General features: G+C 65.4%; 39 protein-coding genes. 14 read left to right on the top strand and 25 right to left on the bottom strand.

Annotation, left to right across the window (positions count from 1 at the left end):
- The first annotated feature begins 48 nt into the window (after nucleotides 1–48).
- Together AC1VNY_RS34080 and AC1VNY_RS34075 are read left to right on the top strand one after the other, a co-directional pair.
- Nucleotides 49–1,755 carry a methyl-accepting chemotaxis protein gene (locus AC1VNY_RS34080; RefSeq protein ID WP_482408465.1) on the top strand — a complete coding sequence of 569 codons (1,707 nt, stop codon included), beginning with the start codon at nucleotides 49–51 and terminating at the stop codon, nucleotides 1,753–1,755.
- Between the two features lie 162 nt (nucleotides 1,756–1,917).
- On the top strand, nucleotides 1,918–3,420 hold the full coding sequence (locus AC1VNY_RS34075) for a sensor domain-containing diguanylate cyclase (RefSeq protein ID WP_482408463.1): 1,503 nt from the start codon (nucleotides 1,918–1,920) through the stop codon (nucleotides 3,418–3,420).
- A 47-nt stretch (nucleotides 3,421–3,467) separates the two neighbouring features.
- Here AC1VNY_RS34075 and AC1VNY_RS34070 read toward each other — a convergent pair whose 3' ends face one another.
- The 11 genes from AC1VNY_RS34070 to AC1VNY_RS34020 all read right to left on the bottom strand — a co-directional run bounded on the left by AC1VNY_RS34070 (nucleotide 3,468) and on the right by AC1VNY_RS34020 (nucleotide 19,344).
- Entirely contained in the window at nucleotides 3,468–4,346 is an 879-nt protein-coding gene (locus AC1VNY_RS34070; RefSeq protein WP_482408462.1) for a transglutaminase family protein, read from the bottom strand.
- Entirely contained in the window at nucleotides 4,343–6,886 is a 2,544-nt protein-coding gene (locus tag AC1VNY_RS34065) for a circularly permuted type 2 ATP-grasp protein (RefSeq protein WP_482408461.1), read from the bottom strand. Before AC1VNY_RS34065 ends, AC1VNY_RS34070 begins: the two co-directional genes overlap by 4 nt.
- A gap of 20 nt (nucleotides 6,887–6,906) precedes the next feature.
- Nucleotides 6,907–10,164: a transglutaminase family protein gene (locus AC1VNY_RS34060; protein WP_482408460.1), complete on the bottom strand. Its 3,258-nt coding sequence runs from the start codon at nucleotides 10,162–10,164 to the stop codon at nucleotides 6,907–6,909.
- Nucleotides 10,165–10,354: 190 nt separating this feature from the next.
- Complete coding sequence (locus AC1VNY_RS34055) at nucleotides 10,355–10,858, bottom strand: GDSL-type esterase/lipase family protein (protein WP_482408459.1); 504 nt, start codon at nucleotides 10,856–10,858, stop codon at nucleotides 10,355–10,357.
- Between the two features lie 224 nt (nucleotides 10,859–11,082).
- Entirely contained in the window at nucleotides 11,083–12,606 is a 1,524-nt protein-coding gene (locus tag AC1VNY_RS34050; protein WP_482408458.1) for a UxaA family hydrolase, read from the bottom strand.
- A gap of 205 nt (nucleotides 12,607–12,811) precedes the next feature.
- Nucleotides 12,812–13,588: an HpcH/HpaI aldolase family protein gene (locus tag AC1VNY_RS34045; RefSeq protein WP_028338709.1), complete on the bottom strand. Its 777-nt coding sequence runs from the start codon at nucleotides 13,586–13,588 to the stop codon at nucleotides 12,812–12,814.
- A gap of 40 nt (nucleotides 13,589–13,628) precedes the next feature.
- On the bottom strand, nucleotides 13,629–14,714 hold the full coding sequence (locus tag AC1VNY_RS34040; protein WP_482408457.1) for a malate/lactate/ureidoglycolate dehydrogenase: 1,086 nt from the start codon (nucleotides 14,712–14,714) through the stop codon (nucleotides 13,629–13,631).
- A 36-nt stretch (nucleotides 14,715–14,750) separates the two neighbouring features.
- Nucleotides 14,751–15,479, bottom strand: coding sequence for an ABC transporter ATP-binding protein (locus AC1VNY_RS34035; protein WP_028338711.1), 729 nt, complete (start codon nucleotides 15,477–15,479; stop codon nucleotides 14,751–14,753).
- A complete protein-coding gene (locus tag AC1VNY_RS34030) occupies nucleotides 15,479–17,251 on the bottom strand; it encodes a branched-chain amino acid ABC transporter ATP-binding protein/permease (protein ID WP_482408456.1) in 1,773 nt (590 codons plus the stop codon). The genes AC1VNY_RS34035 and AC1VNY_RS34030 overlap by 1 nt, the downstream gene beginning before the upstream one ends.
- Nucleotides 17,248–18,123 (bottom strand): branched-chain amino acid ABC transporter permease, encoded by an 876-nt coding sequence (locus AC1VNY_RS34025; RefSeq protein WP_028338713.1) that lies wholly within the window; start codon nucleotides 18,121–18,123, stop codon nucleotides 17,248–17,250. The genes AC1VNY_RS34030 and AC1VNY_RS34025 overlap by 4 nt, the downstream gene beginning before the upstream one ends.
- Nucleotides 18,124–18,198: 75 nt before the next feature.
- Nucleotides 18,199–19,344: an ABC transporter substrate-binding protein gene (locus tag AC1VNY_RS34020; protein ID WP_038373756.1), complete on the bottom strand. Its 1,146-nt coding sequence runs from the start codon at nucleotides 19,342–19,344 to the stop codon at nucleotides 18,199–18,201.
- A gap of 289 nt (nucleotides 19,345–19,633) precedes the next feature.
- Between AC1VNY_RS34020 and AC1VNY_RS34015 the strand changes: the two genes are divergently transcribed.
- Nucleotides 19,634–20,629: a GntR family transcriptional regulator gene (locus AC1VNY_RS34015; RefSeq protein ID WP_482408455.1), complete on the top strand. Its 996-nt coding sequence runs from the start codon at nucleotides 19,634–19,636 to the stop codon at nucleotides 20,627–20,629.
- 25 nt (nucleotides 20,630–20,654) lie between these two features.
- Here the strand turns inward: AC1VNY_RS34015 and hpaR are convergent, their stop codons facing one another.
- The gene (gene hpaR, locus AC1VNY_RS34010; protein WP_092083320.1) at nucleotides 20,655–21,188 is read right to left on the bottom strand and encodes a homoprotocatechuate degradation operon regulator HpaR; all 534 of its coding nucleotides are present in this window, start codon (nucleotides 21,186–21,188) and stop codon (nucleotides 20,655–20,657) included.
- 110 nt (nucleotides 21,189–21,298) lie between these two features.
- Here hpaR and hpaH point away from each other — a divergent pair, with 110 nt between their 5' ends.
- The 6 genes from hpaH to AC1VNY_RS33980 all read left to right on the top strand — a co-directional run bounded on the left by hpaH (nucleotide 21,299) and on the right by AC1VNY_RS33980 (nucleotide 27,855).
- Nucleotides 21,299–22,105 (top strand): 2-oxo-hept-4-ene-1,7-dioate hydratase, encoded by an 807-nt coding sequence (gene hpaH, locus AC1VNY_RS34005; protein WP_482408454.1) that lies wholly within the window; start codon nucleotides 21,299–21,301, stop codon nucleotides 22,103–22,105.
- 21 nt (nucleotides 22,106–22,126) lie between these two features.
- On the top strand, nucleotides 22,127–22,525 hold the full coding sequence (locus tag AC1VNY_RS34000) for a 5-carboxymethyl-2-hydroxymuconate Delta-isomerase (protein ID WP_157348156.1): 399 nt from the start codon (nucleotides 22,127–22,129) through the stop codon (nucleotides 22,523–22,525).
- Nucleotides 22,518–24,062: a 5-carboxymethyl-2-hydroxymuconate semialdehyde dehydrogenase gene (hpaE, locus tag AC1VNY_RS33995; protein ID WP_482408453.1), complete on the top strand. Its 1,545-nt coding sequence runs from the start codon at nucleotides 22,518–22,520 to the stop codon at nucleotides 24,060–24,062. The genes AC1VNY_RS34000 and hpaE overlap by 8 nt, the downstream gene beginning before the upstream one ends.
- Nucleotides 24,063–24,169: 107 nt before the next feature.
- Nucleotides 24,170–25,153 carry a 3,4-dihydroxyphenylacetate 2,3-dioxygenase gene (hpaD, locus tag AC1VNY_RS33990; protein ID WP_482408452.1) on the top strand — a complete coding sequence of 328 codons (984 nt, stop codon included), beginning with the start codon at nucleotides 24,170–24,172 and terminating at the stop codon, nucleotides 25,151–25,153.
- A 175-nt stretch (nucleotides 25,154–25,328) separates the two neighbouring features.
- The gene (locus AC1VNY_RS33985; RefSeq protein ID WP_482408451.1) at nucleotides 25,329–26,201 is read left to right on the top strand and encodes a fumarylacetoacetate hydrolase family protein; all 873 of its coding nucleotides are present in this window, start codon (nucleotides 25,329–25,331) and stop codon (nucleotides 26,199–26,201) included.
- Nucleotides 26,202–26,226: 25 nt separating this feature from the next.
- Entirely contained in the window at nucleotides 26,227–27,855 is a 1,629-nt protein-coding gene (locus AC1VNY_RS33980; protein WP_482408450.1) for a thiamine pyrophosphate-dependent enzyme, read from the top strand.
- On the opposite strand, the gene AC1VNY_RS33975 is transcribed toward AC1VNY_RS33980, so the two are convergent.
- From AC1VNY_RS33975 to AC1VNY_RS33930, 10 genes are all read right to left on the bottom strand, one after another.
- Nucleotides 27,852–29,066, bottom strand: coding sequence for an MFS transporter (locus AC1VNY_RS33975; RefSeq protein WP_482408449.1), 1,215 nt, complete (start codon nucleotides 29,064–29,066; stop codon nucleotides 27,852–27,854). The two genes, AC1VNY_RS33980 and AC1VNY_RS33975, sit on opposite strands and share 4 nt — an antisense overlap.
- A gap of 41 nt (nucleotides 29,067–29,107) precedes the next feature.
- Complete coding sequence (gene alkB, locus AC1VNY_RS33970) at nucleotides 29,108–29,761, bottom strand: DNA oxidative demethylase AlkB (RefSeq protein WP_482408448.1); 654 nt, start codon at nucleotides 29,759–29,761, stop codon at nucleotides 29,108–29,110.
- Nucleotides 29,762–29,774: 13 nt separating this feature from the next.
- Nucleotides 29,775–30,518: a 2OG-Fe(II) oxygenase gene (locus AC1VNY_RS33965; RefSeq protein ID WP_482408447.1), complete on the bottom strand. Its 744-nt coding sequence runs from the start codon at nucleotides 30,516–30,518 to the stop codon at nucleotides 29,775–29,777.
- Nucleotides 30,519–30,767: 249 nt separating this feature from the next.
- Nucleotides 30,768–31,454 carry a DUF2848 domain-containing protein gene (locus AC1VNY_RS33960; protein ID WP_482408446.1) on the bottom strand — a complete coding sequence of 229 codons (687 nt, stop codon included), beginning with the start codon at nucleotides 31,452–31,454 and terminating at the stop codon, nucleotides 30,768–30,770.
- The gene (locus AC1VNY_RS33955) at nucleotides 31,447–32,796 is read right to left on the bottom strand and encodes an amidase (protein WP_482408445.1); all 1,350 of its coding nucleotides are present in this window, start codon (nucleotides 32,794–32,796) and stop codon (nucleotides 31,447–31,449) included. Before AC1VNY_RS33955 ends, AC1VNY_RS33960 begins: the two co-directional genes overlap by 8 nt.
- 93 nt (nucleotides 32,797–32,889) lie before the next feature.
- Nucleotides 32,890–33,609 carry an ABC transporter ATP-binding protein gene (locus AC1VNY_RS33950; protein WP_482408444.1) on the bottom strand — a complete coding sequence of 240 codons (720 nt, stop codon included), beginning with the start codon at nucleotides 33,607–33,609 and terminating at the stop codon, nucleotides 32,890–32,892.
- On the bottom strand, nucleotides 33,599–34,327 hold the full coding sequence (locus AC1VNY_RS33945) for an ABC transporter ATP-binding protein (RefSeq protein ID WP_482408443.1): 729 nt from the start codon (nucleotides 34,325–34,327) through the stop codon (nucleotides 33,599–33,601). Before AC1VNY_RS33945 ends, AC1VNY_RS33950 begins: the two co-directional genes overlap by 11 nt.
- Nucleotides 34,317–35,237 carry a branched-chain amino acid ABC transporter permease gene (locus AC1VNY_RS33940; RefSeq protein WP_482408442.1) on the bottom strand — a complete coding sequence of 307 codons (921 nt, stop codon included), beginning with the start codon at nucleotides 35,235–35,237 and terminating at the stop codon, nucleotides 34,317–34,319. The genes AC1VNY_RS33945 and AC1VNY_RS33940 overlap by 11 nt, the downstream gene beginning before the upstream one ends.
- Nucleotides 35,230–36,153 carry a branched-chain amino acid ABC transporter permease gene (locus tag AC1VNY_RS33935; protein ID WP_092083307.1) on the bottom strand — a complete coding sequence of 308 codons (924 nt, stop codon included), beginning with the start codon at nucleotides 36,151–36,153 and terminating at the stop codon, nucleotides 35,230–35,232. Before AC1VNY_RS33935 ends, AC1VNY_RS33940 begins: the two co-directional genes overlap by 8 nt.
- A gap of 45 nt (nucleotides 36,154–36,198) precedes the next feature.
- Entirely contained in the window at nucleotides 36,199–37,446 is a 1,248-nt protein-coding gene (locus AC1VNY_RS33930; RefSeq protein ID WP_482408441.1) for an amino acid ABC transporter substrate-binding protein, read from the bottom strand.
- A 230-nt stretch (nucleotides 37,447–37,676) separates the two neighbouring features.
- Between AC1VNY_RS33930 and AC1VNY_RS33925 the strand changes: the two genes are divergently transcribed.
- The 4 genes from AC1VNY_RS33925 to AC1VNY_RS33910 all read left to right on the top strand — a co-directional run bounded on the left by AC1VNY_RS33925 (nucleotide 37,677) and on the right by AC1VNY_RS33910 (nucleotide 41,607).
- Nucleotides 37,677–38,090 carry a Zn-ribbon domain-containing OB-fold protein gene (locus tag AC1VNY_RS33925; RefSeq protein WP_044537232.1) on the top strand — a complete coding sequence of 138 codons (414 nt, stop codon included), beginning with the start codon at nucleotides 37,677–37,679 and terminating at the stop codon, nucleotides 38,088–38,090.
- 4 nt (nucleotides 38,091–38,094) lie between these two features.
- On the top strand, nucleotides 38,095–39,234 hold the full coding sequence (locus AC1VNY_RS33920; protein ID WP_482408440.1) for a thiolase C-terminal domain-containing protein: 1,140 nt from the start codon (nucleotides 38,095–38,097) through the stop codon (nucleotides 39,232–39,234).
- Between the two features lie 175 nt (nucleotides 39,235–39,409).
- Complete coding sequence (locus tag AC1VNY_RS33915) at nucleotides 39,410–40,324, top strand: SDR family oxidoreductase (protein WP_028338734.1); 915 nt, start codon at nucleotides 39,410–39,412, stop codon at nucleotides 40,322–40,324.
- 170 nt (nucleotides 40,325–40,494) lie between these two features.
- On the top strand, nucleotides 40,495–41,607 hold the full coding sequence (locus tag AC1VNY_RS33910) for an SMP-30/gluconolactonase/LRE family protein (RefSeq protein ID WP_141339454.1): 1,113 nt from the start codon (nucleotides 40,495–40,497) through the stop codon (nucleotides 41,605–41,607).
- Nucleotides 41,608–41,747: 140 nt separating this feature from the next.
- Here the strand turns inward: AC1VNY_RS33910 and ppc are convergent, their stop codons facing one another.
- The 3 genes from ppc to AC1VNY_RS33895 form a co-directional block, all read right to left on the bottom strand.
- Nucleotides 41,748–44,555 (bottom strand): phosphoenolpyruvate carboxylase, encoded by a 2,808-nt coding sequence (gene ppc, locus AC1VNY_RS33905; protein ID WP_482408464.1) that lies wholly within the window; start codon nucleotides 44,553–44,555, stop codon nucleotides 41,748–41,750.
- 290 nt (nucleotides 44,556–44,845) lie between these two features.
- Complete coding sequence (locus AC1VNY_RS33900) at nucleotides 44,846–46,393, bottom strand: acyl-CoA synthetase (protein ID WP_482408439.1); 1,548 nt, start codon at nucleotides 46,391–46,393, stop codon at nucleotides 44,846–44,848.
- A 139-nt stretch (nucleotides 46,394–46,532) separates the two neighbouring features.
- On the bottom strand, nucleotides 46,533–47,342 hold the full coding sequence (locus AC1VNY_RS33895; RefSeq protein WP_482408438.1) for a crotonase/enoyl-CoA hydratase family protein: 810 nt from the start codon (nucleotides 47,340–47,342) through the stop codon (nucleotides 46,533–46,535).
- Between the two features lie 100 nt (nucleotides 47,343–47,442).
- Here AC1VNY_RS33895 and AC1VNY_RS33890 point away from each other — a divergent pair, with 100 nt between their 5' ends.
- Nucleotides 47,443–48,318: an SDR family oxidoreductase gene (locus AC1VNY_RS33890; RefSeq protein WP_225641612.1), complete on the top strand. Its 876-nt coding sequence runs from the start codon at nucleotides 47,443–47,445 to the stop codon at nucleotides 48,316–48,318.
- Nucleotides 48,319–48,487: the final 169 nt, after the last annotated feature.

Genomic DNA, 48,487 nt, shown 5'->3' with positions numbered 1-48,487 from the left:
GCAATGCCCGCCCCCGTCACATTCCCCATCTCCATGTCCCGGCCTCCAATGGCATCCCGATTCTCGCTTGCTGCCAGGCTGTACTCGACGTTTGCGCTGATTGCGGCGCTGACCGCGGCCATCACCTTCCTGTCCGAATACAATGCGCGGCGCAATGCCGAGCTGACCGAGGCCGTCGACCTCGCAAGCCGAGCCGCACTCAATGTCGAGCGGGTCAATTCACTGGTCTACGCCGTGGTGATGGAATCCCGCGGCATCTACATGTCGACCGATCCGGTAGCGGTGAAGAAATACGGGGACGGGCTACTGGCGTTCAACGAACGCATTCTCGGCGTGGTCAAGAACTGGGAAACGCTGGTGCAGGCCGACGACGCCGCCCAGTTCGCGGTGTTCAAGAAGCGCATCGAGCAGTTCATCGATTTCCGCAAAGAGCTGGTACGCCGCGGCATCGAGATCGGCGCCGCAGCCGGGCGGGAGTGGGGCGACAACGACGCCAATCGCGACGTGCGCACCGCGCTGAACAAGGATCTCGAGGCGCTCTCCAAGGTCTATGCCGAGCGCAGCAAGAAGCTGGCGCGGGAGACCGACACCAACCGCACGATGGCACTGGTGCTGACCGGCCTCGGCGCCGCGGCCTTGATTGTGGTGGTACTCGGCGTGCTGATCATCGCCCGCTCGGTGGCTCGGCCGCTGTCGCAGATCACCACGACGATCAAGCGCGTCGCCGAGGGCACCGACCAGGTCGAAGTACCGCATGTCGGGCGCAGCGACGAGATCGGCGCACTGGCACGCGCCATCAAGGTCTTCCAGGACGCGATGGACCGCAATCGCAGCCTGAACGCGCAGGTCGTACAGGAGTCCGAGGCGCGCGACGCGCGCGGCCGGCATATCGAGACCTTCGTCGAAGCGTTCCGTGGCACGATCGGCGAGGTGCTCCGCGCGGTACACGACAACGCTGCGACGATGCGCCAAACCGCGCAGACCATCGCAACCGTCGCGTCGGACGCCAGCGGCCGCGCGGTGGCTGCGGCAGGCGCCACCGAACAGGCCTCGAGCAACGTCTCCGCGGTGGCGGGCGCAGCCGAAGAACTCTCCGCCTCGGTCGAGGAGATCGGCCGCCAGGTCAAGCAGTCGTCCGGCGCCGTCGATCAGGCCGGTGTACGCACCGACCGCTCGATCACCGAGATCGAGGGCCTTGCCGCCACCACCCAGCGCATCGACGGGGTGCTGAGCCTGATCCAGGCGATCGCCGAGCAGACCAACCTGCTCGCCCTCAACGCCACCATCGAAGCCGCCCGCGCCGGCGATGCCGGCCGTGGCTTCGCCGTCGTCGCGCACGAGGTCAAGGCGCTCGCCGGCCAGACCGCGAAGGCAACCGCCGAGATCAGCGAGAATGTGGGCCTGATCCAGGCCTCGACCCGCAACTCGGTGGCCGCCGTGCGCGAGATCGGCCAGGCGGTACGCGAGATCAGCAACGTCACCGCGAACATCGCGAGCGCGATCGGCCAGCAGGACGCGGCCACGCGCGAAATCTCCGCCAACGCACAGATGGCCGCCCAGGGCAACGAGACCCTGGTTACCAATGTCGGCTCGCTCCGCGACGATATGGACCAGACCAGCAAGGCGGCGGAATCGGTGCTCGCGGCCTCGAACGATCTGACCGCAACAGCCGAGACGCTGTCGCGCGAAGTCGAGCAGTTCTTCCGCAACCTGCGCAGCGACGCGGCCGACGGCCTGCAGCGGACCGGAACCTGAGCCGATCCCGCGATGTTGCGAGGCCCTACGACAGGGCCCCGGCAATCTGGATGGTTAAGACTCTCCCAACGCACGGACGCAAATTGCGTCCGCTTCAGGTCGCATTTCTCAATTTGATGCCTCCATAGAAAGCGTCACTGCGCGGGAAAGTGGAAGCGAGCAATGAACGGGCTTTTGCCAAGGCCGAAGGCGGTGCCGACCAAACGGCTCCTTGCGCTCGGGATCGGCCTCGTTCTCTGCTTTTCGGCGATCTGCGCATCCATTCTCTGGGAGATGGCGGGCAAGGACTATCGGCATGCGAAGGAAGGCGCGACCAACCTCGTCGCCTCCATCGCCAGCGAGATCGACCGCAACATCGACCTCTACGACCTCTCGCTCCAGGCGGTCGCCGACGGCGTCAAGCTGCCGGAGCTCGGCAAGATCAGCCCGGAGCTTCGCCAGGTCGTACTGTTCGACCGCGCCGCCACAGCCAAGGATCTCGGCTCGATCCTCGTGCTGAATGCGGCGGGGGACGTCACGCTCGATTCCAGGACGTTGACACCGCGGGCCGCAAATTTCGCCGATCGAGACTTCTTCCGGGCGCATCAGACGCGAGCGGACAGCGGACTGTTCATCAGTGCTCCGTGGATTACTTCTGATGGCGAATATCTGATCAGCCTCAGCCGCCGCATCAACAATGACGACGGCTCCTTTGCCGGCGTGGTCGCGGGCAGCATGCGGCTCAGCTATTTCCACAATCTGTTTCGCAAGCTGAACTTCGGCTTCGGAGACAGCATGGCGCTGTTCAACAGCGATGGCGTCATACTGATGCGCGCACCGTTCGACATCAGCAAGATCGGGCAGAGCATCAAGGACTCTCTGGTCTTCAAGCAGTTTCCGGCACGACAATCCGGCTCCTACATCACGAAATCGATCGTCGATCATGTCAGCCGGCTCTATGTTTTCCAGGCGGTCGGACACAATCGCCTGCTCATCGCCGAGGGTCTCGCGCTCGACGGCATCTATGCCGACTGGTGGCAACAGCTCTGGCTGATCGGCAGCGTGGTTGCAGCGCTCTGCGGCTTCTCGATCGTCCTGATGTTCTACCTGGTGGCCGCTCTCAAACGGCGGGCCGCCGCGGAAGACCGGCTCGCGCACCTCGCGAACACGGATGCACTGACAGGCCTAGCCAACCGCCGCCGCCTCGACGATACCCTCGACGTCGAATGGCGCCGTGGCATGCGCGCAAAGGCGCCGGTCTCGCTTCTGATGATCGACGTCGATCATTTCAAGATCTACAACGACACCTACGGGCATCAGGCCGGCGACGCAGTGCTCACCACCGTGGGACGGTGCATCGCAAGCAGCGCCAAGCGTGCAACCGATCTCGGCGCCCGCTATGGCGGCGAGGAGTTTTCGGTGTTGCTGCCGGGCATCGGCAAGACGGGCGCCCTGGAAATTGCCGAACGGATTCGTGCCAAGCTGGCGGCTGCGCGGGAATCCGAGCCTGAGTTGCCGACCGTCAGCATCGGATTGTCCTGCCTCGTCCCGGACCACGAGCGCACGTCGCGCGATCTGCTCAAGGCTGCAGACCTCGCGCTCTATCAAGCCAAGCGTGAAGGCCGCGACCGCGTCATCGTCAGCCCGATCGGGTGGGACAAGTCGGGCAAGCGGCACGTCGCCTGATCGCGATCGTATTGGCGCGGTCGAGCGCGCCGCGCGCCCGTCCCGGCTCACTCCACCGGCAGCACGTCGACCGCAACGGCGAGCTTTTGCTTGCGCGCGCCGACGATGACGCCGTCGACCGGCGAGACGTCGGCAAAGTCGCGGCCGATGGCGAGAATAATGTGGTCGCTCCCGACCATCAGATCGTTGGTCGGGTCGAACCCGACCCAGCCAAGCGCGCTGCCGCACCAGACCGAGACCCAGGCATGGGTGGCGTCCGCGCCCTGCAGCCGCGGCTGGCCCGGCGGCGGAATGGTGCGCAAATAGCCGCTGACATAGGCCGCGGGCAGGCCGAGGCCGCGCAGCCCTGCGATCATCACATGGGCAAAGTCCTGGCACACGCCATGGCGCTTCTCGAACACGTCGCGAAGCGGTGTCGAGATCACGGTCGCCTTGGGATCGTATTTGAAGTCGTTGCGGATGCGGCGCATCAGGTCGGACGCACAGGCAAGGATGCCGCCACCGAGCAAAAAGCTCGCAGAGGCGTAGGCCGTCACCGGCCGCAGCACCGGCACCAGCGCGCTGGCAAAAACGTAGCCGACCGGCGAGGCCGCGTCGAGGCTCAACGCCTCGAACGCGTTGTCACGCACGTCCTCCCAGGGCGGACTGGCGGCGCCGCGCGCCGGCGGCTGCCGCGCCACGGAGACCCGCGAGCGGGCATCGATGCGCAGACTGCGATGCGCGGTCTCGATCAAAACGCTTTCCGTGAGCGTGCCGAAGAAGTCGCGCCTTGTGGTGCGTTCCGCGGGCCTCGGGCGGATCTCGACCGAATGCGAGATCAGCTGCTGCCCGTCGCCGCTGATCGGCTCCAGCCGCAGCGAGCAGCGCGCGAAGCTGACCTGGGTCTCATAGCTGTAGGTCGTGACGTGACGGATGTCGTAGATCACGCCAGCCCCGTGAGCTTCTCCGGCCGGCTGGCATTCGGTCCGTGCGGGAAGTAATGCAGCCCGATCGCGTCGGCGAGGTTGAGCAGATCCTGCTCCAGCGCGAACAGCGTCTTGACGTCGAGGCTCGAGGCTTCAGCCGTTGTGAGCATTGCCTCGACCGCGACGGCTAGCCGCTGCGGCCGCTCGATCAGGCCATGCTCCTTCAGGCTCGGTAGTGCGGCGATGTGCTCGTTCAGCGCCGCGACCTGGAATGCAACCGAGCGCGGATTGTAGGGATCGAGCACCGCCAGATCGCGCACCGGTGCGAGCAGCGGCTGCACCAGATAGCGCGAGCGATAAGTGATCTGGCAGTCGACCAGCGTGAGCAGAACGTCGAGATCCTCGTCGCCGGCTTCGTCATAGGCGAACTGACGGGCAAAGCGCGTGGTGTTGACGGCGCGCTCGGCGCGGCGGCCCATCTCGAGGAAACGCCAGCCGGCGGCGCGGTTCATGTTTTCCTGTGCAAGGCCGGCGAAGCTTGCGAGCTCCTGCAGGGTCAGCTCCGCGGCGCTGACGACGCCGTCATCGTCATGAACCTCGATGGCGAGCCGATCGGCCATCTCGGTGATGACCTGCCAGGCGTCCGGCGACAGCCGCTCGCGGAGCGAAGTCGCCGTGCGCTGCGCCGATCGCACCAGCGACAGCGCCGAGCCGAATTTCTCCTCGCTCTGCAGCGCTTCGAGCGCGACCCTGGCGAGATTGGCGCGCGCGGTCTGCGAGGCCGCGCCCCAGGCGACCAGCATGCGCTGGATGCGCTCGGCCGAATGCATCGCCGGCGCCCCGCCGTTCGAATTCGCGCGCGCGGGATCGCGCAGCGGCGTGCACAGCGCGCGGATCAGCCGGATGGTGGCCTCGGCGCGCTCCAGATAGCGGCCGAGCCAGAACAGATTGTCGGCGGCACGGCTCGGCAGCACGCCCGCAATGCGGCGGATGCGGACGGTGTCGCCCGCCGGCAGCAAGGTCGAGGTCGCAACCGCCCTGTCGGAGACCACCCAGACGTCGGCGGACACCGCGCCATCGCCCATCGACACCGCGCGCGCATCGGCCCGATCGGCAATCCGGCAGAAGCCGCCGGGCAGCACCGTCCAGCCGTTCGGCGTCGCCGCCGCGAACACCCGCAACACGAATGGACGCGGCGCGATGCGGCCGTTCTCCCATACCGGCGTGGTCGACAGCCGCACCAACTCCTGGCCGACATAATCGATGCCGCGATGGCTGATCGCGTCCTTCAGGCGGTCGCGATCCGCGGTCGACAATTCGACCGGCAGCACCGGTCCGTTGCCGGGAAAATCCGCAACGCCGCGGCCATAGGCGCCTTCGATCGCGAACTCGTCGAGCCGCGACAGCACATGCTCGCGCGCGGATTTCTGGCCGCACCACCAGGTCGCGATGTGCGGCATCATCAGGTCTTCAGAGAGCAGGCGTCGGCAGAGATTGGGCAGGAAGCCGAGCAGTGCCCTCGCCTCCATCACGCCGGAGCCCGGCGTGTTGGCGACCACGACGCCGCCCTTGCGCAGCACCTCGACGAGCCCGGGCACGCCGAGATAGGAGGACGCGTCAAGCTCGAGCGGATCGAGCATGTTGGAATCGACCCGGCGCAGCAGCACGTCGAGCCGCTTCAATCCGGCAACGGTGCGGATGTGGATGCGGTCGCCGGAGACCGCGAGATCGTCGCCCTCGACCAAGAGGAAGCCGAGATAGCGCGCCAGCGTGGCGTGCTCGAAATAGGTCTCGCTGAACGCGCCGGGTGTCAGCAGGCCGATCCGCGGCTCGTCGCGGTCAGCGCTGGCGCGCAGTGAATCGCGGAACGCCTCGAAGAACGGCGCGACCCGCTCGACATTCATCGACTTGTAGAGATTGGAAAAGGCGCGCGACAGCACCAGGCGGTTTTCCAGCGCATAGCCCGCGCCCGACGGCGCCTGCGTGCGATCACCGAGCACCCACCAGCGGCCGTCGGGCCCTCGGCCGATGTCGGCGGCGTAGAGATGCAGATAGCGGCCCCCCGGCGGCTTGATGCCGCTGACCGCGCGCAGATACTCGCTGCTGCCGGCAATCGCCGCCGCGGGGATGGCGCCGTCGGCAACAAGCCGCCCTTCGCCGTAGAGATCGGCCAGCACCATCTCCAGAAGCTGCGCGCGTTGCGCGACACCGGCGGCGAGCTGCCGCCAGTCGGCCGCATCGATGATCAGCGGCAGATGGCTGAGCGGCCAGATCCGGTCGGAAGTGTCGCCCGGCGCGCGATAGGTGACGCCGGCCTCATGCAGATGGCGGTCGGCGGAGGCGAAGCGGCGCTCGATATCGGCCGGCGACAGCGCGGCAAAGGCGTCGAAGAAGCGCGCCCAGGCCGGCCGCGGCGCGCCGTTGTCGGCAATATACTCGTCGGGGATGCCGGGCAGCCGGACATAGTCGCGGGTCCACTGCGCCATCCGGCGCTGACCGGGACGGGCCCTGCTCTCCTGACTGCCGCCTTGACTATTGCCTTGGCCACCCGATGCGGTCATTCCACTTCCCCTTGACACAATTAGTGCAGGAGCGGCGTCCGCAAGTCGAGGGTCAAGGGAAACTCAATTGTGCGTTCCTCCGGCGGCGTCTCGATCTTGCCGGGGGTGTGGCCGTGCTCCTGGAAGCGCGCCAGCCGCCGCGCCTCGGCCTCGTAGGAATTGACCGGCTTGGTCTCGTAGTTGCGGCCGCCGGGATGGGCGACATGATAGACGCAGCCGCCCAGCGAGCGGCCGTTCCAGGTGTCGATCAGGTCAAACGTCAGCGGCGCATGCACGGGGATGGTCGGATGCAGGCCGGAGGCCGGCTGCCAGGCCTTGAAGCGGACGCCCGCGACCGCCTCGCCGGCGCGGCCGGTCTCGGTCATCGGCATCCGCCTGCCGTTGCAGGTGATGACGTGGCGGCCCTCGACGAATCCGGTCGCCTTCACCTGCAGCCGCTCGACCGACGAATCGACGTAGCGCACGGTGCCGCCGGAGGTGCCCTCCTCGCCCAGCACGTGCCAGGGTTCGAGCGCCTGCCGCAGTTCGAGACCGACGCCGCCGTGATGAACGCGGCCGAAGACGGGGAAGCGGAACTCAAGTTGCGCCTGGTACCATTCCGGTTCGACGTCGTAGCCGGATTGCTTGAGCTCGGCGAGCACGCCGAGGAAATCCTCCCAGAGGAAATGCGGCAGCATGAAGCGGTCATGCAGCGCGGTGCCCCAGCGCACGAACTTGCCCTGCTGCGGCTCGCGCCAGAGCTTTGCGATCAGCGCGCGGATCAATAGCTGCTGCGCCAGCGACATCCGCGGGTCGGGTGGCATCTCGAGCGCGCGGAATTCGACGAGGCCGAGCCGGCCGGTCGGGCCGTCGGGCGAATAGAGCTTGTCGATGCAGATCTCGGCGCGATGGGTGTTGCCGGTGATGTCGACCAGGATGTGCCGGAACAGGCGATCGACCAGCCACAACGGCGCATCCATGCCCGGCGGCGGCACGTGCGACAGTGCGATCTCGAGCTCATAGAGCCCGTCATGCCGCGCCTCGTCGATGCGCGGCGCCTGGCTCGTCGGACCGATGAACATGCCGGAGAAAAGATAGGACAGCGACGGATGCCGCTGCCAGTACAGCACGAGGCTCTTCAAGAGATCCGGCCGGCGCAGGAACGGTGAATCCTCCGGCTTGCTGCCGCCGACCACGATGTGGTTGCCGCCGCCGGTGCCGGTGTGGCGGCCGTCGATCAGGAAACGGTTGGCCCCTAACCGCGTCTTCGCGGAGTCCTCATAGAGACCAAGCGTGATGTCGACGGCCTCGCGCCAGCTTTGCGCCGGCTGCACGTTGATCTCGATCACGCCGGGGTCCGGCGTCACCTTGATAACTTCGATGCGAGGATCGAACGGCGGCGCGTAACCCTCGACGTGCACCTGCAGCTGCAGCTCCTCGGCGGCGGCTTCGATCGCTGCGATCAGGTCGAGATAATCCTCGACCTTCTCGACCGGCGGCATGAAGGCGCACAGCACGCCGTCGCGAACCTCGATCGACATCGCGGTGCGCACCGGCAGCGGCTCGGGTATCTCTTTCAAGGCTTGCCGCAGCTCTTCGGAGAACTCATCGCGCGACGCCATCGGATCACGTTCGACGACGTAGGGATAATCGTCCGGCGGCACATATTCGAGCGATGAGATCGGAAGCCGCAAGCCCAGCGGGGAGTCGCCAGGCGACAGGAACAGATGGCTGCGCCGGATCTTCCAGCGCTCGCTGCGCCAGCGCGCCGGCACGCGATCGCCAAGCGGGCTCCAGCGTTGGATCGGCAGCACGTAGCCATTCGGCGTGGTCAGGCCTTCGTCGAACACCCGCGCAAGGCGCGCGCGCTCTTCCGGATCGGTCAGTTTAGAATTCGCAGGGGTTACATTGGCCGGCAGGCCGGCCTCACGCTGCAGCCAGAAACCCGGATCTTCATAGGCGGGCATGGCATAGTCGGCGCTAAGACCGAGCCTCGCTGCGGTCGCCTCGACGAAACGTCTGGCTTCCGCGATCTCGGCCTTGCGCGAATTCTCGATGCCAGCGATCAGCTCGGCATTCTTCCAGATCGGCTTGCCGTCCTTGCGCCAGTAGAGACCGAACGCCCAGCGCGGCAGGCTCTCGCCGGGATACCATTTGCCCTGGCCGTAGTGCAGCAGGCCGCCGGGCGCGAACCGGGTCCGCAGCTTGCGGATCAATTCATCGGCGAGCGCGCGCTTGGTCGGACCAACGGCGGCGACATTCCACTCCGGCGATTCCAGATCGTCGACCGAAACGAAGGTCGGCTCGCCGCCCATGGTCAGCCGCACATCGTCCTTCTTCAGATCGACATCGACCTGCTCGCCGAGCCGGTCGAGCCGCGCCCAGGATTGATCGGAGAATGGTTTGGTGATGCGCGGCGCCTCGCCGATGCGCTTGACGCTCATCTCGAAGCCGAACTCGACATTGGCAACGCCCGCGGTGCCGGTCACCGGCGCGGCCGAGCGATAGTGCGGCGTGGCGCAGACCGGGATGTGGCCCTCGCCGGTCAGCATGCCGGAGGTGACGTCGAAACCGATCCAGCCCGCGCCCGGCAGGTAGACCTCGGCCCAGGCATGCAGGTCGGTGAAATCGCTCTCGACCTCGCGCGGCCCTTCGAGCGGATCGATGTCGGGCCGCAGCTGAATGAGATAGCCGGAGACGAAACGCGCGGCGAGCCCGAGGTGGCGCAGCGTCTGGATCAAGAGCCACGCCGAGTCGCGGCAGGACCCGGAGCCCGCGGCCAGCGTCTCCTCCGGCGTCTGGATGCCGGCCTCCATGCGGATCACGTAGCCGATCTTCTTCTGCAGCTGCGCGTTCAGCTCGACCAGGAAATTGACGGTGCTGTCGGCCTGGCGCGGAATCTCCTTCAGGTAAGCCGCGAGCAATGGCCCGGGCTCATCGGTCTCGAGATAGGACGCGAGCTCGGTCTTGAGATCGCCGGGATATTCGAATGGAAAGCTGTTGGCGTAGGGCTCGACGAAGAAGTCGAACGGATTGACCACCGTCATGTCAGCGGTGAAATCGACCTCGACCTTGAGCTCGGTGGTCTTCTCCGGAAACACGTAGCGCGCCAGCCAGTTGCCCTGCGGGTCCTGCTGCCAGTTCACGAAGTGATTGGCGGGCGTGACCTTGAGCGAATAGCTTGTGATCGGCATGCGCGTATGCGGCGCGGGCCGGAGCCGGATGGTCTGAGGCCCGAGATCGATCGGCCGGTCGTATTTGTAGTGCGTGACGTGATGCAGTGCGACGGATATCGACACGGACCGAGGGCTCCAGCAGCTTTTTTGAGCAGAACACTGGTTCCGGTCGACATCAAGCACTAACAACGGGCAGCGGTTGCCCAAGGTAAGGGCGTGATCCGTAGCCCGGATGGAGCGAAGCGAAATCCGGGGTCTTCATCCGCAGTAAGAGTCCCGGATTGCGCTGCGCTTCATCCGGGCTACGCGATTGCTAGCGGCCGACCGCGCCGGATACCTGCGAAGCAAGCTGCTCGGCGAGCATGTGATAGCCCTCGGGGGTCAAATGCACACCATCGGGCTGATGGGGAAGTCCGCCGAGCATCCCGTTCGGGAGCATGATCACCGCGATGCCACGGGCGCTGAGGCGACTTTGAATATCCGCAGTCCGGTCAGGGCTGCCCTTGCGTCGATCATTGCCGCCTGGCTGCAAGATAACCGCGCGGATCCCGTTCGGGACGGCGCGGTCCAGGCGTTGCAGCATCCCTTCCGTGGTGTCGCCGTTGATGCCGGCGTTCACGACACGGACATTCAGTCCCTTCGCCCGCAAGATCGCTTCGAGCTGCGCGGGATAGGCCTGGTTGCGCGCCACGCCCTTGCCATAGGTATTGCTCGCGCCGAGCGCCACGATGGTTGCGGCGTCGGCCGAACGGGCGCCGAGGCTCAAGGCGGCGAGAAATACGAGGCATCCAACAACTCCCAGCCGACGCGCGCGCATGCTTCCTCCGTCCAATCCGTAGCCCGGATGGAACGTAGCGTAGTCCGGGAAGCTTCATTCGCCAACGTGCACCTTGTCCTCCCTGCGAAAGCAGGGACCCATACCGCGTGATCTATCGATGAAAAACGGTGGCAGACACCTTGCACATCACTACGGCCGGTGGTTATGGGTTCCTGCTTACGCAGGGACGACGGCGGAGTGTAAGGCTAGATCGTAGCCCAATACTACATCGTCGCGCCGAGCACCCACGGCGCGAACTCGGCGCCGCCAAAGTCAAAACTCTCGCTCTTGGTCGGCTGGCCCGAGGCGGTCTTGAGGATGAGGTCGAAGATGCGCTGGCCGCATTCCTGCACGCTCTCCTCGCCGTCGAGGATGGTGCCGCAATTGACGTCCATGTCGTCTTCCATCCGCTTGTACATCGGCGTGTTGGTGGCGAGCTTGATCGACGGCGCGGGCTTGCAGCCGAACACGCTGCCGCGGCCGGTGGTGAAGCAGACAAGGTTGGCGCCGCCGGCGACCTGCCCGGTCGCGGCGACCGGGTCGTAGCCGGGCGTGTCCATGAACACAAAACCCTTCTTGGTGACGGGCTCGGCGTAGTTGAGGACGTCGACGAGATTGGTGCTGCCGGCCTTGGCCATCGCGCCCAGCGACTTCTCCAGGATGGTGGTGAGGCCACCGGCCTTGTTGCCGGGGCTCGGATTGGCGTTCATCTCGGCGCCCTCACGCTGGGTGTACTCCTCCCACCAGCGCATCAGGCCAACCAACTTCTCGCCGACCTCGCGGCTGACGGCGCGGCGAGTCAGAAGATGCTCCGCGCCATAGGTCTCGGGCGTCTCCGAGAGGATCACGGTGCCGCCGTGACGGACCAGCAGATCGCTCGCCGCGCCGAGCGCCGGATTGGCGGATACGCCGGAGTAACCATCCGAGCCGCCGCATTGCAGCGCCACGGTGAGCTCGCTCGCCGGCACCGCCTCGCGCTTGACCTTGTTGGCATCGGCGAGCGCTTCCTTCACGAAGGCAACGCCGGCTTCCACCGTCTTGCGGGTGCCGCCGACCTCCTGGATGTCCATCGCGCGCAGACGGCCGGCGAGCTTCTGCTCCTGCATCAGGCCGCCGATCTGGTTCACCTCGCAGCCGAGGCCGAGCACGATGACGTTGGAGAAATTGACGTGCCGCGCATAGCCGCCGAGCGTACGGCGGAGCAGCGCCAAGGGCTCGTCCTGGGTCATGCCGCAGCCGGTCTTGTGGGTCAGCGCGACGACACCGTCGACATTCGGGAAATCGGCGAGTGGATTGTCGCCGGTGAACGGATTCTTCTTGAACATGTCGGCCACGATGCCGGCGACATGGGCGCTACAATTCACCGAGGTGAGGATGCCGATATAGTTGCGGGTCGCGACGCGGCCGTCAGCGCGGCGGATGCCTTCGAACGTCGCCGGCAGATCGAAGTTCGGCACCGGCTTGACGTCGACGCCATAGGCATAGTCCTTGGCGAAATCGCCCATGCCACAGTTCTGCGTATGCACGTGCTGGCCGGGCGCGATCGCCTGGGTAGCAAAGCCGATGATCTGGCCGTAGCGCCGGATCGGCTCGCCTTGCCCGATCGGCTTGATCGCGACCTTGTGGCCGGCCGGAATGCGATCGACCGTCGTGACGCCCTCGGTCACCTCAAGCCCCGGCGGCAAGCTCGCGCGCGCGATCAGGACGCTGTCGTCGGCGTGCAGGCGGATCACTTGTGCCGAGGCCATGGGAGTTCTCCTTGGTGTCTTCTTCACCTCTCCCCGTCCTTTACGGGGAGAGGTCGGATCGCGTCAGCGATCCGGGTGAGGGGCGAGGCACGATGTCACTTACAACGATGGCGCTCGCCGGATAGAGGCCCCTCACCCCAACCCTCTAAGAGCCAGCTTCGCTGGTCTCGACCCCGTGAAGAACGGGAAGAGGGAGAGGATCAGCTTACGCCTTGCCGCCGGACTTCTCGCGGGTCGCGTTGACCTGCATCTTGGCGTAGACCTGCATCAGGCCGACCTCGTTCGACAGCGTCACGAGCTTGAAGCCCATGTTGATCGCGCGTACCGCGCCGTCGGCGCCTGAGCAATGGATGCCCGGATTGAGGCCGCGCTTGCCGCACTCCTTGATGATCTTCTCGTAGATCTTCAGGATCTCCGGCTCGTCGCGATCAAGCTTCGGCACCAGGCCGTAGGAGAAGCCGAGATCGGACGGGCCGATATAGACGCCGTCGATGCCTTCGACATCGAGGATCGCTTCCATGTTCTCGACCGCGGTCTTGGTCTCCATCATCGGCAGCAGCACGATCTCGTCGTTGGCGGTCTGCTGATAGGTACCGGCCGAGCCGTACATGCCGGCGCGGATCGGGCCGTTGGAGCGTACGCCCTTCGGCGGATACTTTGCGTAGGAGACCAGGTTCTTGGCTTCCTGCGGCGTGTTGACCATCGGGCAGATCACGCCATAGGCGCCGCCGTCCAGCACCTTGCCGATGATGCCGGGCTCATTCCAGGGCACGCGGACCATCGGAGTGACCGGATGGGCGTGCATCGACTGGAAGCATTGCACCATCGACTGATAATCCTGCACACCATGCTGCATGTCGACGGTGACGCTGTCGAAGCCACACTGCGCGATCACCTCGGCTGAAAACCCGGAGGGAATCGCGAGCCACGCGTTCACCACCGCCTTGCCGGATGCCCAGACTTGTTTGACCTTGTTTGCCATTGATCGCGTTTCCCTTTGCGGTTTATTGGGGGACGAGCTTTCAGCTGGTCGCCCGCTGGATAGAAACTTCGCTGACGCCGACTTCGCGCGCGGTATTCACTATCGCCGCCCAGGTGTCGTCAGGCAAGGGGATGCCGTTCCTGATGCGATCGGCACGGGTTTTCCGCTCGGGATCGCCCGGAACCAGCACGGAATCTGTTCCCGCGATCGGCTTGGTGGCGCGGATGAAATCAGTGTAGCGGGTGATTTCGCCATCGAAGAAATTGCTGGTGTCGATCACTTTGGGGTCGATGTAGAACGCCATCATACCGTTGGCAAAGCGCCGGTCCGACGACGTCGCGCCGGTGCCGGTCAGCGCGCCGCCGAGCAGTTCGCAGATGAAGGCGAGACCCGAGCCCTTGTGATCGCCGAAGGCGCGGATCGCGCCAGTTCCCTTGGTGTGGTCGCGCGGTCCGTCCGGCGTGTACGGACCATACAGCACGTGCGGATCCTCGCTCAGCGTGCCGTCGGCATCGACGAGCGCGCCGATCGGCAGCTTCTTGCCGCCGCGGCTTGCCACCAGGCACTTGCCCTCGGCGACGACGGAGGTCGCAAAATCGAGCACGATCGGATCCTGGCCCTGACGCGGAATGCCGACGCAATACGGCGCCGTGGACAGGCGCTTCTCGACGCCGCCGTAAGGCGCGACCAGCAGCGAGCCCGCCGCGGTCACGAAATGAATTGAAACAAGGCCTTCGGCGGCGGCCATCTCGGCCCAGTCGCCGACGCGGCCGAGATGGCCGGAGTTGCGCAGCGCGACCGCGGCGAGCCCCGCCTTCTTGCACTTCTCGATGCCGAGCCTGACCGCAACCGGCGTGACGGTCTGGCCATAGCCGAACTTGCCGTCGACCACCACGAGCGACGGCGTGTCGACCACCACCTCGGGGGTCTGGTTCGGCACGATCGAGCCCATCTTCTTCCACCTGACATAAACAGGCACGCGGATCACGCCGTGGCTGTCGTGACCCGTAAGATTCGCGGTCGTCAGATAGGTCGCGATGCGCTTCGCCTCTTCCAGGGAGGACTCCGAATGGGAAAACACCTCGGACACGAAGTTGATGAGGTTATCGACCTTGATGGTGACCATGAAAAACCAGCTCGCTCAGTAAAGCACGGGACGTTGTCAGGCGTGGGTCTTGGCGTGGCCGCCGAGATAGGCCGCGGCGATGGCTTCATTGCCCCACAATTCGTCGGGCTTGCCGCCCAGCACGATCCGTCCTGTTTCCAGGACGAAGCCGTGATCGGCGACCGAGAGTCCCATGCGCGCATTTTGCTCGACGAGCAAGACCGTGGTGTCCTTCCTGATCTGCGAAATAATGCGGAACACCGACTGCACGATGACGGGCGCCAGCCCGAGCGACGGTTCGTCGAGCAGAAGCAGCCGCGGCTTGGCCATCAGGCCGCGCGCCACCGCGACCATCTGCAGCTGGCCGCCGGAAAGCGTCCAGCCGAGCGCGTTGGAGAAGGCGCGGATGTCCGGGAACAGGTCGAACATCGCGTCGGCCTCGCGCGAGATCTGCGACGCCGACACCTTCCGGTTCGACGCGCCGAGCATGATGTTCTCTTTCACGGTGAGGCCCGGAAACACGCGGCGGCCTTCCGGCACATGCGAGATGCCGAGCCTGACGATCGCTTCCGGCCCGAGGCCGGCGATCGAGTGGCCGTCGAACATAATATCGCCGGAGGCGGGCTTGGCGAGGCCTGAGATCGCGCGCAACGTGGTCGACTTGCCGGCGCCGTTGGCGCCGAGCAGCGTGACCACCTGCCCCTGCTCCACGGCGATGGTGACGCCGCGCAGCGCCTCGATCTCGCCGTAGCGGACCACGAGATTGCGGATTTCGAGCAGCGGCATCATTCGCTCCCAAGATAGGCGGAGACGACGTCGGGATGGCGCAGCACCGCCATGGACTCGCCGTCCGCGATGCGGCGTCCGAAGTTCAGCACGGTGATGTGCTGGGCGGCTTCCGACACCAGCGTCATGTCGTGATCGATGATCAGGATGGTAAGGCCTTGCGCCGCGATGCGCTTCAGCAGCTCATGCAGTTCGAGCTTCTCGGTCGAGTTGAGACCGGCCGCCGGCTCGTCGAGCAGCAGCAGCGTCGGGTTCGACGCCAGCGCCCGCGCGATCTCGATCAGGCGCTGGTGGCCGTAGGAGAAGCTCGAGATCAATTCGTTGGCGCGGCTGCCGAGGCCGACGAAGGTCAGCGCCTCCATCGCGCGCTCGGTCAGCGCGTCCTCGCCTTTCCCGATCATGGTGTTGCCGGGGCGCTCGGCCCCGATCTCGACATTCTCCAGCGCGGTCATCGAACGGAACAGGCGGATGTTCTGGAAGGTGCGTCCGAGGCCGGCCGCCGTGCGCTGATGCGGCGCCATGTTGGTGATGTCGGTGCCGTCGAGCACGATCCTGCCCGCGGTCGCCTTGTAGAGCCCGGACAGCACGTTCAGCGTCGTGGTCTTGCCGGAGCCGTTGGGTCCGATCAGCGCATGCACGCTGCCGCGCTTCACCGCGATATCGACGCCGTCGACCGCCTTGAGGCCGCCGAAATGCTTCGAGAGCCCGGTCACTTCGAGCGCAATGTCGCCGCCTGACGTCGCCGGCTTGAGCTGCAGGGCTGCCGCGGCCGGCGGCGCCTTGGTGTGCGCACGCCAGCGCGTGAATGCGTCCGACACAAAACCCCAGATACCGTCGGGCATGAAGCGGATGATCAGGATCACGAACAGGCCGTAGATCGCCAGATAAAGTCCCGGCACGCTCTTCAGGAAGCGCAGCCATTCCGGGATCAGGATCAACAGGCCCGTGCCGATCACCGAGCCGATCGGCGAGGCCACGCCGCCGAGCAGCGACATGGTCAGGAACACGATCGATTCCGCGAACGAGAACTGGTCCGGGCTGACGTAGGCGAAGCCGCCGGCGAACAGGCCACCGGCCAGACCGCCGAGCAACGCGCACAGCCCGAAGGCGTAGATCTTGGTGCGGAACACGTCGATGCCGTTGACGCCGGCCGCAAGCTCGTTGTCGCGCACCGCGCGCATGGCGCGGCCGAGCTTGGTATCAGGGAGATGCCAGACCAGGTAACCGACGATCGCGAGCATCGCGACGCAGAAGGCCAGATAGCTCTGCGAGGACTGGAACAGCTCGGGCCGGCGAATATTGGCGACGCCGTCCGGCCCGTGGGTCACGCCGATGGCGTTGATCATCACCAGCGTCACGATCTGCTGGAACGAGATCGTCACCATCGCAAGGTAGTGTCCGCCCAGCCGCAGCGTCGACATGCCGAGGAAGGCGCCGGCAATCAATGTGATCGCGCAGGCGCCAACTAGGCAGAGCCAGAAGTTCAGATGCAGGTCGGCGGTGCCGAGGCCGACCGCATAGGCGCCGAAGCCGAAGAACGCGGCCTGCGCCAGGTTGATCTGGCCGCACAGACCGAGCACGACCGACAGCCCGAACACCGCGATCGAAAACGTCGTGGCCTGGAGCAGGATGTTGAGGATGTAACCGTCGAACCGCATGCCGGCGGCGAGCGCCACCAGCACCGCGGCGCCGATGAAATACGGCAGATGACGGATGATCAGCGGCTTCGAGCGCACGGCCGGCGCGGGGATCATGTTGTCGGTGGCGCTCATGCTTTCTCCGCGACACGTTCGCCGAAGATGCCCTGCGGCCGGAACACCAGGAAAGCGATCAGCACCAGGAAGGCAAAGCCGTCCTTGTACGGCACTGAAATATAGGCGGCGCCGAACGTCTCGATGACGCCGAGCGCCAGACCGCCGACGATAGCGCCTGCGACATCACCGAAGCCGCCGATGATGGTCGCTGCGAACGCCTTCAGCGCAATCGTCGAACCCATCTGGATCGAGACGAACAGCACCGGCGCCACCAGGATGCCGGCGAGACCGCCGAGCACCGCCGAATAGATGAAGGTGATCATGATCATGGTGGAAACGGAAATGCCGAGCAGCGAGGCCATCTCCTTGTCCTGCGAGGTCGCCTGCAGCTTCTTGCCGAGCAGCGTCTTCTCGAAGAACCAGAAATTGAACAGCACCAAGAGGATCGTGACGGCGATGATCAGAAGATACTGGCTGTCGAGATAGACCGGGCCGAGCTGAATGCCGGGCGTATCGAACCAGCCCTGCAGCACCTGCGGCTGCGGGCCATAGATCGCGAGCACCGAGTTCGACAGCAGGATCGAGGCGCCAATAGTGGCGATGATCACGGGCAGATAGGTGCGATTGCGCAGCGGATAATAGACGCCGAGATTGAAGATGACGCCGAACAACGCCATGCCGGCGAGCGCGATCAGGAACGACAGCCAGTAGGGCCAGCCGAGATCGACCGAGAACACCACCATCAGATAGGCGGCGACCATCGAGAACTCGCCTTGCGCGAAGTTCACCACGTTGGTGGCGCGGAAGATCAGCACGAAGCCGAGCGCGACCAGCGCGTAGACCGCGCCGATGCCGATGCCGGTAAAGAGCAGTTGAAGGACGAGATCCATGACGAGCGCTCGATCTGAGATTTGTATCGCGGACGAACGGCCTCTCCGAGATGGCCCGGAGAGGCCGAACCGCTATCAATCGTTGAAGTCGATATGCTTGTCGTAGACGATCTTGCCCTTGTCGTTCTTCACGACGTTGTAGCCGTGCAGACCGTCGCCGTTCTTGTCGAAATTGTATTCACCCTCGGCGCCGGCGAATTTCTGCGTCGCAAGGATGGCGTCGCGGATCTTGTTCGGATCGGTCGAGCCCGCCTTGTTGATCGCCGCCGACAGGATGGTGATCGCATCATAGGGCCAGGCGCTCTGGTTGTCGGGCGCGGTCTTGTAGGCATCGCGATAGGCCTTGCCGAACGCCTTCGCGGCATCGCTCGAATCCTCGGCGAAGTCGGCGACGCCGTAGGTGTTGAACAGCGCGGGACCGGCGAGCTTGGTCGAGGAGACCGCCACCACCGAGGGCGAGCCGACCCAGGGAATATTGACGCCGAGCTGACGCAGCTGCCGGGCAAAGATGCCGAGATCGTTCTCAAAGGTGAAGTAGGTGCCGAGCACGTCGGCGCCGGACTGCTTCACGGCCAGCACGACCGGCGTGAAGTCCTGGCTCTGGTTGGCATAGCCCTGGTCGAGCACCGGCGGCGCGCCGAGCTTGGTCAGCGCTTCGGTGAGCGCCTTGCCCCCCGCAGTGCCAAAGGCGTCGGTGGAATGCACGATCGCCCATTTCTTCTTGCCGAGCGTGTTGACGCCGAAGTCGGCGATCACGCGGCCGGAATAATTGTCGTTCGGACGGAAGCGGAACAGCCAGGGATTGCCGGAATGGGTGAGATCGGGATTGGTGCCGCCGATCATCACGGGCTTGCCGACCTTGATCACGTCGGGCGCCATCGCCTGCACCTGGGTCGAGCGGATCGAGCCGAGGAAGGCGACGATGTCGGATTGCGCGGCGAGCTTGGAGAATGCCAGCACGATGCCCGGATTGGTGGTCTGGTCGTCCTCGATGACCAGCTCGACCTGCTTGCCGAGCACACCGCCGGCCTTGTTGACCGCAGCCAGCGCCAGCTTGGCGCCGTTCTGGGCCCACAGCCCCTGCTCCGCCGCCGGTCCGGTCACCGGCACGCACATGCCGATCTTGATCGTCGCACCCTGCGCCCAAGCGCTGCGCATCAGCGCGGGTGCAGCGAGACCTGCCGCCAAGCCGGCGGAAAACTCACGCCTCGTCAGTTTCATTCAATCCTCCCTGTGGTGCGCCGAACTTGCATGTCGGCTGCGCTGAAACGAGCTGACGCGTCGATCTGCTGCCCTATCCGCAGCCATCGAACGGCGCGGCGAACAAACATCGGCACCGCTGCAGCGCACAAGACGTGCAACGGCGACCATCGATCTGGCGTTTGGCGTAGCTAACCATGATTGCACATTGCACGCAATAGCCAAAAGTTCGCTGGCAGCGGTGCGTAAATGCCTGCTACCAACGACCGTGGCGCGATCACGTGTTAGTGTGACCGGCGGGCAGTCATCGATGTCGATTCCAAGAGCGAAATCGCAGACCAGACGGAAGCAGCCGGCCTACGCGCTGATCAAGAGCGCATTGGCAAAGCACATCCGCGCCGGTGACGTGCCACCTGGCACGGTTCTTTCCGAATCCGCGATCGCGACCTTGTTCGGCTCCAGCCGCTCTCCGGTGCGGCAGGCTTTCGAACAGCTCGAGCATATCGGCCTGGTGCGCCGGTTCGACGGTCGCGGCGTCATCGCCGGCAAGCGCAAGGTCGACCCTCGGCGCGTCCCGATCACACCGGAAATGTTTGGGCTGACCGACGGCCCCGTCGACGCCGTGCGCAGCGACGCCTGGGATACTCTCTACTACAAGCTCGAACGTGAGATCATTTACCGGTCGCTGTTCGGACGCTTCCGCGTCAGCGAGCTCGCATTGGCGCGGCATTTCCGGGTGGGGCGCACGGTGGCGCGCAACCTGCTGTTACGTGCGCAGGCGATCGGCATCCTCGAGAAAGGCGCCAAGGCGCACTGGTACGTGGTGCCGTTGGACGAGGACCGCCTCCGCGACATCTTCGAGGTGCGCGCAACACTCGAGCCGCTGCTCCTCAAATCCGCGACGGCGACGATTCCTGCCGCCCTGCTCGACCGGATGGCGGAGCGGCTGCGCGAGGGAATCCAGCATCGCGACCGCGTCGGCGTCGGCGAACTCGATGAGATCGAAGGCGACCTCCATATCCGCTGCCTGGGTTACGGCGCCAATCGCGAGATGATCGAAGCCCTCAAGCGCACCCACTGCGCGTTCGTGATCGGCAAGCACATCCAGGTCGCCCTGACCGCGCCGCAGATCGATTCCTTCATGGACGAGCATCTGGTGATCATCGAGGCTTTGCGCACGCGGGACGGCGACGCCGCGGCAGCCATCTTACGCCGCCATATCGAATGGTCCCACTCGAAGGTCGCGGGCTGGATTGCCGAATTCCGCGCCATCAACGTGATTTCGCGCGTGCCCTACATGACCTGAGCGCGAATGCCGCGCATGATCGCAGCTACTCGTCAGCCTCGACCTCGGCGTCATCGGCCGAGCCCATTCCGGCCAGGCTCGCTTCGAGCGCGCCCAGCATCTCCTGCAATTCGGCAAGCTTGCGCGCCCCGAAGCGCCGGGTGATCTCGGCATAGATCGTCTCCGACGTCGGCGCCACCGCCTCGATCAGCTTCAACCCCTTGGCGGAGATCGAGACCACCGCGCGCCGCGCGTCGTTCTCAGCCGCCTTGCGCTCGATCAACGCGCGGCCCTCGAGATCGCGAAGGATTCGCGACAGGCTCGGGCCGAGCAGAAACGCCATGCGGGCGAGCTCGGTGACCTCGATCTCGTCGACCGCGGTGAGCGCGCGCAGGATCCGCCACTGCTGCTCGGTCAGCCCGTGATTGCGCAGCGACGGACGGAATTGCCGCATCACCGCCTCACGCGCGCGGAGCAGCGACATCGGCAGCGAGCGCGAGAACTCGCGCATCGGGGTCCGTCGCGCCGCCGCGTCGTCGCCCTGCCCCGGCCGAATGTCGTTCGAATTTTTGCGCGCCATTATCTAATCCTGCGCGACGAAATTTTGCGTTGCAACATGTCTCGATTCAGTTTGCGGGAATTCACTTAACATGTTAATCATCTCCCGACATCCACTTTTGTGTAGCACGCATGGCCCTCTCCAAGGACGATATCCGCGCTGCCGCCGAACGGCTCGACGGCGCGGAAAAGACCCGCAAGCAAATCCGCCAGCTCTCGCTGGAATACCCCCGCATCACCCTCGAAGACGCCTACGCGATTCAGAAGGCCTGGGTCGAGATGAAGGTGGCGCAGGGCCGCGTCGTCAAGGGCCACAAGATCGGCCTGACCTCGAAGGCGATGCAGAGCGCGCTCAATATCGACGAGCCCGATTCCGGAATCCTGCTCGACGAAATGTTCTTCGCCGATGGCGGCCTGGTGCCAAGCGACCGCTTCATCGCCACCCGTGTCGAGGCCGAGCTTGCCTTCGTGATGAAGCATCGTCTGGCCGGGCCGAACTGCACGCTGTTCGATGTGCTGAACGCCACCGATTTCGTGGTACCGGCGCTGGAGATCCTGGATACCAGGGTCGAGCGCGTCGATCCCGAGACCAAGGCGACGCGGAAGATCTTCGACACCATCGCCGACAACGCCGCCAATGCCGGTATCGTGCTCGGCGGCCGGCCGATCCGCCCGCTGGAAGCCGACCTGCGCTGGATCGGCGCGCTGTGCTTCCGAAATGGCCAGCTCGAGGAAACCGGTCTGGCCGCCGGCGTGTTGAATCATCCGGCGACCGCGGTGGCGTGGCTCGCCAACAAGATCGCGCCGAACGGACTGGCGCTCGAGGCCGGCCAGGTCGTGCTGGCGGGCTCCTTCATCCGTCCGATCGAGACCCGCAAGGGCGACACCATCCAGGCCGACTACGGACCGTACGGTTCCGTAAGCTGCTACTTCGCCTGACGCCTTCAGCAGGAGCGCTGCATGCCGCATTTCACGCTTGAATACTCCGCCAATCTCGACGATCTCGTCGACATGGGCGCGACGGTCGAACTGGTCCGTAAGGCCGCGGTCGAGACCGGCATCTTCCCGCTCGGCGGCATCCGCGTCCGCGCCGTCAGATGCGAGCATTATGCGATCGCCGACGGCCGCAAGAATTACGGCTTCCTCGACATGGTGCTGCGGCTCGGCGAAGGCCGCGATCTCGCCACCCGCAAGAAGGCCGGCGAGCACATCTTCAAGGCGCTGTCGGCCCATCTCGATCCGGTCTTCGCCAACAGCAAATTCGCGTTGTCGTTCGACATGCAGATCAACGACAAGGACACCAGCTGGAAGCGCAATAACATCCACGATGCACTGAAGGTGGAGACGGTCAATGGATAAAGCCGCCCCGAAATCGTCAGCCGACGTATTCCAGGCCAACCGCGATCGCGCCGGCCCGCTGCTTGCAAGCTTGAAAGCCGAAGGCATCGGCCATGTGATCGACGGCAAGATCGTGCCTGCGGCCTCCGGGCAGACTTTCGAGACGAAATCGCCGATCGACGGCACGGTGCTGGCGACGGTCGCGCGCGGCAATGCCGAGGATATCGACCGTGCCGCGACCGCTGCGTCCAAGGCCTTCAAGGCCTGGCGCGACATGCCGGCGGCGCAGCGCCGCAAGCTGCTGCATCGCGTCGCCGATGCGATCGAGGCGCGGGCTGACGACATCGCCGTGCTCGAATGCATCGACACCGGCCAGGCGCACCGCTTCATGGCCAAGGCCGCGATCCGCGCCGCGGAGAATTTCCGCTTCTTCGCTGACAAATGCGGCGAGGCCCGCGACGGCCTCAACACGCCCTCGGAAGAGCACTGGAACATCTCGACCCGCGTGCCGATCGGCCCGGTCGGCGTGATCACGCCGTGGAACACGCCGTTCATGCTCTCGACCTGGAAGATCGCGCCGGCGCTCGCCGCCGGCTGCACGGTGGTGCACAAGCCGGCGGAATGGTCGCCGGTGACCGCCGATCTGCTGGTCAAACTCGCAAAGCAGGCCGGCATCCCCGACGGCGTGCTCAACACCGTGCATGGTTTCGGCGAGGAGGCCGGCAAGGCGCTGACCGAACACCCCGCCATCAAGGCGATCGGCTTCGTCGGCGAAAGCGCGACGGGCTCGGCGATCATGGCGCAGGGTGCGCCGACCCTGAAGCGCGTACATTTCGAGCTCGGCGGCAAGAACCCGGTGATCGTGTTCGACGATGCCGATCTCGACCGCGCGCTCGATGCCGTCGTGTTCATGATCTACTCGCTCAATGGCGAGCGCTGCACGTCGTCGAGCCGGCTGCTGGTTCAGGAGAACGTCGCCGGCAAGTTCATCGAGAAACTGACCGCGCGCGTAAAGGCGCTGAAGGTGGGTCACCCCCTCGATCCCGCGACCGAGATCGGACCGTTGATCCATGAGCGGCATCTCGCCAAGGTCTGCAGCTATTTCGACGTCGCCAAGAACGACGGCGCGACGATCGCAGTCGGTGGCAAGCCGCATGACGGCCCCGGCGGCGGCCACTATGTGCAGCCGACGCTGGTCACCGGCGCGAACGCAAAAATGCGCGTCGCGCAGGAAGAGGTGTTCGGCCCATTCCTGACCGTGATCCCGTTCAAGGACGAGCGAGAGGCGATCGAGATCGCCAATGGCGTGCAATACGGCCTGACCGGCTATGTCTGGACCGGCGACATGGGCCGCGCGCTGCGCGTGGCAGATGCGCTGGAAGCCGGCATGATCTGGCTCAACTCCGAAAACGTCCGCCATCTACCGACCCCGTTCGGCGGCATGAAGTCGTCAGGCATCGGCCGCGACGGCGGCGACTACTCGTTCGATTTCTACATGGAAACCAAGCACGTCTCGCTCGCGCGTGGGACGCACAAGATTCAGAAACTGGGAATTTAGCCAGCCGTCGTTCCGGGGCGATGCGCAGCGTCGAACCCGGAACTTCGAGATTCCGGGTTCTCGCTTCGCGAGCCCCGGAATGACGATAAAATTGAGGGGAAACACCGATGCCCGTTCCGACGCATGTTTTCGATCCGCCGTTCAATATCATCCGCTGCAGCCATGCCGTGCTCGACGTCACGGATCTCGACAAGAGCGCCGCCTTCTACGAGAAGACGGTCGGCCTCCACATCGAGGACCGCGACGACAAGTCGGTGTATCTGCGCGCCAGCGAGGAGCACCAGCATCACTCGGTGGTGCTGCGCAAGGCAGCGAAGGCGGCCTGCAACCGGCTTGGCTTCAAGGTCGGCAACGACGGCGATCTCGACAAGGCGGCGGCCTTCTTCTCCGAAAACGGCATCACCTACGCTTTCGTCGACCAGCCGTTCCAGGGCCGCACGCTGCAATTCACCGATCCGTTCGGCTTCCAGATCGAGCTTTACGCCACGATGGACAAGCGCCCGCATCTGCTGCGGCGCTACGATCTCTACAAGGGCTGCCATCCGCAGCGGCTCGACCATTTCAACGTGTTCGCCGCCGAGGTGCAGGACACCGTCGATTTCTACGCCCGGCTCGGCTTCCGCCTCACCGAATATGCCGAGGAGGACGGCGACAACGGCCGCATCGCGGCGGCCTGGATGCACCGCAAGGGCAACGTCCACGACTTCGCAATCACCAACGGCCGTGGCCCGCGCCTGCACCACATCGCCTATTGGGTGCCGACCGCGATGAACATCGTGCATCTGTGCGACGTGATGGCTTCCTCCGGCTATCTCAAGAACATCGAGCGCGGCCCTGGCCGGCACGGCATCTCCAACGCCTTCTTCCTCTACATCCGCGACCCCGACGGCCACCGCATCGAGCTTTACACCAGCGACTATTTCACCGGCGATCACGACCATGAGCCGCTGCGCTGGTCGCTGCGCGATCCGCGCCGCCAGACGCTGTGGGGCGCGCCGGCGCCGCGCTCCTGGTTCGAGGAAGGCTCGACCTTCGCCGGCCAGGCGGTGCGCGAGCCGCGCTTCGTCGCCGACGTGCTGGTTGCGGACTAGTGCACAAGACTCCATCCCCTCGTCGTCCCGGCGAAAGCCGGGACCCATAACCACCGAATAGGTTGCCGAAAGAATGTCTGGCCGCGTACCCATTCCGATGGCCGCGGCGTATGGGTCCCGCCCCCCGTGCGCAACTGCGCACTAGGCCGGGACGACAGCAATGAATGGATCGCCGATGTCAGCCCCTCGCCTCGCCACCTATTCCGTCAACGGCGCCACCAGCTATGGCGCCGTCACCGACACCGGCATCGTCGACCTCTCGTCGCGCTTCGCCAACGACTATCCGACCTTGCGCGAGGCGATCGCCGCCGGCGCGCTGACTAGGCTCGTGGAGGATGCCGCGAGGCGCGCGCCCGACCATGCGCTCGACGCAGTCGCGTGGCAGCCGCCGATCCCGGCGCCGGAAAAGATCATCTGCATCGGCGTCAACTACCCGGACCGCAATGCCGAATACAAGGACGGCTCGGACGCGCCGAAATACCCCAGCATGTTCCTGCGGGTGCCGCGCTCCTTCGTCGGCCACAACACGCCGGTGGTGCGGCCGCGCATCTCGCCGCAGCTCGACTATGAGGGCGAACTGGTGCTGGTGATCGGCAAGGCCGGCCGGCACATTGCGGAGAGCGCCGCGCTCGATCACATCGCCGCGATCACGCTCTGCAATGAAGGCACTATCCGCGACTGGGTGCGCCACGCAAAGTTCAACGTCACCCAGGGCAAGAACTTCGATTCCACCGGCAGCCTCGGCCCGTGGATCGTGCCCTACACCGGTGAAGCGCAGATCGCCGATATTCGTCTGACCACGCGAGTCAACGGCGAGACCCGCCAGGACGACCGCACCTCGCGCTTGATCTTCGGCTTTCGCTACCTCATCAACTACATCTCGACCTTCACGACGCTGGTTCCCGGCGACATCATTGTCACGGGCACCCCGACCGGCGCAGGTGCGCGGTTCGATCCGCCGCGCTATCTGAAGCCCGGCGATGTCGTCGAGGTCGAGGCCGAAGGCGTCGGCATTCTGCGCAACAGCGTCGTCGACGAAGCCACCTAACCTCGCAAGCAAAGTGGACAGTGCCATGACCTCAACATCCGGCGGCGAAGCGATCGTCAACGGCCTCGTCGCCCACGGCGTCGACACTGTGTTCGGCCTGCCCGGCGCGCAGATCTATGGCCTGTTCGATGCCTTCCACCAGGCCCAGCTCAAGGTGATCGGCGCCCGGCATGAGCAGGCCTGCGGCTACATGGCGTTCGGCTACGCGCGCTCCAGCGGCAAGCCCGGCGTGTTCAGCGTGGTGCCCGGCCCCGGCGTGCTCAACGCCTCGGCGGCGCTGCTCACCGCATTCGGCTGCAACGAGCCGGTGCTGTGCCTGACCGGTCAGGTGCCGACGCAGTTCCTGGGCAAGGGCCGCGGCCATCTGCACGAGATGCCGGATCAGCTGGCGACGCTGCGCACCTTCGTGAAATGGGCCGACCGGATCGAATACCCTGATAACGCGCCCGCGCTGGTGTCGCGCGCGTTCCAGGAGATGCTGTCGGGCCGGCGCGGCCCGGCCTCGCTGGAGATGCCGTGGGATGTGTTCACCCAGCGCGCGCAGGTCGCAGCCGTCAAGCCGTTCGATCCGTTGCCGGCGCCGCAGCCCGATCCGGACCGCATCAAGGCCGCCGCCGACCTGATCGCCGGCAGCAAGGCGCCGATGATCTTCGTCGGCAGCGGCGCCATCGAGGCGCGCGAGGAGATCCTCGAACTGGCCGAGATGATCGACGCGCCGGTCGTCGCATTCCGCAGCGGCCGCGGCATCGTCTCCAACGCGCATGAACTCGGGCTCACCATGGCTTCGGCCTACAAGCTCTGGCCGAAGACCGATCTGATGATCGGCATCGGTACGCGCCTCGAGCTGCCGACGATGTCGCGCTGGCCCTACCAGCCGGCCGGACTGAAATGCGTGCGCATCGACATCGATCCGGTCGAGCTGCGGCGCTGGCCGGCCGATGCCGGCGTGATCGCGGACGCCAGGGCCGGCACCGCCGATCTCGTCGCCGCCGTGCGCAAGGTGGGCTACCGCAAGACTTCCGGCCGTCGCGCCGCGATCCGCGAGGCGACCGCGGCTACCGAGCAGGAAATCCAGCGCATCCAGCCCCAGATGGCCTATCTGAAGATCCTGCGCGAGGTGCTGCCAGCCAACGCCATCGTCACCGACGAGCTGTCGCAGGTCGGTTTCGCCTCCTGGTACGGCTTTCCGATCTATGAGCCGCGAACCTTCGTCACCTCGGGCTATCAGGGCACGCTCGGCTCGGGTTTCCCGACCGCGCTCGGCGCCAAGGTCGCCAACCCGGACAAGCCGGTGGTCGCGATATCAGGCGACGGCGGCTTCATGTTCGGCGTGCAGGAGCTCGCCACCGCCGTGCAGTTCAAGATCGGCGTGGTGACGCTCGTCTTCAACAACAACGCCTATGGCAATGTCCGCCGCGACCAGCGCGAGCGCTTCGACGGCCGCGTCGTCGCCTCCGACCTGGTGAATCCGGATTTCGTGAAGCTTGCAGAATCCTTCGGCGTCGGCGCCGCGCGCGTCACCTCGCCCGATCACTTCCGCCCCGTGCTGGAGAAGGCGCTGGCCGACGGCGGGCCTTACGTGATCTCGGTAGAAGTCCCGACGGATTCGGAAGTCAGCCCTTGGGCGTTCATCCACCCGGCGCGGAACAGCTAGGCGGCTTTCGCGCCGCGTTGCAGCTGTGACGCGGCGATCACGAGCAGGCCGGCGCCGGCGACCGACCAGCAGGCGACCGGCGCCCAGTGCACCAGCGGCGCATAGTCCGGCATCTTCTGCAGGCCGCCGGCGACGGCCGCCATCCGCGCAAAGGTCGCGAGCGCCAGCGCTGAGAAGACGAGGCCGGTGACCTTGCCTTCCGCGCCGGTCTCCCCGATCGCAAGCGCCGCGGACACCGCGCTCATCAGCATGCAGCCCCAGGCCGCGCCTGCCATGAACTGCGCCACGATCAGGCCATTGAGGCTTCCGGCGATCTCCGCGGCCACGATCGCGAATGCGCCAAGCAGCCCCGCCATGCCCATCACGATCAGGCCGCCGCGACGCTTGACGACAATGCTCGCCGGGAACATCGCAATGTTGAAGCCGATCCAGAACACCGGCATCAGCCATTGCAGCTCGTCCGCCTTGGCAAAGCGCAAATAGAACGGGGCGCTGTTGATGTTGAAGTGCAGCTGATAGCCGAGCGAGAGCAGCACCATCGATCCGATCAGGAACATCGGCACCGCCCCGAGCCGCTTGGCCGGGGGCGCCAGCTGCGCCGGCTGCGCCTCCGCCGCGATGCGACGCTCGATCCCCGAGAAGGCCAGTGCGGTCAGCAGCAGCACGACGCCTGACAGCACGAACGGCAGCCGCGCATCCTGGTTGCGCAGCACGACGCCAAGATAGGGCGAGACCGCGCCCGCGATGCCATAACCCAGCATCGCCAGCGCCGCGAGGAACGGGACCGAGGGTTGCGCGCGATACTTGCCGAGCAGCGTGAGCGGCGGCGCACGCAAGGCCGACGACGTCGCGGCCCAGATCACGATCAACACGATCAGCCAGACCTTCGCCCCCGGTCCGGTGCCGGCGACGTAAGGCAGCGCGATGAAGGCGGCGCAGGAGATCGCGGCAAGGATACCGACGAACAAGCCAAGGCGACCGACCAGGCTCGAAATCCTGTCGGCGGCCATGCCCATCGCCGTGTCGGTGATGGCGAAGATGCCCTGATCCATCATCAGGATCAGAATCACGGTCGCCGGCGCGATGCCGACATCGGCGCACAGCTTCGGCAGATAGATCAGATAGGTGGTCCAGCCCAGCGTGAACACGAGCTGCAGCACGGCGAGATAGACGCCGGTGCGGTTGACGGCGCGGTCGGCCTTGGTGGTCATGCGCCAAGTCTAGACCACCGGCCCGATTTGCGGGAGGGGAGTCAGCGCACCTTGCGGAAGGTCAAATTGATGCGCTGGCGGCCGAGCACACTGTGCTCGCCGTCGGCGAGCGGTGCGACGCCGTGATAGAATAACCGTGACCGGCCGCCCCACACCGCGACGTCGCCATGCTCGAGTCGATAGCGGCGCGGCGTATCGCTGCGCTTCAGGCCGCCGAACAGGAAGATCGCCGGCAGCCCGAGCGAGATCGACACGATCGGTGCGCGGTAGTCGAGCTCGTCCTTGTCCTGATGCAGCGACAGTTTTGCGCCGGGGACGTAGCGATTGATCAGGCAAGCCTGCGGCGCGAAGCCGTTGAAGCCGGCCTCCTCAGCGGCGCCGGCGGCGAGCCTGCGCAACACCTCCGGCATTTCAGGCCAGGGCTGTCCCGAGTCGGGATCGATCGGATCATAGCGATAGCCGCTGGGATCGGAGACCCAGCCGAGGTTGCCGCAATTGGTCATCGCCACCGACATGCGGTGGCCGCCAGGCGTGATCAGATGCCGGAACGGTGCCTGCTTGACGATGACGCGCAATGCCGGGATCAGCTCGGCCTCGAACGGCCGGACAAAGCCGCGCAGTAGCACCGCGCCATCCGCGATCGTCTCGCGCGACGGCCGTGCATCGCCAATTGTCTCGAACAGGTCAGCGGCCACGCCTCTCTCGCACTCACTTCGCGTCGTGGAAGATCACACCAACGGTGTGGCGGTGGCCGGAGCGAATCCGGCTGACGCCGTGGCGCAGGTTGACACGATACGGTCCGCGCGTCCCCTGCACCGGGCGATGATGCACGGCAAAGGCCACCGCATCGCCCTTGGTCAGCGGCACCATCTCGGGCCGCGACTGCATCCGCGGCCGCTGCTCGGTCAGCACGAACTCGCCGCCGCTGAAATCGCGCCCCGGCTGCGACAGCAGGATCGCGACCTGGATCGGAAACACGTGCTCGCCATAGAGGTCCTGGTGCAGGCAGTTGTAGTCGCCTTCGCCATATTGCAGCAGCAGCGGCGTCGGCCGCGTCTGTCCGGCGTCGTGGCAGCGCTTCAGGAACGCCGCATGCGACGGCGGGTAGCTGATCTCGATCCCCATCGTCTCGTTCCAGCGATTGGCTGTCGCGGTCAGCCGCGCATAGAGCGCGGGCCGCAGCTCCGCAATCAGGTCCGGCAGCGGATAGGAGAAGTATTTGTACTCGCCGCGGCCGAAGCCGTGACGGCCCATCACGATCCGGCTGCGGAACCGGCTGTCGTCGGGATACAGCGCTGCGATGGCATCGCATTCCTCAGGCGTCAGCAGACCGTTGAGGACGGCGCAGCCCTGCTCGTCGAGATCGGTCGCGATCCGGTCCCAATCGAGCGCGTCGACGCGGGCCGGAATGCCGGTGGATGGACGGGTGATGGCTTTGGCTGTTGCTGTCATGGGACGGAATCTGGCCACTGATTGCGGCCCGCGCCACCCGATTTCTGACAGAAAATGTCGGCGAACAGCGTCCCAATTCCGCTGTCGTCCCTGCGAAAGCAGGGACCCATAACCACAGGTGCTGGTTGTTCGAAAGCCGGCTGGCCGCGTGCCCTTTACGAAGGCCGCGGCGTATGGGTCCCTGCTTTCGCAGGGACGACGCGAGGAGAGATCTCGGTCGGCCCTGACGCAACGGCGCGCGGTGAAAGGTCACCCCCTCACCGGCAGCGTCACCACATCGTAGCCGTGGCTGATCTTCCGCTTCAGCACCGGATCCTCCAGCTCGAACTCGAAGCGGCTGGCGGGGCGGATGCCGCCCTTGGCGGCGAAGGTGCCGCCGAACATGGCGCAGCCGTCGGGCAGCGCGCCCTGGTCGAAGCCGCGCGCGATCAGGTCCTTCACCGGCAGCATGTGATCCAGCGTGCCTTCCTGGTAGAGCACGCGCTGGCCGCCGATCACCGCCCAGGAGCGCAGGACCAGCTGGTCCCAGTGATCAATCACATCCTCGAGTTCCCACAGCTCCGACGCCATCGGTTTGTCGCACATCTGCTTCGACACCGTGACGCTGTAGCTCTCGACCTTGCGGTCGGTGTGGTCGGAGCCGCAGCCGACGAAGATGCGGCCCTGCCAGCCGATCAGCACGAACTCGACCTCGCCGCTCGAATCCTCGCCGCAGACCTCGATGGCATCGGCGAAGGTGAGCCGGCGCGCCGAGCAGCGGTAGTAGATCGGCGTGGTCGCGGGCCGTGCGATGCCGAGCGCTTCGAGCTCGGCGATATGCTTGTCGCGCGCCACCGGATCGCGGCCGGTCCAGCCGGCTATCACGGCCTGCCTGATTTCCAGTGTGAGCGGGGTGGCGACGCCCTTGTCGTCGACATTGAAGGTGAGATCAAACACGGATCACGGTCTCCATTCCGGCAGCGAGCTCGAAAATGCGCCGATCCGAACCGCCCGCGGCGGCGAGCATCAGTCCGACCGGCGCCTCGCCCTCGCGATGCGCGGGCAGCGAGATCGCGCAGCCGTCGAGCACATTGATCAGCGTGCAGTTGCGTAGCGCGCGCAAATTCTCGGTGGCGAACGCCTTGTCGTCGGCGAGGCTAGCGATCGTTGGCGGCAGGTTCGCCGTGGTCGGCAGCACCATCGCATCATAGGGCGCGATCCGCTTCTCGGTGCGGGCGATGAAGGAGCGGCGCGCGTTGAGCAGATCGATATAGTCGGCCGCCGGAAAGCCTTCGCCGCGCTGGATGCGCACGGCGACGCGCGGATCGTAGATGTCGCCCTTGCTGGCCAGCAGGAAGCGGTGCCAGGCATAGCTTTCGGCGGCGGCAAAGCCGCCCTTGGCGTTCATGACGCCGACATCGAGCAATTCGGGCACCTCGATCCGCTCGATCAAGGCGCCTGCGCGCGACAACGAAGCGAGCGCGCGCTCGAAGGTCTTTGCGACGGCATCATCGAGGTCGTCGAGCGCGACCGTGGTCGGCACCGCGAGCCGCATGCCCTTCACCGGGCGCGGCGTGAGCGACGTCACCGGCTGGTCGGCGAGCACCGCGTCGAGCGCGGCGCAGCAGGCCACCGAATTGGCCAGCGGGCCGTAGCTATCGAGCGTGAACGACAACGGCACGCCGCCATCGAGCGGAATCCGGCGTTGCGTCGGCTTGTAGCCGACGATGCCGTTGAAGGCCGCCGGAATCCGGCAGGAGCCGCCGGTGTCGGTGCCGAGCGCGCCGAACGCCATGCCGTCGGCGATCGAGACCGCCGCCCCCGAGGACGAGCCGCCCGGCACGTGGCCGACGCTCCGGTTCCAGGCGCTCTTCGGCGTGCCGTAATGCGGATTGATGCCGATGCCGGAATAGGCGAACTCGGTCATGTTGGTGCGGCCGATCACGACGAAGCCGGCGCGCTTGAGCCGCGCTACCACCGGCGCATCGGCCTCCGCCGGCGCCGAATCCTCCAGCGCCCGGGAGCCGGCGCGGGTCACCTGCCCCTTGATGTCGAACAAATCCTTGATCGAGACCGGGATGCCGGCAAAGGGCGACGGCGCCGCATTGGCCTTGCGCAGCCGGTCCATGGCGTCGGCGGCCTCCAGCGCGGCGTCGCGGTCGACATGGATAAAGGTGCGCTGGCCCTCGCCCGAGGGATCAGCGATTTTGGCGATGCACTGCTCGACGAGCTTGCGGGCAGAGGTCGCGCCGCTGGCGAGATCGGCGGCAAGGGAGGCGAGTGTCGGATTCTTGGGCATGGCTTTCACTTCACGGCTTGCACTTCATGGCTTGCACTGATTGTTGCGCGAACCGGGGCGGATTTCCAGTGTGCGCCAGCCCCCGACCTCGCATCACTTCAATCCGAAGTACGCACGGTGTAGCTCTTCATTGCCGCTCATCTCGGCAACCGTGCCGGAGAAGCGGATCCGCCCGCCTTCCAGCACGAATACGCGGGTGGCAATCTCAAGAAAACCGATATTTTGCTCGGCGATCAAGAGCGCCAGCCCGCGGCCCTGCAGGCTCGACAGGGCGCGCAGCACCTCCTTGACGAACAGCGGCGACAGCCCGGCCGAGGGCTCATCCATCACCAGCAGCTTCGGCTCGGCCGACAATGCCTTGGCGATGCCGAGCATCTTGCGCTGACCGCCGGACAGGCTGGACGCGGGATCGCGGCGCTTGTCGCGCAGCACCGGGAACAGGCCGTACAGTTCGTCAACCCGCGCGCTCGGGTTGGCATGGCCGAGCGCCTGCGCGCCGACGCGGATGTTCTCCTCGATCGACAGGTCGGGAAACACCGCAAGCTCCGACATGTAGGTCATGCCGCGCTTCATCCGGTCCGACGAGCGCATCCTGGTGATGTCCTCGCCGCCGAGCTTGATGTGGCCGCTGCGGGCTTCGATCAGGCCCACCAGCGACTTCAGGAACGTGGTCTTGCCCGCGCCGTTGGCGCCGAGCAGCAGCACGGTCTCGCCGGGGCGGACGTCGAGATCGACGCCCCACAACACCTGCATGGTGCCGTAGCCGGCATCGACGCCCCTCGTGTCCAGAAGCGGCATCGCATCAGTGGGCATGCTCGCCTCCCAAAAACACCTCGATCACCTGCGGCTCGCGCACCGCGGTCGCGAGCGTGCCCTCGAAGATCTCCTTGCCCGCATTGAGCACGATGACGCGGTCGGTGATCTGCTCGATGAAGCCCATCAGATGCTCGACCACGATGATCGCCATGCCGGTCGCGGCCAAGACCTTGATGCGGCCGGCGATCCAGTCGAGCTCCGCCGGGTTGAGGCCGGCCGCGAGCTCGTCGAGCAGCAACAGCCGCGGCCGCGTGGCGAGCGCACGGGTCAGATCGAGCATCTTCTGCTGCGCGCTGTTGAGATCGGCGGCCGGACGGTCGGCAACCTCCTTCAGCCTGAAATCCTCGAGCAGTTCGGCGATCGACGGCGCACCGGTCGCGCCGCCATAGGCCAGCGCAACCTGGATGTTCTCGCGCACCGTGAGCGACAGGAACGGCTTCGGAACCTGGAAGGTGCGGTTGATGCCGCGGTGAACGAGCTTGTGCGAGGCGACGCCGCCGGCGGTCGCACCGTCGAACACGACCTCACCGCCGTCCGGCGCATAGAGACCGGAGATCACGTTGATCGCCGTGGTCTTGCCGGAGCCGTTCGGACCGACGAGGCCGAGGATCTCGCCGGGCACGACGTGAAAGCTGAGGCCGTCGAGCGCGTGGAAGCCGCCGAAGCGCTTCACCAGCTTCGAGACCTTGAGGATCGGGGTTTTCTCAGGGGACATGCCACCCCCTGCGGGTTGCCAGCGACACCAGTCCAGAGGGCAGGAACAGCACCAGGCCCATGATCAGGAGACCATAGATCAGCTGGAAGTATTGCGGCGTGGTGAAGCCGATCAGATTGTAGATGCCGTAGAGGATCAGCACGCCGACGATCGGTCCGGTGATGGTGGCGACGCCGCCGAACAGCGCGAACACGATCGCGAAGATGCTGAACTCGCCGGAGAACACGTTGTCCGGATAGAACACCGAGACGTACCAAGCGTAGATGCCACCGGCGAGGCCCGCGACCAGCGCCGAGGCGAGCCAGGCAATCACCCGCATCTTCACGATATTGACGCCGGCCATCGAGGCCGACACCGCGTCCTCGCGCACGGCCTGCAGCGCCAGCCCGAACGGCGAGTTCCTCAGATAGACCACCGCACCGACGGTCAGCGCCATCACGACGACGGCGGCATAGTAGGCGTGGGTCGGGTTGAAGGTGCCGGTAAGCGACACGCCGTACGGCCCCTTGGTGATGCCTTCCAGCGCCGGGTTGGCGACGAAGTGCAGCACCGCAAGCGAGGCCGCGAGGTTGGCGATCGCGAAATACGCGCCCGACAGCCGCAGCAGCGGCGTCAGCAACAGGCCGAGCGCAACCGCCACGACGCCGCCGACCAGCACGGCGAGCGGTGCGGGCGTCTGCAGATGCATCACCATGATGGCGAAGCCATAGGCGCCGGCGCCGAAGAAGCCGACATAGCCGAACGGCAGATAGCCGGTGAAGCCATAGATGATGTTCACGCCCTGCGCGAGGATCAGGAAGATCACGAAGTTGAACAGCAGCAGATGGTTTTGATAGACACCGGGCAGCAGTGCGAACACCACGACCAGCGGCGCCAGGATGAACAGCAGGTGCTTCGAGGCATTATGCAACGCGCACCCGCCTTCCGAGCAGACCGCTCGGGCGCAACAACAGGATCACGATCAACAACACATAGGGCAGCAAGTCGGCCCAGGAACTGAGATAGGTCTGCACCAGCATGTAGCACAGGCCGTAGACGACACCGCCGAGCGCGGTGCCGAGCGGATTGCCGAGCGAGCCCAGCACGACGATCGCAAACGACGTCACGGTCGCGTCGGCGCCGAACGCCGGCGTCACCGAGCCGAACATGAAGGGCGCGAACACGCCGGCGACCGCCGCGATGCCAAGCCCGATGCCGAACGCCGCCGCCGAGACGCGGTCGACATCGATGCCCGTCGCCAGCGCCTCGTCGCGGCGTGACATCACCGCACGGGTCAGGGTACCGAGCCTTGTGTGGTAGAGATAGAGGTAGACCAGCGCGATCGCGATCAGGCTGGTGATGGCCGCGATCACCCAGGGCGCGGGAAAGCCCTGGCCGAAGATCTGGATCGGCCCTGCTCCGCCGGCCTTGCCGCCGAACCACTTCACCTTGATGGTCGTGAACACGGTGCCGAGCAGACGGCTCTGGATCGAGCGCTCGCTGGTGCCAGCGAAGATCGTGGTGACGGCTTCGATCACCTGCGACAGGCCGAAGAACAGGATGATCGACAGCATTTCCGGATTGGCCGAGCCCTGCAGCCGCGGCACCAGCACCCAGTACAGCAGCACGCCGACCAGCACGAACACCACGAAGGCCAGCGGCACCGCGAACAGCGGGTCGACGCCGGCGATGCCGACCACGCCGAGCGCGATGAAGGCGCCGAGCATCAGGATGTCGCCATGCGCAAGGTTGACGATGCGCATGACGCCGAACACGAGATTGAGACCGATGCCGACCAGGCTGAAATACAGCCCGAACAGCACGCCGGCAACGAGCGCATAGGTCATGCTACCGCTCGCCGCCGAAGGTTACGCCTGCCGCCCTCACCTGCATCACGGCGCCGGATAGATCGGCTTGCCGGTCGCGGTCTCGTGCGGATAGATCGAGACGAACTTGATGTGATCGTGCTCGTCGACCGTGAGCTGGCCGAGCGGCGTCAGTTCGCCGATCTGGCCGCCCGTCTCGTCCAGCGCGAAGGTGCCGTCCAGCGTCTTGAGCTGGCCGCTGAGCGAGAACACCGCGCGGCGCAGCTCCATCTGCTCGAGGCTGGTCGCGACCGACAGCGTCTTCTCGATCACCAGCGCGGTGGTGTAGCCGGCAACCGCGTTGAAGCCGAACTCCATCTTGCCGTCGTTGTACTTCTTGGTCCAGGCGGCGCGGAAATCCTTCATGTTCATCCCGAAATTGACGGGATAGTCCAGCTCGGACGGCGGCACATAGGTCCAGATGTGCTCGAGGCCCTTGGCGCCGACATTCTTCTCGAGCAATTCGGTCTCGAGGCCGGCATAGATCGCGAACAGCATCTTGAACTTGGTGCCGACGTCCTGGACGTTGCGCAGGAAGGCGATGTCGTTCGGCGCATAGCCGAAATGGATCACCGCGTCCGGATTGGCGTTGCTGATGTTGTTGATGATGACGTTGTAGTTGGTGGTCTCGGTCGGAACGCCCTGGTCATAGACGATCTCGATCGGCGCACCGGACTCCTTGACGAACTTGCGGAACGCGTTGGCCTGAGTGCCGGTGAACTCGTTGGTCGAATACAGGATGGCGACCTTCTTGATGCCGAGGCCCGGGCCGTCATGGCTGATGAAATCAGCCACCGGCTTCGGCCACACCGTCGACACCGGATCGGCCATCAGTGCGATGTAGGGATTGTCCTTGGAGAAGAAGCTCGCGCCGGTGCCGGTCTGGTCGAACAGGAACATCTTGTGGTCGCGCGCGATCGCAACCGCGGGCGCCGTCAGCACCGATCCGGAATCGGCGACCAGGAGGTCCACCTTATCCTGGGTGACGAGCTGATTATAAAGCGTCGAGGCGGTCGCGGTGTTGCTCTGGTCGTCATAGGAGACGAGCTTGATCGGGATCTTCTTGTCGAACGCCTTCACGAACACGCCACCCTCGGCGTTCTTCTGTTCGACCCACAATTTCAACGAGCTGTAGACCGGCATCGAGATCGAGGCGTAGCGCCCCGACGACGCATAGAGCGTGCCGATCTTGATCTCCGACGGTGCGTCGGCGGCCATCGCCTGCGTGGCAAATGCGAGGCTGGCAGCGAGTGCCGCGCCGATGATCCTCAGCATGATATGTTCCTCCCGGCTATCTTGAACGTGTCTCGACGTATCTTGGACGCGGCCCTTCTACGCGCCGGATCGGAGCGACACAAGCATCGCGGCCTTAGCAATTGTGCGAGGGGCGGAATATGCGGCATGCGCGGGACACAGGCCGCTGCGCGGAGCATGGATGGTCCGTTGACGGGCCTTGGTTCAATGGCGCATCAAGATCGTAACGATTTCGGGAGGAGACATCAGACATGGCCGAGCCCGCGCGCGCGAAACCAAAGCCGACACCGGAGACCCAGCATTTCTGGGATGGCACCAAGGCCGGCGAGCTGCGCCTGCAGCGCTGCGATGCCTGCGCCAATGTCTACTTTCCGCCGCGGCCGTTCTGCCCCTCCTGCGCCTCGCGCAAGGTCTCGATCTTCAAGGCCAGCGGCAAGGGCAAGCTCTACAGCTACGTCATCAACCACCGTCCCGCCGCGCCCGGCTTCACGCCGCCTTATGCGATCGCGGTCGTCGAGCTCGACGAGGGCCCGCGCATGATGAGCAACATCATCGATTGTCCGCAGACGCCGGAAGCGCTCGAACTCGACATGCCGCTCGAGGTCGCCTTCGAGGCGCTCGACGACAAGATCACCCTTCCTTTGTTCCGTCCGGCAAAGGGGTAATGTGATGCGCAGGAACCAGGTTGCCGTCGTCGGCGCGGCCGAAACCACCGAACTCGGCGTCATCCCGAACATGTCGCAGATCCAGCTGCACGCGGACGCGGCGCTGAATGCGATCGCGGACGCCGGCCTGAAGCTGTCCGACATCGACGGCTTCGCTACCGCGGTGGAGACCCCGCAGCAGATGGCGCACTATCTCGGCATCACGCCGACCTGGGTCGACGGCACCTCCGTCGGCGGCTGCTCCTTCATGCTGCATGTCCGCCACGCCGCCGCCGCGATCGAGGCCGGCCTCTGCAAGACCGTGCTGATCACCCATGCCGAGAGCGGCAAGTCGATGATCGGCAAGCAGCCGCGCTTCACGCCGGCCGACAGCCTCAACGGCCAGTTCGAATCGCCGTTCGGCGTCTATGGGCCGCCGAGCATGTTCCCGATTCCCGTGCTGCGCTTCATGAAGACCCACGGCATCACGCATGAGCAGCTTGCGATGGTCGCGGTGGTGCAGCGCGAATGGGCGGCGAAGAATCCCCGCGCGACCATGAAGGATCCGATCACGGTCGCCGACGTGCTGAATTCGCGGATGATCGCCTATCCGTTCCGGCTGCTGCAATGCTGCCTCGTCACCGACGGCGGCGGCGCGCTGATCCTCACCTCGGCCGACCGCGCCAAGGATTTCCCGAACAAGCCGGTCTACATTCTCGGCACCGGCGAGAGCGTGGAGACGCCGATGGTCAGCCAGATGAAGACGTTCGACTCATCGCGCGCCTTCAAGGTGGCGGGCCCCCTCGCCTTCAAGGAGGCCGGCATCACCCAGAAGGACGTCGATCATCTGATGATCTACGACGCCTTTGCGCATCTGCCGCTCTACGGCCTCGGCGACCTCGGCTTCATGCCGTACGAGGAGACCGGCAAGTTCATCGCCGACGGCAACACCCGCCCCGGCGGCAAGCTGCCGCTCAACACCAATGGCGGCGGCCTCAGCTACATGCACTCCGGAATGTACGGCATGTACGCGCTGCAGGAGAGCGTGCGGCAGATGCGCGGCATCGCGCCGGCGCAGGTGCCGAACGCGAAGATCTCGGTCTGTCACGGCGTCGGCGGCATGTTCGCCGCAAGTGGCACGATCATCTTTACGAACGAGAAATGAGCGAGCTGCTCGCCTCCTCCCTCTCCCCGTTCCTACGGGGAGAGGGTTGGGGTGAGGGGCCGCTTACACATACTCGGACTCGCGGAGAGTCCCCCTCACCCGGATCGCATCTGCGATGCGATCCGACCTCTCCCCGCAAGCGGGGCGAGGTCAGCAAGACACCAGGAGAACCGACATGGCAAAATCACTGCAGGATAAAGTCATCATCGTCACCGGCGCGGGCCGCGGCATCGGCCGCGAGATCGCGCTGCTCTGCGCGGCAGAAGGCGCCAAGGTCGTGGTCAACGATCCCGGCGGCGCTGCCGACGGCGGCGGCTCGAGCGCCGCACCCGCCGAGGAGGTGGTCGAGGAAATCAAGAAGCGCGGCGGTACCGCGGTCGCCAATTTCGAGTCGGTGGCGGAAGCCATCCCCGCCAGCAAGATCGTGAAGACCGCGACCGATCATTTCGGCCGGCTCGACGGCGTCGTCAACAATGCCGGCATCCTGCGCGACATGATCTTCCACAAGATGAGCGTGGAAGCCTTCGAGGCCGTCATCAAGGTACATCTGATGGGCTCGTTCTATGTCAGCCACGCCGCCGCGCGGATCTATCGCGAGCAAGAGTCAGGCTCCTTCGTGCACTTCACCTCGACCTCCGGCCTGATCGGCAATTACGGCCAGGCCAACTACGCCGCCGCCAAGCTCGGCATCGTCGGCCTGTCGAAATCGATCGCGCTCGACATGGGCCGCTTCAACGTGCGCTCGAACTGCGTGTCGCCGTTCGCCTGGACCCGCATGATCGGCACCATCCCGACCGAGACCGACGCCGAGAAGGCGCGCGTCGAGAAGATCAAGCAGATGGGGCCGGAGAAGATCGCGCCGGTCTGCGCCTATCTGCTGTCGGACGCGGCCAAGGACGTCACCGGACAGATCTTCGGCGTGCGCATGAACGAGATCTTCCTGTTCGGCCAGCATCGTCCGGTGCGCTCGGTTCATCGCGGCGAAGGCTGGACGCCCGAGACCATTGCCGAACACGGCATGCCCGCGCTGAAGGGATCGTTCGCCAAGCTCGACCGCTCGGCCGACGTCTTCACCTGGGATCCGATCTGAACTTGATCTGATCCTCCGATCCGATCTGACAGTTTTATGAACTAGTCGCCTCCGCGAAACAGCGGGGGCGACACACTCTTTGGTTGTTTCATCATGGCGTGCCCGCATTGTGCCAGAATTGCGGGGGTATGATCGTCCTCCCGATAACAAAAAAGCCTGGGAGGACTTTCGTGACAAATCCAAGCAACATTCAGAAACACGAGGGCGACGGTGCGAAGGCGTTCGACCGTCGGACAATCTTGCGCGGTGCAACGGCGCTTGCTGCAACCGCGATGGCCGCATCCGATGCCGCAGCGCGCGACTTCGGCCCCAACGCGGAGCCGCAGCGCTATCCCGATCCAGACATCGTCGTGATCGACGACAAGCGCTTCAAGGCCAAGGTCGGCAACACCGCGATCAAGCGGCTCTACACCGGCTGCCTGTGGGCGGAGGGCCCGGCCTGGAACGCGCAGGGCCAGTATCTGGTCTGGAGCGATATCCCGGCCAACCGGCAGTTGCGCTATCTCGACGATGACGGCCACATCTCCGAGCAATTCCACAAGCCGTCGAACGAGGCCAACGGCTCGACCTTCGATTTCGAGGGCCGCCAGATCACCGCCGAGCGCACCCGGCTGGTGCGCTACGAGCACGACGGAACCGTCACGCCCCTGGCGGAACAGGCCAATGGCAAGCAGCTCAACGGGCCGAACGACATGGTCGTGCATCCCAATGACAAGTCGATCTGGTTCACCGATCCCGGCTATGGCGCGATCTCGATCTATGAGGGCCAACTGGCCAACACCGGATCGAAGCAGCCCTACCAGAAGGAAGCGGTCTATCGCATCGATGCTGCGACCGGCCAGATCACCAAGGTCGCCGACGAGCCGTTCAAGCCGAACGGCATCGCCTTCAGCCACGACTACAAGAAGGTCTATGTCTGCGACACCGGCACCACGCATTACCCGAACGCCAAGAACATCGTCTGGCAGTACGACCTCAACGGCGACAAGCTCTCCAACCCGCGCACGCTGATCGACATGACGCTGGACGGCAAGTCAGGCTTCCCGGACGGCCTGCGTGTCGACGTCGACGGCAATATCTGGGTCGGCGCCGGCTGGGTCGGACCGGGCTATGACGGCGTACAGGTGTTTGCGCCCGACGGCCAGCGCATCGGCCAGATCCTGCTGCCGGAGACCTGCGCCAACCTCACCTTCGGCGGCAAGAAGCGCAACCGCCTGTTCATGACCGCAAGCCAGTCGCTCTACGCGGTCTATGTGGAGACGAAGGGCGCGCATAACTGTTGATGCAAACGCGCTGTCGTCCCTGCGAAAGCATGGACCCATAACCACCGGTGGCCGATTGTTTGAAAGGCTGGGGTTCCAGCTTCTCGCAACACTCCCGGTCGTGGTTATGGGTCCCGGCGTTCGCCGGGACGACGCTGCGGCTAGCCGCTATTCCGCAGCCCCGCCGAGATCCCGTTGATCGTGATCTGAATCCCGCGCAGCACCTGCTCGTCCGGGTTCTGCGCGCGATACTCCTTGAGCAGCTCCACCTGCACGTGATTGAGCGGATCCATGTAAGGGAAGCGGTTGCGGATGCCGCGCTCCAGCAGCGGGTTGCCCTGCAGCAGCCGGTCGTGCCCCATGATGTCGAGCAGCGTCTCGATCGACAGGTGCCATTCGCGGCGGATCTGGCCAAAAATCTTCTCGCGCAACGCGACGTCGGGCACCAGCTCGGCATAGCGCGAGGCGATCGCGATCGAGCTCTTCGCCAGCACCATGTCCATGTTGGACAATAGTGTGCGGAAGAACGGCCATTCCCGGTAGAGCTCCTGCAGGAACGCCATGCCCTGCTCGGGATGCCCGGATATCCAGCTCTCGACCGCGCTGCCGAAGCCATACCAGCCCGGCAGCATCAGCCGGCATTGCGCCCAGGAGAACACCCACGGGATGGCGCGCAGGTCCTCGATCTCGCGGGTCTTCTTGCGCGAGGCCGGGCGGCTGCCGATGTTCAGCGTCGCGATCTCGTTGATGACGGTCGAACCCCAGAAATAATCGGCGAAGCCTTCCGTCTCATAGACGAGGCCGCGATAGGCCTTGAAGGCGAGCGCGGAAATCTCCTCCATCGCCTTGAGATATTCGGGGCGCGGCGCGCTCTGCCGCGGCTGCAGCAGGCTGGTTTCCAGCGTCGCCGCGGCGAGGATTTCCAGATTGCTGCGGCCGACCTCGGCATTGGAATATTTCGACGAGATGATCTCGCCCTGCTCGGTGATGCGGATCTGGCCGTTCACGGCGCCGCCGGGCTGCGCGATGATCGCGTCATAGCTCGGCCCGCCGCCGCGGCCGACCGAACCGCCGCGGCCGTGGAACAATCGCAAGCGCACGCCGTGGCGCTCGAACACCTCGACGAGGCCGATCTCGGCCTTGTAGAGCTCCCAGCCCGAGGTGACGAAGCCGCCATCCTTGTTGCTGTCGGAGTAGCCGAGCATCACCTCTTGCACGCTGCCGAGACTGTCGACCAGCTTGCGATAATCGTGCAGCACCAGCATGCGGTCCATGATGCCGCTGGAGGCCTGCAAATCCTCAATGGTCTCGAACAGCGGCACGATGTTGACGGCGCTGCGGCCGGACGGATTGACCAGCCCGACCTCCTTCAGCAGCACCGCGACCTCGAGCATGTCGGACATGCCCTGGCACATCGAGATGATGCATTGGGAGATCACTTCCGGCCCGAACCTGGCATGCGCCTCGGCCGCGGCACGGAACACGGCGAGCTCGCTTTGGGTCTCCTCGGAATATTTCACGAAGGGCGAGGCCAGCGGCCGTGCATTGCGCAGCTCGGCGAGCAGCAGGCTGACGCGGGCGTCCTCGCCGAGCGCCAGATAGGACATCCCCGGATTGGCGGTATCGAACAGCTCGGCAATGGTGCGCTCGTGCACCGCCGAGTTCTGGCGGATGTCGAGCCGCGCCAGATGGAAGCCGAAGCAATCGACCGCCCGCCGCAACTGCCGCAGCCGGCCGCGCGCGATCACGCTGGAATTGTTCGCGATCAGCGAGCGGTTGAGCACGTCGAGATCGGCCTGGAATTCCCTGGCGCTCGCATACGGCTCGGCCTTGCCGACCGGCGGCCGCGTGGTCTCGACCTCGAGCCGAGAAGCCGTCGCCGCAAGCCTTGCATAGATGCCCGATACGGCCAGACGATACGGTTCGCCGCTGCGATGCGGCGAGGTGTCGGGCGAGCGCTCGGCGAGGCTCCGCAGCTCGTCCGAGACGTCGGCGAGATGCGCCGCCAGCGACAATTCGGCGCCAAGCGCATGCAGCTCCTCGAGGTAGAAGTTGAGTGCCTGTCTCGACTGCAGGCGCAGCGTGCCGCGCATCACCTCCGCGGTGACGAAGGGATTGCCGTCGCGATCGCCGCCGATCCAGCTTCCCATCCTGAGAAAGGATGCGAGTTCACCGGCCTCGCCGCCCTCCTTGTTCAGGCGGTCCTCCAGCGCGCAATGCAGCCGCGGCACTTCCTGCAGAAAGGTGTAGTCGTAGAACGAAAGGCCGTTGGCGACCTCGTCGAGCACGGTCAATTTGGTCCGGCGCAGCAGATTGGTCTGCCACAGCGTCACCACCGCGCGGCGCAGCTGCTCGTCGCTGGCCTCGCTCTCGTCCGGCGTCATCTGCAGCCGCTCGCGGCGGTCGAGCAGATCCGCGATCTCCATCTCGCGGTCCATCGTGCTCTTGCGGCGGACCTCGGTCGGATGCGCGGTCAGCACCGGGCTGACCAGCGCGCTCCTGAAGAAGCTGCGCAAATCGGCCGGGCTGATACCGGCCTGGCGGGCATGCACCAGCGTCTGTTCCAGCGTGCTCGGCCGCGGCGCCCCGCTCGGCCCGCGGCTGCGCATCTGGCGGATGTTGTTCTGATCCTCGGCGATGTTGGCGAGGTGGGAGAAATAGCTGAAGGCGCGGACGATCTGCAGCGTCTCGGCAATCGACATGCCGTCGAGAATGCTCTCCAGTTCCCGCCGCGCCAGCTTGTCCTCGTCGCGATGGAAGCGGACCGAGGTCTGGCGGATGCGCTCGACCAGGTCGAATACGTCGGCCCCTTCCTGGTCGCGCACGGTGTCGCCGAGGACGCGCCCCAAAAGGCGGATGTCGTTCCGCAGCCGCGCATCCTCCTCCTGCGCAGTCGCTTCCAGAAGGCTGGCCTCCGCGGCACGCTTGGCGCGGATTTCCGTCTGGGACGGCATGGTCTGGGGAGGCATTACCTGGGGAGACATGGCTTCGCTACTCCGGAGGCTGCCCGGCTCCTCCCGAGTGTGCGCTTTTTTTGCCGCAGCGCAAGATGAACTTGGTGGCGGTGCACCACTGCCGTCGTCCCTGCGAAAGCAGGGACCAATAACCACCGATGTCCGAGGTAGACATCGGACGGGGCCACAGCCTGCGCAACGGGGACATCCGTGGTTATGGGTCTCGGGTCGCGCGGAGCCTGTCATCGGGCGGCGCTTCGCGCCGACCCGTTGGCTTGCCCGGGACGACGGCGAGTCTTGTGGCGCTAGATCCTCCGCCCCGCTCGCTCCCAATACGGATCGCGCAGCCGGCGCTTGAAGATCTTTCCGGAATCCTCCCGCGGCAGGTTGGTCTGGATCTCGATGTGCTTGGGCACCTTATAATCGGCGAGCGCAGTCTTCAGCTGGGCGCGGACGGAGGCGATGTCGAGCGCGACGCCTGGCTGCGGCTCGACCACCGCCATCAGCGCCTCGCCGAACTCGGCATCGGGGATCCCGAACACCGCGCAGTCGTGCACGCCGGGGACGGCATGCAGCACCGCCTCGATTTCGGCCGGATAGATGTTGACGCCACCCGAGATCACCATGTCGCGCTTGCGATCGCAGATGAAGACGTAGCCGTCGGCATCGATATAGCCGACGTCGCCCGAGGTGATGAATCCCTGGCGGTCGATCTCGGCGCGCTTCTCCGACTTGTTGTGATAGGTGAAGTCGGGATTGCCCTTGATCCGCGAATAGATCTCGCCGATCTGGCCTTGCGGCACCTCCTTGCCGTCGTCGCCGACGAAGCGAAGCTCGGCACCGGGCGAGATCTTTCCGACCGTGCCGGGCTTCTTCAGCGCGTCCTCGGAATTGGCGAAGGTGACCGCGCCTGACTCGGTCGAGCCGTAGAACTCGTAGATCACCGGCCCCCACCATTCGATCATGGCGCGCTTGACATCGGGCGGACAGGGCGCGGCGGCATGGATGATGTGGCGCAGCGACGACATGTCGTACTTCCGGCGCACCTCCTCCGGCAGCTTCATCAGGCGGATGAACATCGTCGGCACCATGAAGATGGTGTCGATCCGCTCGCGCGCGATCAGCTGCAGAAACTCCTCCGCGTCGAAGCGCGGCATCAGCACCAGCGCGCCGCCGAGCTTGCCCGAGCGCAAGCCGAAGGAATTCGGCGCGGAATGGTAGAGCGGTCCCGGCAGGATCGCGCGTGCGCCGGGCTTCAGGCCGTAGATCATCGCGCGCATTGCTTCCGCATTGGCGGTCTGCTCCGGCGTCGGCGCGAAGCGGCGCACGCCCTTCGGATGGCCTGTCGTGCCCGAGGTGTAGATCATGTTCTGCGGCTGCGGCACCACCGGGCCGTCGTAGCGCGGGAATTGCGCGAGCCAGGCTTCGAAATCGATCGCGAAATCCGGTGTCGCCAGATGATCGGGATTGATCTTGTAGTTGGCGAGGATTTCCGGTGGCGTCGGCACACTGAGCACGATGACACCGGGCGGGATCGCACCGCGCAGCGGATGCAGCATATCGGCATGACCGATCAGGACGCGCGTGCCGGAATCCGTCAGCACATAGTTGATCTCCTCCGGCTTGAAGTGCCAGTTGATCGGCACGCCATAGGCGCCGAGCCGCATCGCGGCATAGGCAGCCTCGATGAAGGCGATGTCGTTGCGCATCAGCATGCAGACGCTGTCGCCCGGCTTGACGCCGAGCTCGTTGAGGCCGCTGGCAATACGGTCGGCGCGCTCGGCCACCGCAGCGTGATCGCGCCGGCGACCGCCGCTGACGATGCCGAGGAAGGGCTGGGACGTTTCGCTCATTTCTGTGTTGTTCTTCGTTATTCGTCAGCGGCCTCGTTGCCTTCGTCGTCACCGGGCTTGTCCCGGTGATCCACGTCTTTACCGCCGCAACAAAGACGTGGATGGCCGGGACAAGCCCGGCCATGACGGCTACACATCGTCACGCATCCGCGAACCTTGGCGCGCGCTTCTCCAGATTGGCGCGCACGGATTCGGTCTGGTTCGGACTGCCGAGCAATTTCTGCTGCTCGACCGACTCCGCGAGCAGCGCGGCCGCCGGATCGACCGACAGATTGTTGAGCATGCGCTTGGCGGCACGGATCGCATCCGGGCTCTTGCCGGCGATCTCGCGCGCGACCTCGAGCGCCGCGGCGCGCGGGTCGTCGCAGACGCGGGTGGCAAGGCCGTAACTTTGGGCCTCCTGCGCCGAAAAGATACGGCCGGTATAGGTGAGCTCGCGCAGAATGTCGTCGCGCACGAGGCTCGCGAGGATCGGCGTGCCCGCCATGTCGGGCACAAGGCCCCATTTGATTTCCATGATCGACATCCGCGCATCCTGCGAGAGGAAGCGCATGTCGGCGCCGAGCGCGAGCTGGAAGCCGCCGCCGAACGCGACGCCGTGGACCGCGGCAATCACCGGCACCGGAAGCTGGCGCCAGCCCCAGACCGCCTGCTGCGGGAAATTGGCCTTGCCGTGGGTGCGGACGGTGAGATCGCGCTTCTCGCCGCCCGGCACTCCGTTACCGCCGTCCTTCATGGCGGCGAAACGGCCCATGTCGAGCCCGGCGCAGAACGCCCGGCCCTCGCCGGACAGCACCACCACCCGAACGGCTTTTTCCCTGGAAAGCCGGTCGGTTGCGGCCACCAATGCCTCGAACATCGCGGCATCGAGCGCGTTCATCTTGTCCGCCCGCACCAGGCGGACATCGGCGATACCGTCCGAAATCGATATCGAAACGCGATCTTCCATTGAAATCTCCTCCGCTGTTCCTTGTTGGCGCTTTACAGAAAGGCCGTTGTCCGCTTTTAGTCAATCGACCAATTAACTGACAACCCCCGTGGAGGAAACGATGTTCTCTGATCAGCTTCTTGCCGGGCGGCGCATACTGGTAACCGGCGGTGGCACCGGCCTCGGCAAGTCCATGGCCTCGCGGTTCCTGCAGCTCGGGGCCGAGGTGCATATCTGCGGCCGCCGCAAGAGCGTTTGCGACGAAACCGCGACCGAGCTTATGGCCGAGTATGGCGGGCGCGTGGTCAGCCACGGCGTCGATATCCGCAACGCTATGGCGGTCGACGAGATGATCGAGGCGATCTGGACCACCAGCGGCCCCCTCACCGATCTCATCAACAACGCCGCCGGCAATTTCATCTCGCGTTCGGAAGAGCTCTCGCCGCGCGGCTTCGATGCGGTCGCCAACATCGTGATGCACGGCACCTTCTATGTGACGCACGCGGTGGGCCGCCGCTGGATCGCCGGCGGGCATCGCGGCAACGTGGTGTCGATCACCGTGACCTGGGTGCGCAACGGCTCGCCTTACGTGGTGCCATCGGCGATGAGCAAGTCGGCGATCCACGCCATGACCATGTCGCTCGCCATCGAATGGGGCCGTCACGGAATCCGCCTCAACACCATCGCGCCCGGCGAGATCCCGACCGAGGGCATGAGCAAGCGCATCAAGCCCGGCGACGAGGCCGGTGCGCGCACCAAGGCGATGAACCCGATGGGCCGCGTCGGCACCATGGAGGAATTGCAGAACCTCGCCGTGTTCCTGATCTCCGGCGGCTGCGACTGGATCAACGGCGAGACCATCGCCATGGACGGCGCGCAGGCGCTCGCGATGGGCGGCAATTTCTACCAGCTGCGCGACTGGAGCGACGACGACTGGACCAAGGCGCGCGAGTCGATCAAGGCCCAGAACGAGAAGGACCGCGCGGCGCGGGGTTGAAACGACAGGTCGCGCCTCAACCTCAACTGTCGTCCCCGTCGTTCAGGAAGGCATCCGCCTCGACCTCCCACGTCGTCCCGGCGAAGGCCGGGACCCATATGTGGACGGCCCCCGTGGCACAAGAGCTTTTTGGTGAGATCGGATCGCTTGCATCCATATGTCCGGCCTG

The organism is Bradyrhizobium ferriligni (assembly GCF_056837965.1).
The sequence above is the reverse complement of the archived record's forward strand: the minus strand, read 5'-3'. Positions and strand labels throughout refer to the sequence as shown.

What these genes read in the sequence shown, in the direction of transcription:
- AC1VNY_RS34000 (WP_157348156.1), top strand. Translation starts at nt 22,127, where the DNA reads ATGCCGCATTTCACGCTTGAATACTCCGCCAATCTCGACGATCTCGTC.
- AC1VNY_RS33975 (WP_482408449.1), bottom strand. Translation starts at nt 29,066, where the DNA reads ATGACCACCAAGGCCGACCGCGCCGTCAACCGCACCGGCGTCTATCTC.
- AC1VNY_RS33935 (WP_092083307.1), bottom strand. Translation starts at nt 36,153, where the DNA reads ATGACCTATGCGCTCGTTGCCGGCGTGCTGTTCGGGCTGTATTTCAGC.
- AC1VNY_RS34030 (WP_482408456.1), bottom strand. Translation starts at nt 17,251, where the DNA reads ATGAGCGCCACCGACAACATGATCCCCGCGCCGGCCGTGCGCTCGAAG.
- ppc (WP_482408464.1), bottom strand. Translation starts at nt 44,555, where the DNA reads ATGCCTCCCCAGACCATGCCGTCCCAGACGGAAATCCGCGCCAAGCGT.
- AC1VNY_RS34020 (WP_038373756.1), bottom strand. Translation starts at nt 19,344, where the DNA reads ATGAAACTGACGAGGCGTGAGTTTTCCGCCGGCTTGGCGGCAGGTCTC.
- hpaR (WP_092083320.1), bottom strand. Translation starts at nt 21,188, where the DNA reads ATGGCGCGCAAAAATTCGAACGACATTCGGCCGGGGCAGGGCGACGAC.
- AC1VNY_RS34055 (WP_482408459.1), bottom strand. Translation starts at nt 10,858, where the DNA reads ATGCGCGCGCGTCGGCTGGGAGTTGTTGGATGCCTCGTATTTCTCGCC.
- AC1VNY_RS33915 (WP_028338734.1), top strand. Translation starts at nt 39,410, where the DNA reads ATGGCAAAATCACTGCAGGATAAAGTCATCATCGTCACCGGCGCGGGC.
- AC1VNY_RS34035 (WP_028338711.1), bottom strand. Translation starts at nt 15,479, where the DNA reads ATGCCGCTGCTCGAAATCCGCAATCTCGTGGTCCGCTACGGCGAGATC.
- AC1VNY_RS33950 (WP_482408444.1), bottom strand. Translation starts at nt 33,609, where the DNA reads ATGCCCACTGATGCGATGCCGCTTCTGGACACGAGGGGCGTCGATGCC.
- AC1VNY_RS33985 (WP_482408451.1), top strand. Translation starts at nt 25,329, where the DNA reads ATGTCAGCCCCTCGCCTCGCCACCTATTCCGTCAACGGCGCCACCAGC.
- AC1VNY_RS33900 (WP_482408439.1), bottom strand. Translation starts at nt 46,393, where the DNA reads ATGAGCGAAACGTCCCAGCCCTTCCTCGGCATCGTCAGCGGCGGTCGC.
- AC1VNY_RS34045 (WP_028338709.1), bottom strand. Translation starts at nt 13,588, where the DNA reads ATGGCAAACAAGGTCAAACAAGTCTGGGCATCCGGCAAGGCGGTGGTG.
- AC1VNY_RS34080 (WP_482408465.1), top strand. Translation starts at nt 49, where the DNA reads ATGGCATCCCGATTCTCGCTTGCTGCCAGGCTGTACTCGACGTTTGCG.
- AC1VNY_RS34040 (WP_482408457.1), bottom strand. Translation starts at nt 14,714, where the DNA reads ATGGTCACCATCAAGGTCGATAACCTCATCAACTTCGTGTCCGAGGTG.
- hpaH (WP_482408454.1), top strand. Translation starts at nt 21,299, where the DNA reads ATGGCCCTCTCCAAGGACGATATCCGCGCTGCCGCCGAACGGCTCGAC.
- AC1VNY_RS33920 (WP_482408440.1), top strand. Translation starts at nt 38,095, where the DNA reads ATGCGCAGGAACCAGGTTGCCGTCGTCGGCGCGGCCGAAACCACCGAA.
- AC1VNY_RS33890 (WP_225641612.1), top strand. Translation starts at nt 47,443, where the DNA reads ATGTTCTCTGATCAGCTTCTTGCCGGGCGGCGCATACTGGTAACCGGC.
- AC1VNY_RS33965 (WP_482408447.1), bottom strand. Translation starts at nt 30,518, where the DNA reads ATGACAGCAACAGCCAAAGCCATCACCCGTCCATCCACCGGCATTCCG.
- AC1VNY_RS33895 (WP_482408438.1), bottom strand. Translation starts at nt 47,342, where the DNA reads ATGGAAGATCGCGTTTCGATATCGATTTCGGACGGTATCGCCGATGTC.
- AC1VNY_RS33955 (WP_482408445.1), bottom strand. Translation starts at nt 32,796, where the DNA reads ATGCCCAAGAATCCGACACTCGCCTCCCTTGCCGCCGATCTCGCCAGC.
- hpaD (WP_482408452.1), top strand. Translation starts at nt 24,170, where the DNA reads ATGCCCGTTCCGACGCATGTTTTCGATCCGCCGTTCAATATCATCCGC.
- AC1VNY_RS33980 (WP_482408450.1), top strand. Translation starts at nt 26,227, where the DNA reads ATGACCTCAACATCCGGCGGCGAAGCGATCGTCAACGGCCTCGTCGCC.
- AC1VNY_RS33925 (WP_044537232.1), top strand. Translation starts at nt 37,677, where the DNA reads ATGGCCGAGCCCGCGCGCGCGAAACCAAAGCCGACACCGGAGACCCAG.
- AC1VNY_RS34025 (WP_028338713.1), bottom strand. Translation starts at nt 18,123, where the DNA reads ATGGATCTCGTCCTTCAACTGCTCTTTACCGGCATCGGCATCGGCGCG.
- AC1VNY_RS34015 (WP_482408455.1), top strand. Translation starts at nt 19,634, where the DNA reads ATGTCGATTCCAAGAGCGAAATCGCAGACCAGACGGAAGCAGCCGGCC.
- AC1VNY_RS34050 (WP_482408458.1), bottom strand. Translation starts at nt 12,606, where the DNA reads ATGGCCTCGGCACAAGTGATCCGCCTGCACGCCGACGACAGCGTCCTG.
- AC1VNY_RS34065 (WP_482408461.1), bottom strand. Translation starts at nt 6,886, where the DNA reads ATGACCGCATCGGGTGGCCAAGGCAATAGTCAAGGCGGCAGTCAGGAG.
- AC1VNY_RS34075 (WP_482408463.1), top strand. Translation starts at nt 1,918, where the DNA reads ATGAACGGGCTTTTGCCAAGGCCGAAGGCGGTGCCGACCAAACGGCTC.
- hpaE (WP_482408453.1), top strand. Translation starts at nt 22,518, where the DNA reads ATGGATAAAGCCGCCCCGAAATCGTCAGCCGACGTATTCCAGGCCAAC.
- AC1VNY_RS33945 (WP_482408443.1), bottom strand. Translation starts at nt 34,327, where the DNA reads ATGTCCCCTGAGAAAACCCCGATCCTCAAGGTCTCGAAGCTGGTGAAG.
- AC1VNY_RS33930 (WP_482408441.1), bottom strand. Translation starts at nt 37,446, where the DNA reads ATGCTGAGGATCATCGGCGCGGCACTCGCTGCCAGCCTCGCATTTGCC.